This window comes from Aeromonas sp. s10 (assembly GCF_040907975.1).
In the GTDB taxonomy this organism is placed as follows: domain Bacteria; phylum Pseudomonadota; class Gammaproteobacteria; order Enterobacterales; family Aeromonadaceae; genus Aeromonas; species Aeromonas caviae.
Genome location: NZ_JBFOCV010000026.1, coordinates 114,174 through 155,865 on the forward strand (window position 1 = coordinate 114,174; position 41,692 = coordinate 155,865).

Sequence of the window (41,692 nt, forward strand, 5' to 3'; positions counted from 1 at the left end):
CCAGGTTGTGGCTGAGCGAGCGACCGGCGCTCTGGATCCTGGACGAGCCCTTCACCGCCATCGACAAGCAGGGGGTCAGGGTGCTGGAGCAGTTGTTCCTCGCCCACGCGGACAGGGGGGGCATGGTGGTCCTTACTACCCACCAGGATCTGACCCTGATGCAGGGGCGGCTCAAGACCCTCTCCCTGACCTCGCTGTTGCAGGAGTAGCCCATGCTGCGCGCCGTCATACACCTTATTCACCGCGAGTTGCTGATGGCCCTGCGCCAGCGCGCCGACATCTTCAACCCGCTCTGGTTCTTCCTCATCGTCATCACCCTGTTTCCATTGGGGATCGGGCCCGAGCCCCAGTTGCTGGCCCGCATCGCTCCCGGCATCATCTGGGTGGCGGCCCTGCTGGCGGCCATGCTCTCCCTGGAGCGGCTGTTTCGTGACGACTTCAGTGACGGCGCCCTGGAGCAGATGATGCTGATGCCCCATCCCCTGGGGTTGCTGGCTCTGGCCAAAGTGATCGCTCACTGGCTGCTGACCGGTCTGCCGCTATTGCTGGTCTCCCCCTTGCTCGCCATCCTGCTCTCCCTGGAGCTGAAGACCTATCTGGCCGTGGTGGCCACCCTGGCGCTCGGTACACCGGTGCTGAGCCTGCTCGGGGCGGTCGGAGTAGCGCTGACCGCAGGGCTGCGCAAGGGGGGCGTGCTGCTCAGCCTGCTGCTGCTGCCGCTCTATATTCCGGTGCTTATCTTCGCCACGTCCGCCATCGACGCGGCCAGCATGGGACTGCCCTATGCCGGTCAGCTCGCCATCCTGGGGGCCATGCTGGTGGGGGCATTGACCCTGACGCCCCTGGCCATCTCGGCGGCGCTGCGGGTGAGTGTCAACTGATTGATTTGGCGAAAAGATTTTCGTTTGAAGCCTTGTTAGGGGCGAGATAGTTGAGATAGATCAAGGGGATGGCTGCTTATTGCTTTCGGGGGATATGATGTTTTTCCCCCATGGGTATGGTAGCCCTCGCCACTTAAAAATTAATAACTGAAAGGTTTCGTGAGCTATGTGGAAATGGTTGCACCCTTATGCCAAACCCGAGCGCGCCTATGGGCTGGCCGGCACCCTGCTGCCCTGGTTTGCCGTGACAAGCCTGCTTGCCTTCATCATCGGCACCGTCTGGGGGCTGGCTTTCGCTCCCGCCGATTACCAGCAGGGCGACTCTTTCAGGATCATCTATATCCATGTGCCTTCCGCCATCCTCTCCATGGGTGCCTACTCCACCATGGCGGTGGCCGCCTTCATCGGCCTGGTGTGGCAACTGCGCATGGCAGACATGACGGTGGCGGCCATCGCCCCGGTGGGGGCCGTCTTCACCTTCATCGCCCTCTTTACCGGCGCCGCCTGGGGCAAACCCATGTGGGGCACCTGGTGGGTGTGGGATGCCCGGCTCACCTCCGAGCTCATCCTGCTGTTCCTCTATCTGGGTGTCATCGCCCTCTACAACGCCTTCAGCGACAAGGTGGTGGCGGGCCGCGCCGCCGGCATCCTGGCGCTGGTCGGGGTGATCAACCTGCCCATCATCCACTACTCGGTGGAGTGGTGGAACACCCTGCACCAGGGGGCCACCATCACCAAGTTTGACAAACCCTCCATCTCTCCCGAGATGCTGTGGCCGCTGCTCATCATGATCCTGGCGTTCGCCGCGTTTCTCGGTGCCCTGACCCTGATGCGTTTTCGCAATGAGCTGCTGATGCGGGAGTGGCACCGCCCCTGGGTCGCCGACATCGCCAGGCAGGAGAAGTAAGCATGCACTTTGCCTCGTTCAGTGATTTCATGGCCATGGGAGGCTATGCCTTCTACGTCTGGCTCTCCTTCGGTCTGACCCTGCTCTGCCTGGTCGGCATCGTCATTTCCACCCGGTTGAAGACCCGCAGCCTGCTTGGCGAACTGCGCAACAAGCAGGCTCGGGAGGCACGCCGCAAGGCGGCCCAGCAGATGGAGAACACCCTATGAACCCGCGCCGCAAGAAACGCCTCACCATCATCCTGGCCATCAGCCTGGGCCTTGCCAGCGTGACTGGCCTGGTGCTCTATGCCCTGAGCCAGAACATCGACCTCTTCTACACCCCGAGCGAGCTGGTGGAAGGGAAGGGGCCGGAGAAGATCAAGCCCGAGGAGGGGCAGCGCCTGCGCATCGGTGGCCTGGTAGTGCCGGGGTCTGTGGTGCGGGATCCCCAGAGCCTCAAGGTAGCCTTCAAGCTGGTGGACAACGGCGGCCATCTGGTGACGGTGGAGTTTGACGGCATTCTGCCAGACCTGTTCCGCGAGGGGCAGGGCATTGTCGCTCAGGGCACCCTCAAGGATGCCACCACGGTCGCCGCCTTCGAGGTGCTGGCCAAGCACGACGAGAACTACATGCCGCCGGAAGTGGCCGACGCCACCAACGGCATGCACTTCAAGCCCGAATACACAGAGGCGCAGTTGCAGGGAGCCAAGCAATGATGCCGGTATGCGCCAAGAATTCACTTCTTTATACCGCCAAATCGGCAGGTTTCTCCGTGCAATCGAGAGGGAATAGTCAATGATCCCGGAATTAGGGCAGTTCTCACTGATCCTGGCCTTCGCCACCGCCCTGCTGCTGGGCAGTTACCCGCTGATCGGGGCCCATCTCGGTCGTCTTGGCATGATGTCGGCGGCCCGCCCGCTCGCCTACAGCCAGTTCCTGCTGCTGCTGCTGTCGTTTCTCTGCCTCACCTGGGCCTTTATCGACAACGACTTCACCGTGCAGTACGTGGCCACCAACTCCAACAGCCTGCTGCCCCTGCAATACCGCATCTCGGCGGTGTGGGGAGCCCATGAAGGCTCGCTGCTGCTCTGGGTGCTGACCCTGGGAGGCTGGACGGCGGCGGTAGCCCTCTTCAGCCGCCGCCTGCCGCTCGATGCAGTGGCGCGGGTACTCGGGGTGCTCGGCCTTATCTCGGTGGGCTTCACCGCCTTCGTGCTGTTCACCTCGGATCCTTTCACCCGCACCCTGCCGTATTTCCCGGTGGACGGGCGGGATCTCAATCCGCTGCTGCAGGATCCCGGTCTCATCTTCCACCCCCCCATGCTCTACATGGGCTACGTGGGCTTCTCGGTGGCCTTCGCCTTCGCCATCGCCTCCCTGATGACGGGGCGTCTGGACGCCACCTGGGCGCGCTGGTCCCGTCCCTGGACCATGGCGGCCTGGGTCTTCCTGACGCTGGGCATCGTGCTCGGTTCCTGGTGGGCCTATTATGAACTCGGCTGGGGCGGCTGGTGGTTCTGGGACCCGGTGGAAAACGCCTCCTTCATGCCCTGGCTGGCGGGCACGGCCCTGCTCCACTCCCTCGCGGTGAGCGAGAAGCGCGCCACCTTCAAGGCCTGGACCGTGCTGCTGGCGCTCTCGGCCTTCTCCCTGAGTCTGCTCGGCACCTTCCTGGTGCGTTCCGGCGTGCTGGTGTCGGTCCATGCGTTTGCCTCGGACCCGACCCGGGGTCTGTTCATCCTGGGCTTCCTGCTGGCGGTGATAGGCAGCTCCCTGCTGCTGTTCGCCTTCAAGGGCTCCCAGGTGAAGAGCCACGGCAAGCATGAGCTGTGGAGCCGCGAGACCCTGCTCCTTGGCAACAACATCCTGCTGGTGGCGGGCCTGCTCACCGTGCTGCTCGGCACCCTGTTGCCCCTGGTGCACAAGGAGCTGGGGCTTGGCAGCATCTCCATCGGCACCCCCTTCTTCAACCACATCTACAGCTGGCTCATCATCCCCTTCGCCCTGCTGCTGGGGGTGGGCCCCCTGTTCCGCTGGCGCCGCCAGGATCTCGGTGAGCTCAAGGGCAAGGTGATGCTCGCCCTGGTGCTGAGCCTGGCCGCGGCTCTGCTGTTGCCCAAACTCTTTGCCGAGGCGTTCAAACCCTGGGCTGCGCTCGGTATCGGGCTTGGCGTCTGGATCATCGTCACCAGCGTGCAGGAGACTTGGGCGCGGGCCACCCACAAACACGGTTTTGCCACCGGCGTGCGCAAGCTTGGCAACAGCCACTGGGCCATGATCCTGGGGCACGTGGGGCTCGCGGTCAGCATCATCGGCATCGCCTGCACCCAGAACTACAGCATCGAGAAGGACCTGCGGATGCAGGCCGGCGATCGCGTCCAGTTCGCCGATTACGAGTTCGTCTTCACCGGCATCAAGGAGAAGAACGGCCCCAACTACGACGGTTTCAAGGGCGTGCTGGAAGTGCACCGGGATGGCAAGCAGGTAGCCCTGCTCAAGCCCGAGAAGCGGATGTACACCGTGAGCCGCATGCCGATGACCGAGGCGGCCATCGATGCGGGGGTTACCCGGGATCTCTATGCGGCGCTCGGCGAGCAGCTCGACAGCGGCGCCTGGGCGGTACGGATCTACTACAAGCCCTTCGTGCGCTGGATCTGGTTCGGCGGCGTCTTCATGGCCCTCGGCGGCGTGCTGGCCATGCTGGACAAGCGCTACCGCTTCGGACGTCGTGACGAGGAGGCCAAGGCATGAGCAAGAAGACCTGGCTCTATCTGCTGCCCTTCATCATCTTCCTGATGGGGGCCGTGTTTCTGTTCAAGGGGCTCTACTCCGATCCCACCAAGCTCGAATCCGTGATGGTGGACAAGGAGGTGCCCGTGTTCACCCTGCAGGACATCTATGACCTGGGCAAGCAGCACGACAGGAGCATCCTCAAGGGGCGCCCCATGCTGCTCAACGTCTGGGCCACCTGGTGCCCGACCTGTTACGGGGAACACACCTACCTCAAGGAGCTGGCGGGGCAGGGGATCTACATTGTCGGCATGAACTACAAGGATGAACGGGCCAAGGCCATCAAGTGGTTGGCGGAGCTTGGCAACCCCTACCAGGTCAACCTCTATGATCCGGACGGCATGCTGGGGCTGGATCTCGGTGTCTATGGCGCGCCCGAGACCTTCTTCATCGACAGCCAGGGCATCATCCGTTATCGCCACGTGGGGGACATCAACCCAGACGTCTGGGCCAGTACCCTCAAACCCATCTTCGATGCCATGAAGTGAGGCCTCCCCGATGAAAACACTGATTGCATCCCTGTTGCTGCTGGCCGGTCTCGTCTGCGCCGGACAGGCCCGCGCCGCCATCGATGTCTACACCTTCGAGAGCGAGGCCCAGGAGCAGACCTTTCGCGAGCTGACTAAGGAGCTGCGCTGCCCCAAGTGCCAGAACCAGGACATCGCGGATTCCAACGCCGGGCTCGCCAAGGATCTGCGGGACAAGACCTACCAGATGGTGCGCGAGGGCAAGGAGAAGCAGGAAGTGGTGGACTACATGGTGGCCCGCTACGGCAACTTCATTCTCTATGATCCCCCCCTGATGGCCTCGACCCTGATCCTCTGGCTTGGCCCCTTGCTGGTCATCGTGATTGGCGTCGTCACCGTGGTGGTGCGAAGCCGCCGCCATGCCCCTGCTCCCTTGCAACAGCCTGAAGGCACCCTGAGTGCAGAAGAGCAGGCCAGGCTGTCCGCCCTGCTCAAAGAGGAAGAGAAACCATGACCCCATTCTGGATACTGGGTGCGGCCCTGCTGGTGCTGGCGAGCCTGGCGCTGATCGTGCCGCTGTGGCGCGGCGAGGGCAGGCAGAGCATCAGTCGCTCGGCCCTCAACAAGCAGCTCTATCGCCAGCGCCTGCTGGAGATAGGGGAGGAGCGGGAGCAGGGGATACTGGCGGAGGAGCCGGAATCCCTGGTGGAGCTGCAGCGCAGCCTCCTGGACGACATTCCCGACGTGGAGCAGACCGCCCGTGGCGGCAAGAGCCTGATCTGGATCCCCGGTGTGCTGGTGCTGGCGGTGGTGAGCATCGGCCTCTACGCCAAGCTCGGCGCCTGGCAGGAGGTGAGCCGCTGGCAGTATGCCAGCAGCCGGTTGGGGGAGCTCAGCAATCGCATCCTGGTGGAGCGCGACACCCGGGTGACCGAGCAGGATCTGCTGGACTTCACCCTGGCCCTGCGAACCCGGCTGAAAGAAGAACCGAACGACTACCGTGGCTGGCTGCTGCTGGGGCGCCTGACCCTGGATGGCAATGATCCCGAGATGGCTCGCGAGGCGCTGGAGCGTGCTTACGCTCTCGCGCCCCAGAAGGCCATGGTGGCGGTGCCCTATGCCCAGGCCCTGATGATGACGGGGGAGGAAGCCCGTGCGGATCAGCTGTTGCAGGCGGTCATTGCCGAGGACCCGGCCAACATCGAGGCTCGCTCCGTCCACGCCTTCATGGCCCTGCAAAAAGAGGATTTCCAGACCGCCCTCGACCGCTGGCAGGGGATGTTGCCGCTGCTGGAGCCGGGCTCGGCCCGCTACACCATGGTGGAGCGCTCCATGGAGTACGCCAGGCAGCAGCTTGGCCAGCGTGGCATCGCCGTGACCACCCCGTCTGCCGAAGGCCAGGCACAAGCCGAGGTGCTGGCGGTGAAAGAGGGGGAGTTCCCCCTGCACATCACCCTGGCGCCGGGCATCAAGATGCCGGAAGATGCCCATCTGTTCGTCTTTGCGGTGATCCCCAACGGTCCGCCCATGCCCATCGCGGTCAAGCGCATTGCAGGCCCGCATCTCCCGCTCACCCTCTCCCTGGGGGACGGGGATGCCATGATGGAGGGGAGCAAGCTGGCGGCCCATGCCGAGCTGCAGTTCAAGGCGCGCCTCTCCCGGGGCGGCAACGTCATGAACAAGGAAGGCGCCTTTGAAGGGGTTTCGGTCACCGTGCCGACCAGCACCATCCCCACAGCGCCGATTGACATCCGCATCGATCACGCCCTCTAATACGCTTTTGGCCCACCCCTTGGGGTGGGCCCCCTGTATAATTCATATCAATACCCAAAAAAATCTTAGGACTTTCATATGTATCTGCGTTCAGGAGCATTGGCGGTGGCATTGCTGCTCGCGGGCTGTGCGGGCGGCCCTCCCAAGCCGGGCCCGGAGAGCCTGGATCTCGGCGAGACCCCGAGCCGCCCCGGGGCATCCAGCACGGCCAGCGATCCTCGCGACCCCTTCCAGGGGCCCAACCGTGCCATGTGGGCCGTCAACTATGACGTGCTGGAGCCCTATGTGGCGCGCCCCGTGGTACACGGCTATGCCCGCTATGTCCCGCAAGGGGTGAGGGACAGCATCGAGAATTTCGTGGACAACTTCGACGAGCCGAGCAGCATGGTAAACCACCTGCTGGTGGGTGATCTGAAAGGGGCCGGTACCAACCTGGGCCGCTTCACCCTCAACACCACTGTGGGCCTGCTCGGTCTGTTCGACGTGGCCAAGCATGCGGGCCTGGCTCGCAACACGCTGGAGATGGATACCGTGCTCGGCAAGGCCGACATCGGGGATGGCGCCTATCTGATGGTGCCGGTCTACGGTCCCACTACCACCCGGCAACTGGTGGGGGATACCATCGATACCATCTACTTCCCCTATGCCCTGCTGACCTTCCCGCTGAAGGTGGTGCACTGGGCGCTGGATGGCCTCGGTACCCGCTCCAAGCTGATCGATCAGGAGCGCATCATCGACAACGCGCTGGATCCTTACGCCCTGACCAAGGACTTCTACTTGCAGTACAACGATGGCAAGGTGACGGGCCGCAAACCCGAGCTCCAGGAGCAGAAGCCAGAGGCGGCTGATGATGGCAACCTCGACGATTACATGGACGAGATAGACCAGTAAGCACGGTCATCTTCCACAAGGCGCCTGCGGGCGCCTTTGTTGTCGATGGCAGGTATTCGACCATAAAAAAACGCCCCGCAAGTGCGGGGCGTTTTGGCAAGAAAGGCTTATCAGGCAGCCAGGTTCTTGGCCACGAATTCCCAGTTGACCAGGGCCCAGAAGGTTTCCATGTACTTCGGACGCAGGTTGCGGAAATCGATGTAGTAGGCGTGTTCCCACAGGTCGACGGTCAGCAGCGGGGTGGTACCGGCTTCGGTCAGCGGGCAACCGGCGTTGGAGGTGTTGACGATGGCCAGGGAGCCGTCAGCCTTTTTCACCAGCCAGGTCCAGCTGGAGCCGAAGTTGCCGATGGCAGACTTGGTGAACGCATCCTTGAACTCGGCGAAGGAGCCGAAGGCCTTGGTGATGGCATCGGCCAGGGCGCCAGTGGGCTCGCCACCGCCGTTCGGGGAGAGGCAGTGCCAGTAGAAGGTGTGGTTCCAGATCTGGGCAGCGTTGTTGAAGACGCCACCAGTGGAGGTCTTGATGATCTCTTCCAGAGACTTGCCTTCAAACTCGGTACCCGGCACCAGGTTGTTCAGGTTGACCACGTAGGTGTTGTGGTGCTTGCCATGGTGGTATTCCAGGGTTTCCTGGGAGATGTGCGGTTCCAGAGCATTGATTGCATAGGGCAGAGCGGGAAGTTCGAAAGCCATTTTCTACTCTCCATTGGCTGGTCCGTGCGAAGGCGACGGTTGCAAGACATTGCGTACTCTTTTCTATCTTGAAAAGAATTGTTCTTGAAATGAGGGGGCCAGACGGCCCAAAGCCCGTCGATTGTAGCAGTATCAAAGATGGGCGAACAACCCTTGATTCTTGCCATGATCCGGATCAAGCTGCGGCGTATTGATGCATGACTTCTTTCATTCGCAACGGTTTGCCAGTTTGTGGTCTGCCCGGATTACAGTAGAATGGCCGCCGAAATCGCTCCAGTGAGGCATTTATGGAAACTATTGAAAAGATCAAACAGCAGTTGGCTGAGAATCCCATCATCCTCTACATGAAGGGATCCCCCAAGCTGCCCAGCTGCGGTTTCTCTGCCCAGGCCTCCCAGGCCCTGATGTCCTGCGGCGAGCCTTTCGCCTATGTCGACATCCTGCAGAACCCGGACATCCGCGCCGAGCTGCCGAAATTCGCCAACTGGCCCACCTTCCCGCAACTGTGGGTCGAGGGCGAGCTGGTCGGTGGTTGCGACATCATGATCGAGATGTTCCAGGCCGGCGAGCTGCAGACCCTGATCAAGGAAACTGCCGCCAAGCACAAGCAGGATGACGCTGCCGCCGAATAAGGCCGCATCCATACCATGCAAAAAGGGGAGCCACTGGCTCCCCTTTTCTTTGTGCCCACGACAGACATCAGGCGATGCGTTCGAGGCGCGCCATGTAGAAGCCGTCGAAGCCGGTCTCGGCCGGGCTGACGTTGTGATCGCCGATCAGGCGGAAGTGCTCGTTGGCGGCGAGGAACTTGTCCACCTGCTGGCGGTTCTCCTCGGGCAGGATGGAGCAGGTGGCGTAGACCAGCAGGCCGCCCACCTTCACCATCTGGCTGTAGCGCTGCAGGATCTCCTCTTGCAGGGCGACCAGCACCGGCAGGCGCTCGGCGGTGTCGCGCCACTTGGCATCCGGGTTGCGCTTGAGCACGCCAAGGCCGGAGCAGGGGACGTCCAGCAGCACGCGATCGGCGCTTTCTTTCAGGCGCTTGACGGTCTTGCTGCTGGTGATGACCCGGGTCTCCACGTTGTGGGCACCGGCGCGGCGGGCGCGCTGCTTGAGGTTCTCCAGTTTCCACTCTTCCACGTCCATGGCCAGCAGACGGCCCTTGCCCTGCATCATGGCGGCCAGGTGCAGGGTCTTGCCGCCGGCACCGGCACAGGCGTCGATGACCCGCATGCCGGGCTTGACGTCGAGGGCCGCGGCCACCAGCTGGGAGCCGGCATCCTGCTGCTCGAAGCAGCCATCGGCAAAGGCCTGGGTACGGAACAGGGCGGCGTCCGAGGTCACTTGCAAGGCGGTCTCCACTCCGTCGACGGGCACTGTGGTGACATGCTCTTTGGCCAGCATGGCTTGCAGCTCGTCCCGGGTGCACTTGAGGGTGTTGACCCGCAGGTAACGCTTGGGCATCCAGGCCAGGGCGGCACGCTCGGCCGGCCAGGCGTCGCCCAGTTGCTCGCTGCCGAGTTTTTCCAGCCAGGCAGGGCAGCCGTCCATCAGCACCGGGTTCTTCTTGGCCTCGGTCAGGCGGCGGCGGAACGCCTCCTCGTTGAAGCGATCCAGGGTCGGGTGGTTGGGCTGATCTATCTTGTGGAAGGCGTGCCAGCTGTGCAGCAGCGGCCAGACATTCTTCTCCGCCTGACGGACCTGGATGCCGGTGAGGAAGCAGTAGAGGCTGAGGCGGCGCAGCAGATCGCCGGTGACCAGGGCAATCCTTGCCTGTTCTTGCGGTTTGAGTTCGATGCCGGAGAAGTGACGTGCATAGGCGCGGTCGAGGGTAAGACCCTGACCCAGCACATCGTCAACGATGGCAACGACCAGATCCCCGAAACGGGGCAACAGTGGGGACTTGAGCATGAGATTAACCTTGGCCAAAGAAAGAGTGAACCGGCCCCGTCGAAGAGGGGTTCTGGAACGGACAAATCCGCGCCATGATAGGGGCTAGTCTGCATTGGTGCAACCTTCCCCATTCGGGGAATGTACAGAGGATGTTGCTGGACTAATCGGACCAGCGGGCAAATGATGCCGTGGCAGTTCAGGTGAATCCGTTTAAAAAGGAATTAAAAAGATGCAGTTGATGAAATATTCTCCGCTGGCGGTGCTGGTGGCGGGTCTGATGACGTCCGGCAACCTGATGGCCGGCGAGTGGCATACGGTCACGGCGCGGGCCACCGCCGCCGATGGGTACGAGGTGAGGGCCAGCCAGTATCGCATCGTCACCGTCTCCACCGATTACCTGGCTGCCCTGAAGGGGGGCGAGCGCCGCCTGACTCTGCCTCTGCCGGATGGCAAGGAGGTGACCTTCAGTCTGCAACCCTATGATCTGCTGCCGGCGGATCTGGCCGCCAAATATCCCGATATCCTGGCCTTCAAGGGGTACAACGACGCGGCGCCGGGCGAGACCGGGCGCTTCGATCTCGGTCCCCAGGGATTCCACGCCATGTTCAGCCATGAAGGGAAGATGGTGTTCGTCGATCCCCTTCGCAATGGGGAAGGCTATGCCGTCTATTACCAGCAGGATGCCCACAGCCGGCTGGAAGAAGAGGCGGACAAGGTGATCGGGGGCGAGGCCAAAAAGCTGGCCCGCCAGGTGCTGGTGGATGGCAACGAGCGCAAGCGTTATGTCATCGCCATCTCGGCGGCGGGGGAGTATACCCAGTATCACGGCGGTACCGTGGAGGCGGGTCTTGGCGCCATCACCACCCTGCTCAACCGGGTCAACGAGGTCTACCAGCGTGACGTGGCGGCCGAATTCCAGCTGGCCAGCGGCAACGACACCATCATCTTCACCGACGTGGCGAACGATCCCTTCAACAATGATGACGGCGATGTGGATGCCAACATGCAGGTGCAGGCCGATGCCCTGACCAAGGGTCTGGGGGCCTTCGACATCGGCCATGTGGTCAATACCGGTGGCGGTGGCCTGGCGGGACTGGGCGTACTCTGTACCGACGAAAAATCGGCGGGGATGACGGGCTCCTCCGAGCCGGTGGGGGATGCCTTCTTCATCGACTACGTAGCCCACGAGATTGGTCACCAGTTCGGGGCAGACCACACCTTCAACGGCACCACAGGCAGTTGTGGCGGCGGCAACCGGGAACCAAGCCAGGCCTGGGAGCCGGGCAGCGGCAGCTCCATCATGGCCTATGCGGGGATCTGCGGAGACGAAGATCTGCAGCCCCACAGCGAGCCCTATTTCCACAGCAAGTCCATCGAGCAGATGCGGGCCCACATGGCCACGGAGCCAAATTGCGGCACCCCGTTGGCGCTGGTCAACAATGCGCCCCAGGTGGCGGCAGGCAATGACTACGTCATCCCTGCCAACACCCCCTTCGTGCTCAAGGGGGCGGGGGCCGATCTTGACGGCGATCCGCTGAATTACACCTGGGAGCAGATCGATCTGGGGACGGAGTCGAGCAGTCCGGCCACTATGGTGGATGACGGCAGCCGTCCGCTGTTCCGTTTCGTGGCGCCGACCAGCGTGCCGGAGCGCACCCTGCCGAGTCTCACCTCCCTGCTCACCAACACCCTGGCGATAGGGGAGGCCTGGCCTGCCACCAACCGGGACCTGAACTTCCGCCTCACGGCGCGGGACGGCAAGGGCGGTGTCGCCAGCGATGACATGAAGATCCAGGTGGTCAACACCGGCAAGGCCTTTACCCTGACCAGCCCGGTGGTGACCCCCCTGGGGGCGGGCAAGACGCAGACCATCAGTTGGGAAGTGGCCGGCACCAATGCCGCCCCCATCAACTGCAGCAAGGTGGATCTCTTCATGACCCGGGACGAGGGGGCAAACTGGACTTCCCTTGCCAGCGGCAAACCCAACTCGGGCTCGGCGAGCGTCACCATCCCGGCGGGCCAAGACGGCACTGCCCGCTTGAAGGTGGCGTGCAGCGACAACATCTTCTTCGCCATCAGTCCCCTCAAGCTCTCGGTCACCCAGCGCGGTGAAGAGGGGGGAAGCGGTGGCGGCGGGGCCCTCGGCTTCTGGACCCTGGCCCTGGCGTTGCTGGGCTGGCAGCGGAGGCGGGCATGAGACTGGCCGGGGTGCTGCTGCTCACCCTGCTCGGCGGTTGTCAGGCCGATGCAGACACCCTGGATCAGGCGGTCAGCGCCAGCCTTGCCAGGCAGGATTACCGGCTGATCGTGCGGGCCGGGCGCGGCGAGGTGGCGCCCGGGATCGCGGCGGATCAGCAGGCGGCGGCCAAGGCCCGCTGCGGCGTGCGCTATCTCGATGGATTCGGGGATGTCATCAAGCCGGATCAGAAGGAGGCCCATGCCAGGCTGAGCGCCTATGCGGCGGACTACAACCGGCGCATGCTGGCCCATTGCCCGCCGGTTGACGGCAAGCAGTAGGCTGACGGTCATCGGCATAAAGAGGGAGGCATGGGCCTCCCTCTTTTTTGCTCCGCCATTTGGCCGCCCCGAGGCTTGTACCCATGGCGCGCTCGTCGCACAATGCCTGCACCCATCGCCGCACGGGCGGCAGAGAAAGAGAGAAGGAAAATCAAGATGATGGATGTGGCTGATCTGCGTCGCGAATACACCAGGGGTGGACTGCACCGGGCCGATCTGCCGGCCGAGCCCCTCGCCCTGTTCGAGAAGTGGCTGGCCCAGGCGTGCGAGGCCAAACTGACCGATCCCACCGCCATGGTGGTGGGCACCGTGGATGCCGATGGCCAGCCCTGGCAGCGCACCGTGCTGCTCAAGCACTACGATGCCGAAGGCATGGTGTTCTACACCAACATGGGCAGCCGCAAGGCGCATCAGCTGGAGGGCAACCCCCGTATCAGCCTGCTCTTCCCCTGGCATACCCTGGACAGACAGGTGCACGTGACCGGTCGGGTGGAGAAGATGAGCACCTTCGAGGTGATGAAGTATTTCCACAGCCGTCCCAAGGACAGCCAGATCGCCGCCTGGGTCTCCAAACAGTCGACCCGCATCTCGGCCCGTGGCGTGCTGGAGGCCAAGTTCCTCGAACTCAAGCAGAAGTTTGCCAATGGCGAAGTGCCGCTGCCGAGCTTCTGGGGTGGTTTCCGGGTGCGCATCGACACCGTCGAGTTCTGGCAGGGCGGGGAGCATCGTCTGCACGATCGCTTCTATTACACCCGCGAGGGGGACGGCTGGCACATCGAGCGCCTGGCGCCCTGATGAACATCGCCCGGCTCAAGAACTTCACCGAGATAGTGAAGAACAACTTCAACATCTCGGCGACGGCGGAGAAGCTCTATACCTCCCAGCCGACCCTCAGCAAGCAGATGAAGATGCTGGAAGAGGAGCTGGGGCTGGCGCTGTTTACCCGCAAGGGCAAGAACCTGGCGGGCCTGACCCCCATGGGGGAGCAGGTGATGGAGCTGGCCAGGGGAGTGGTGGCCCAGGTGGAGCAGATTGGTCAGCTTTCCCTCGGGGATCAGCTGGCCACCAGCGGGGTGCTGCGCATCGCCACCACCCACACCATGGCCCGCTACAAGCTGCCGGCGGTCATTACCGAATTCTCCCGCCGCTACCCCGAGGTGAGCATCCAGCTGCATCAGGGAGCCCCTGCACAACTGGCGCAGATGGCGCAAAACGGGGATGTGGAGATGGCCATCGCCACCGAGTCCATGCACCTGTTCGACGAGCTGGCGACCGTGCCCTGCTATCGCTGGGGGCGCAGCGTGGTGGTGCCCCACGGCCATCCGCTGCTGGACTGCCAGCCGCTGGCCATGGCGGATCTGGCCCGGTATCCCCTCATCACCTATGTGTTCGGTTTCACCGGCCGATCCAAGATGGACAAGGCGTTCGGTCGCCATGGTCTCAGCCCCCGCATCGTGCTGACGGCCACCGACAGCGACATCATCAAGCACTATGTGCGCCTGGGGATGGGAGTCGGGGTGATCGCCACCTCGGCGTTCGACGAAGGGGACAGGGAGAGCCTGGTCTGCCTCAACATCGATCATCTGATCGCCTCGAGCGTGGCCCATGTGTGCCTGCGCAGGCACGCCCACCTGCGGGACTACATGTACGACTTCATCCACCTCTATGCCCCCCATGTGAGCCGGGAGACGGTGCAGCTGGCGCTGCTCAACCAGGGAACGCCCGCCCCGTCTGCGACCCTGCCCTGGCTCTGAAGGCCGTCAGGGGGAGTCAGAGGTGCTGCATAGATGCAAAAAAGAGAGGCCAGTGGCCTCTCTTTTTTGTGGTAAGTGGTGTCCTGTGCTGCCTTTTCCCGGTGATCCCTCTCTCCCGGCTGTCGTGGTCACCAGATTGACGGCGCTCCGGGTGCCGAGCAGCAGATCGCCATCATCCAGCATGGCCTCGGGGTGCGGCAGCCCCCTTGCTGCTTAGGGGGTTCGGGTCGCCAGATTGACGAAGATCTGGGCTCCCACCAGCAGGCAGTCGTCGTCCGGGTAGTAGGGGATTGACGTGGTGCTGGCAGTGGCAGATCCCCCTGGCCCGTCAGTCGACCCTGGTCGCCAGATTGACGAAGATCTGGGCTCCCACCAGCAGGCAGTCGTCGTCCAGGTAATAGGGGTTCGCGTGCAGGTAGTTGCAGACCCCCTTGGCCTGATTGCCGCTGCCGAGGAAGAACATGGCCCCCATGCGGCTTGGCGTGGCGTTGATCATGTAGCTGAAGTCCTCGCTGCCGGTCATGGGCTGGCCCTTTGCGTTGATCCCGTCGCTGGACAACACATCCGAGGCGGCTTGTTGCAGGCGCTCGCAGGCCTGGGGGTGGTTCTCCACTGCCGGGTAGCCGGCATGGACCATGGTGGTCTTGAAGCCGCGCAGCTCGCTCTGGGCGATGATGTCCCTGAAGCTGTTTTTCAGGATCTGGTCGGTTTCGGCGTCCATGGCGCGGATGGTGCCACGGGCCTGCACATGATCGGCGATGGCGTTGGGAATGGTGCCGCCGTTGATCATGCCGCAACCAAAGACCGCCGGGCTGAACGGGCTGGTGCGCTTGGCGACGATGTAGTCCATGTCCTCGATGATCCGCACCGCCTCCCGGATGGCATCCAGCCCCTTGTGAGGGGTGGAGCCGTGGGCGGAGATGCCGTGCACATCGAGCGTCCAGGCAGATCCCCAGGAGGACATGACCCCCTGGTTGAACTTGATGGTGCCCGTCTCCATGGCGCCGTCGTTGTGCAGGGCATAGACCTCGTCCACCCCCTTCATGCAGCCAAGCTCCACCATCTTTTCGGCCCCGGGGACACGCATGTCCTCTTCCGCCATCTGGAAGATGAAGCGGACGTTGTACCGCAGGCGCTCGCGGTTGGCGGCCAGAAAATTGGCGGCGGTCAGAGCGATCGCCATGTGGGAGTCGTGGCCGCAGTTGTGGGCCATCCCCTCATGGGTGGATTTGAACGTCACCTCGCTCATGTCGTGCATCTCCAGGCCATCCATGTCGGCACGAAAGGCAATGGTGGGCAGGGTGGGGTCGACCGCCAGATCCCCGTGAAAACCGGTGAAGCCGGGATACAGGGTGATCCTGTAGCCGAACTCTTCCATCAACCCACGGCAGTAGGCAGAGGTCTTGAACTCGGCCCCGGAGTATTCCGGGATGCGGTGCAGGTGGTGGCGCACTTCGTAGCTGAAGTCGCGCAGGGCCAACAGGTCAGGTTCGATATGGTAGTGGTTCATCAGATGATCCCTTGAATGGAGAAACCGAGCTGGGCAACCAGGGAGGCGCCAAAGAAGCAGCAGGTGGAGACGATCATGAAGATGAGGATCACCTTCCACGACATCTTCTTGAGCTCCTCCAGTTGACCGCCCACCGAGAGGCCGGCGAAGGCCAGGAGCGGCACGCAGCAGGAGAGGAAGGAGATCTTGGCCACGGCATCGATGAAGAGGCCGCGCACCGGGGTCTCGGGCAGGCAGATGAGAATGCCGATGATGGTGGCATAGGCAAAGGCTGGCAGGGAGGAGGGCAGATAGCGCTTGGTCACCAGGGAGGCGAACACCACCAGGGACATGGCGACGAAGCTGTCCCCCATCTGCCACAGCGGCAGGCCCGAGGTCAGGGTCTGGGTGAACATGGCCAGCAGGATCGCCAGGAAGACGAAGCGCATATCCATCACGATGCTTTTCATGCTTTCTCTCCTTTGGCGGTCAGGGCATAGATTTTTTCAGCGAGCGGCAGACCCAGATAGGTGAGGGAGAGCGCTCCCAGGGCCGACGAGAGCAGGTTCGAGGCGGCGGCGATGCTGAGCACCTGCTGGGCCATCGCCTCATCAAGGCCGTTGATGAGGGCACCGGAGGCGGCGCTCAGCATGGAGCCGGATCCCACGCCGGAACCGGCGGCCAGGGCCAGAGGATGCAGCCCGGTGAGGGGGGCGATGCTGCCGAGCACGCTGAACCAGAGGGTGCCGATGACGGAGCCGCACAGGTAGATGGCGAGCACGCCGATGTACTCCTGGGAGCCGGTGCCGAACTTGCCCTGGATCACCGCGACCGAGGGTTCACGGCTGATGGAGGAGCAGGCCCCGATGGCGCGGCGGCCAAAGCCGAACTTCACCGCCAGCGGAATGGCGATGAGGATGGGCAGGAGGTTGCCTATTTCCTGCAGGAAGAGCGGTACGCCGACGCTCAGGATCATCTTGAGGTTGGGGATGATCATCCCCGCATACTGGGTCCCGAGGATCAGCAGGCTGAAACCCACCATCTTGCCGCAGAAGCCCTCTTCTCGCTCGGTGAAGAGTCTCTTCCAGCCGGGAATGCGATCCTTGACGGGCTTGGCGGAGACGATCATGCCGATGATGACGGCAAAGAGCATGGGCAGGATGGGGATGATGGCGATGCCGAGTCTGATCTCCTGCTTCCCGATGAGGGATTGGGCCACGAAGATCAGCAGGGCGGTCGCCAGGGTACTGACTACTACCATTTTGAGTGGGCTGGTTGGCTGCATAGTGTGTTCTCTTGTTATCCGTTGTCCTTCATGGGCGTCTTTGGTCACGCCATGATGGGGGCATGATAGGAAGCGAAGAGAGGAAGGAATGTGACCGCCATCAAGTCAGCCATATGGCATTTTTTCATGGGGTATGCCGTTTAACCATGGTAAACATATGGTTTAACAACTCATTGGCAGCTGCTTATGCTGCCTCAGACAGGAGTGTGGTGCCGCCCGGGCACCCGGTGCCTGATCCGGGGGGCGGATGTGGGGGAAGGAATGGATCTGTTGATCGAGGGTGCGCTCTGGCGCCCCTCCTGGCAAGCGGCGTTGCAGGCCTGGCAGCACCAGGAAAACCGCTGGTGGCTGCTGCTTGGCAAAGGGGAGGCGAGGGAGATGGCACCCTGGGCGGTCAGCCCGCCAGATGGCATTCTCCTTGCCCGCGACCTGCTTGCCGCCTGGCTGGGGGAGGCCGCCTCCCCGCTGATGGCGACACAGCCGGACCGGCTGATCCTGATCGCTGCCTCCGGCTCCCTGCTGACCCTGGCCAGAGAGAGCGGCCTGCTCACCCTGGGGCCCGCGGGGGCGGATCATCGCCTCGGTGCCGATGACGACCTCGGGGTTGCCCTGCAACGCCTGCTTGCCCGCCGCCTGATGACCCCGGTGCTGCGCGAGCCTGGCGGGCAGGACGCGCTGGTGCTGCGCCCACTGCTGCCCGGCGATGAGAGCGCCATCCTGCGTTATTGTTCGGATGCGGCGCTCGCCCGCTATACCCTCAACATCCCCCACCCCTATTCGCCGGAGGCGGCGCGGGACTGGCTTGCCCTGAGCGGGCGCAAGGCTGCTCTCGGGCTGGGATGCACCTGGGCCCTGACTCTGCCCCAGGGGCGTGAAGACGAGCCCGCTCCCCTGGTCGGCTCTCTCTCCCTGCACTGGCACGGGGAGCTGGCATGGTGGGTCGGCGTGCCCTGGCAGAACAGGGGGCTGGCCACCCGGGCCGCGAGCCTGGTCAGGGCGTTTGCCTTCGAGCAGTGGCACCTGCCTGCCCTCACCGCCCGCCACATGCCGGGCAACCTCGCCTCAGGCCGGGTGATGGAAAAGACTGGCATGCACCATGACGGGCGTCGGCCAGATCCGGTCGATGGCGCCCTCGAGCTCGATCACTGGCGGCTGGATCGCCCGGCGCGCCTGACGGATGCACGCAAAGAGGCGCTGGCCCCCTGGCTGGATGACGAGGAAGTGGTTGTGGCCATACTGCACGATGAGGGGGTGGCGCTCTTCATGGCGGGGGAGGTGACAAAGGATGAGCAGACACTCAGCGGGCTGACGGTGCGGCGCTATCCCCTGGCCATGCTGGCGCCAGAGGCGCCCGGGGTGCAGGCCCATGGTGGTGGCGCCCTGCTCAAGGAGTGCGGGGATCTGGGCCTCGCCTATCTGCGGCGATTGCGACAGCCTGACGACGGACGCTGATGGCTTGCGCAAGGGCGGTCATCGCGAAGCCTGGTGCGGGGTCTGTCAGGCGTTTTCCTGAGTCCGTCCTCCCATTTTCAGACAAAGGCAGTGAAGTGGCGCCCCACTTCTGTGGAATAATGGCCGCCCTGCTGTACGAGGAGTAACGCTGTATGTTGAGAACCGAGCGTCCCGGCGACATGCTGCCAGTCTATGAGCTGGTGAGTGCCGCCTTTGGTCGTCCCGACGAGGCCGAACTGGTCAACCGCCTGCGAGAATGTGGGGCCGCCGTGGTCACCATGGTCGAGGAGGAAGAGTACGAGTTCATGGGGCACCTGATGCTGAGCCCGATCACCATTGAGGGACAGGAAGGGCCCTGGCTGGGACTGGCACCCGTGGCCGTGCATCCCGACTGGCAGGGGCAGGGCATTGGCTCGGATCTGGTGCGGGAAGGGCTGGACACGGCACTGGAGATGGACTGGAAGGCGGTGGTGGTGCTCGGGGATCCTGCCTACTACGCCCGTTTCGGCTTTCGGCCTGCCAGCGACTTCGGCCTGCACTGCATCTACGAGGTGCCGACGGAGTGTTTCATGGCGATGGAGTTGCAACCCGGCGGGCTCGACGGGGTAAGGGGCGAGGTGCTCTATCACCCCCTGTTCGATGAAGAGCCGGTGGAGTGACCGCCTGCCCATCCATGAAAAAGGACCCTTAGCGGGTCCTTTTTCATGCCATGCCCATCGCTTGAACGGACGTCACTGGGCCAGGGATTTCAGCTGCTGCTTGCTCGGCGGGTTGTTCCAGTCGATGGGGCCGTGGGTGAAACGGTACTGAAGCCTCGGCAGACTCAGTTCCAGCCACTCCTCCCGGAAGTAGGCATAGCCCTGGTCCCAGTCCGGATCCTGCGCCCAGCCGGTCTGCAGGAAGTGGAGCCGGGTGCCCTGGCCCTCCGGCACGAAGCGCAGGCTGACCTGGGTCTTCTGTTGACGAATGTGGGGAAACTGGGGAGGGAAATTCCAGCTGAAGCTGAGCAGATCATGGGGCATGACCGCCATCACCCGGCACCCTTCGCTGCCACGCTCGCCGAGGGGAGCATCGGGTCTGAAATAGATCTCGAACGGTCCGTTGGGTTCCGGGACCATGAGGCACTCCGGCGCCAGAAAACTGCGCAGCCCGCTCTCTGTGGTCCAGGCCCGCCAGACATCGTCAATGTGGGCGGGTACCAGAATACTGCCTTCAATTTGCTTGTTATCCATAAATCAGTGAACCTCAAACCAGTCATGGACGGGACCTCGGCAGTATAGCCCCTGAGGCGATAAAATAGGCAGCCCTGTGTCACATGGTTACGTATTCAAGAGGGTCCACATTGCCGATTTGACAGCACGGCGGGATCCATCGAGAGTGGGAAGCGACAAGCACGCAACGCAAGGATGGTGTCATGATCAGAATGATGACGGAAGCTGATGAGCCCATGCTGGCGCAGCTCTTCCTCAAGGGAAGGCGCCAGGCCTTCCATTGGGTTGATCCCGCCCTGTTCCGGCTCGAGGATTTTGCCGATCAGACCCGGGGCGAGGAGATCTGGGTGGCGGAGAAAGGGGGCAGCCCGTGCGGATTCGTCTCCATCTGGGGGGCCGAGAGCTTCGTGCATCATCTCTACGTGGTGGCGGACTGGCACGGGCAGGGCATGGGGCGGGCCTTGCTTGCCGCCGGTTTGGCCGGGTACCCCTCCCCGGCCTCCCTCAAGGTGGCCATGCGCAACACCACGGCGATGGCTTTCTATCATCGCCTGGGCTGGGAGAACACCGAAGAGACGGGTCATTGCGACATCACGGGCCCCTGGCGCAGGCTGGTGTTGACGCCCGATGCCGCAGGGGAATAAGCCGCTGGCAGACTGCGGCAACCGCACCGCACATTGATCTCCAGCCCTCGCAGGGCATAAAAAAGCCACTTCGCGGGAAGTGGCTCTTCAACACATCCGGGGGAGGGCAGACCTTCCCTCGCTCAACCGATGATCACAGGGCCGCCACGGCCTATCTTACCAGGGCGGCCAGCTCTTCCCACCTGCCCTCGTCGATGAACTTGGCCGGCACCATCCAGGTGCCGCCGCAGGCGATCACGGCATTCAGCCCCAGATACTCCTTCAGATTGGCCGGCGTCACGCCGCCGGTGGGCATGAAGCGCACCGGATAGACGGCGCCCAGGGCCTTGAGCATGGCGGTGCCGCCTGACTGCTCTGCCGGGAAGAACTTGAGGTGGCGAAGCCCCATCTTCATGGCTTGCTCCACCAGGCTGGGGTTGTTGACCCCGGGGATGATGGTGACGTCCTTGTCCAGGCAGTACTGCACCGTGGTCGGGTTGAAGCCGGGGCTGACGATGAAGTCGGCACCCGCCGCAACGGCCGCATCCACCTGCTCGCGGTTGAGCACGGTGCCGGCCCCGATCAGCAGATCCGGGTAGGCCGCGCGCATCTGGCGGATGGCCTCTGCGGCGGCGGGGGTGACGTCGGCCCCTTGCAGGCGTGCGGCGAGATAACCGGCGCTGAAGGAGTTGCCCGCCGCCGTGGTGTCGATCACCTGTTTGGCGGACAACCGCAGGGCGGCGATTTCGATCCGCTGCGTTGCCGTGACCACCAGGCAACCTCAGAGCCGCGCTTGACGACGATCTCGCCCACCCCGAAGCCCTGGCTCCCTGGCTGCATTGCGAGCGCAACCCCTACTGGCGCAAGCTCCACGAGCATATCGACGACAAGGCCATCTCCAGCTGGTGCGACGATCACGACCAGATCCTCAAGGCCCTGATGCGCAAGGATCCGCAGGCGGCCAAGCTGGCCATGTGGCAGCACCTGGAGAACACCAAGCAGATGCTCTTCCAGGCCACCATCTTCGATGACGAAATGGAGGATGACCGCTACCTCTTCTCCGAAAATCCCGTCGTTCATCTGACCCAGCCTTCCACTGCCAACGGCTAGTGGAAGATTCTCGGGGGCGAACCCTCGAGGTTGTTTCAACCCCATGGAGGCGCTGGGCTGATGGCGTGGCCCACAGCGCCCGGGCAAATTGCTGCTCCACTCGCCGGTTTTTGCTGGCGACGCCACCTGGAGCTGGCCCATGTCAAATGCAGCCACCCCCCGCAGAGCCTTTGGCCTCAGGTCTGGTCATGCACTGTGCTCTTGGGGCGGTTACATCCTCTGAAAGCCAGAAAAAGGATACAAAAAGGGCCACTTCTTGCGAAGTGGCCCTTTCCAAACGTTTGGTGGAGCTGGGGGGATTTGAACCCCCGTCCAAAATTACTACATCCTCGGTACTACATGCTTAGTCACTCTTTACATTCGCCAACACGCTGCGGAGAGACACGCCACGCATTGACTAGCTCGATTGGTTTTAATGCTTCCGCCCCGAGCAGGACTTCCACACGATCCTGTGAAGGATGACCTTCCATTTCCCTAGGACACAGGCAAGCTAGGGGAGAAGGGCTCAGCGCAGGTTATTAAGCTGCGAGTGCGTAGTTTTCGTCGTTTGCGACTATTTTTTTGCGGTTTATTAACGAGGCCTACCGCACCTCGGCATGCACCTTGGGTTTCGTGAATCTTGTCGAATCCAGAATCAGCCCCAAGTTGTCAAAAGGGATTGTACGCAAAAATCCTGTCATGGCAAGGCGTTGATGGCAATCGACCGGCCTTGGCCGGTCGATTGCTGGTTTATTGGTCGCCGCATGGGGGCCGGCGGCGCACAATCAACCGCGGTGCTTGTTCTTCATGATGCGGGCCTTCTCACGGTCCCATTCCCGTGCCTTGGTGTCTTCCCGCTTGTCGTGCTCTTTCTTACCTTTCACCAGGCCGATCTCGACCTTGACCCAGCACGCTTTCCAGTAGAGGGCCAGCGGCACTATGGTGTAGCCCTGACGAGCGGTCAGGCTCTCGAGCTTGTCGAGTTCACGGCGACTGAGCAGCAATTTGCGGGTGCGGGTCGGATCGCATACCACGTGGCTGGAGGCGGCGTTCAGCGGCAGGAAGCTGGAGCCGAACAGGAAGGCTTCCCCCTGCATGAAGATGACATAGGCTTCGCTGATGTTGGCCTTGCCCGCCCGCAGGGACTTCACTTCCCACCCTTGCAGGGACAGGCCGGCTTCCACGCGCTCTTCGATGAAGTACTCGTGACGGGCGGTTCTGTTGAGTGCAATGGTGCTGGACCCGGCTTTGTTTTTACTGTTCTTTTTGCTCATGACGGGGGCCTTAGGCAATGTTTAGGAAGGCGCATTATACGTGGGTGGCGGCGGCTGTAAAACGCACAGCGCTCCGAGTGGCGGCTTTGTGAGCAGTTCGATGACGATTTTGAGGGAAGGGCGGTGCGAGAGCGGACCACACTGGCCGGAAAGTGTGCGATTGCCCTGCTTGGTGACCCGCGAACAGTTTCGGCGGTGATTTTGGCTGACAAGGTGATAAAATCGGGCCGATTGGATGAGGAAAACCCATGCCCCGTATTACTCGCAGTGCCCTGGTGATGTTCAGCGCGGAACAGATGTTCCGGCTGGTCAATGATGTTGATGCCTATCCTGAGTTCCTGCCCGGCTGTGTCGGCAGCCGTGTTCACGAGTCAGGTGAAGACTACATGATGGCCTCGGTCGATGTGGCCAAGGCAGGTATCGCCAAGACCTTTACCACGCGCAACCAGCTCGATGCCAATCGCACCATCAAGATGGAGCTGGTGGAGGGGCCTTTCAGCAAGCTGGCGGGATGGTGGACCTTCACGCCCCTGGACGTGGATGCCTGCAAGGTGGAGTTCGATCTCGACTTCGAGTTCACCTCCAAACTCATTGAGCTGGCCTTTGGCCAGATCTTCCGCGAGCTGGTGAGCTCCATGGTGCTTGCCTTCTCCAATCGTGCCAAGGTGGTTTACGGTGTCTGAGCTCCTCAATATCGAAGTGGCCTATGCCCTGCCCGAGCGGCAGACGGTGCTGTGCATCCGGGTCGCGCCCGAGACCAGCGTGCTGGCGGCCATCGAACAGTCCGGCATCCTGCAAAAGCACCCGGAGATCGACCTGTCGGTCAACAAGTTCGGTATCTACAGCCGTCCGGTGAAGGGCACAGAGTCGGTGCAGGAGGGGGATCGCATCGAGATCTACCGCCCTCTCATCGCCGATCCCAAGGAGATGCGCAAGAAGCGTGCGGAAAAAGCCAAGGAAGAGGGGCGTGCCGATGTGGTCACCGGCGGGCGGCCCGATGTGCACCGCAAGCGAGACGATGCCGGCACCTGACGGGTGATGGGTTGTGACAAGGGGCGCCGTGGCGCCCCTTTGTGATCGTCTCGCCCGGCACGGGGCATCACAGGGTGAGCAGGTGCTCGTTTTCCACCGTCTCTATCCCGCTCTCCTGGATGGCAAGGCGCGTCATGGCGTGCGCTACCTGACTGGCCTCGATGGCACGCCAGCGGCGCAGCGACCCGCGCAGCAGGGGCTTGACCAGCGGATAGATGGCCTGGATGATCTGCTCCGAACGGCGCGCAGGTTCTCGATGGCCGAGCAGCATGGCCGGGCGCAGGATGACGAGCCGCTGCCACTCCTGGGCCAGCAGGGCCTGCTCCATCTCGCCCTTGGTGCGGGGATAGAGGGCAGGGGAACCCGGGTTGGCGCCCAGACTGGAGACCACCAGCAGGCGGCGGCAGCCGTGGAGACGGGCGAGCGCAGCAAAGGCCAGCACATAGTCGAGATCGACCCGGCGAAATGCCTCGGCCGAGCCGGCATCCTTGCGGGTGGTGCCAAGGCAGCAGAAGGCAATGTCCACAGGGGAGGGCAGCGTCAATCTGTCCAGCGCGTCGAACGAGGTGGGCAGTCAGGTGCGTCCCGGAGCGGGATCGCCCGGTTTGCGGCAGAGCAGGAGGAGGTCGTGTTCCGTCCCCAGCTCGCGCAGCAAGGCTTTGCCAATCAGACCGGTGGCGCCGGCAATCAGGAATCGACTCATGATGATCTCCTCGGGGCAATGAGGCATCCAGAGTGTGGCCCGGCGACATCACCGGGGCCAGAGAGAACAAAACCGGCAGAAGCCGGTTTTGTAATGTCATCTAGAGCGGTGTGGTGAAGGCGGCAGGGAGAGGGAAATCACCGGTCACGGTGGCCAGTCTGTCACCCACGAAGTTGAGGGTCAGCTCCTTGCGCTCCTTGTCGCCCCGACCGGGCTGGAACTCATAGAGGTAGTACCAGGTGTTGGGGTCAAAGCTGTCGCGCAACATGGGAGAACCCAGCACGAACTCGACCTGTTCGCGGGTCATGCCCTGGCGCAGCTTGTCGACCTGCTTTTGTTCCACATAGTTGCCCTGGGGAATATCGATGCGATAGACCAGGCTGCAACCGGACAGGGTGAGGGCGGTCAGGGCCGCGGCAATCAGGTGTTTCATCCGCATATCGGGTTCAGATCATCCATACAGTCTTTTTAGCTCGGCAAATCATACCCACTCCCCGTGCGGAAGTAAAAAGCCATTGATCCATCAGCCAATAAAAAGGGCCGCGTGGCGGCCCTGGCAGATCTTGCCCCCTTACATGGCGGCGCGGAAGATGGCGACGATCTCCGCGTGAGTCGCCTGCCTGGGGTTGGTGAGACCACAGGCATCCTTGAGCGCATTGTTGGCCAGCACGTCGAGGTCGTCGGCCCTGACCCCGAGCTGCTCCAGACCGGCGGGGATCTTGACGTCGCGAGCCAGTTGCCGGATGGCGTCAATGGCTGCCGCCGCACCCTGCTCATCGCTCATGGCGCTCACATCCACCCCCATATGACGGGCCACATCCTTGAGCCGGCCGGCGCACACCCGGGCGTTGTAGGCCTGGACATGGGGGAGTAGCACCGCATTGCACACCCCGTGGGGCAGGTCGTAGAAGCCCCCGAGCTGATGAGCCATGGCGTGCACATAGCCCAGGCTTGCGTTGTTGAAGGCCATGCCGGCCAGGAACTGGGCATAGGCCATCTGCTCACGGGCATGGAGATCCTCCCCCTGATGCACGGCGGTGCGAAGGTGTTCGGCAATCAGTGCGATGGCCATCACGGCGCTGGCATCGGTGACCGGGGTGGCGGCGGTGGAGACATAGGCCTCGATGGCGTGGGTCAGGGCATCCATGCCGGTGGCGGCGGTGAGGCCGGCGGGCTTGGCCAGCATCAGTTCCGGATCGTTGACCGACATCAGCGGCGTGACGTGCTTGTCGATGATGGCCATTTTCACCTGACGGGATTCGTCGGTAATGATGCAAAAACGGGTCATCTCGGAGGCGGTGCCGGCGGTGGTATTGATGGCGATGAGCGGCAACTGCGGCTTGGCGGAGCGATCCACCCCCTCGTAATCCTTGATGCTGCCCCCATTGGCGGCTACCAGGGCGATGCCCTTGGCGCAGTCGTGGGGTGAGCCGCCGCCGAGCGAAATGACGCAGTCGCAGCCGTGGGCCCGGATTATCGCAAGACCCGCCTCGACGTTGGCCACAGTGGGATTGGGTCTGGTCTCGTCGAACACCACGGCACCGATGCCGTGCTCGGCCAGGAGGGCGGCAAGCCGGCCCACCACGCCAATCTGGCCCAGGATCTTGTCGGTGACGATGAGCGCCTTGCGATAGCCATGTCCCTGGATATCCGCTGCCGCCTCCTGCAGGCAGCCCGCCCCCATCAGGTTGATTGCGGGAATGTAGAACTTGAATGTCGCCATGATGGACTCCGTATGATTAGCCATTAAGTGGTATGCGGGCGCCAACATAACAGCGTCGGAGGGGATGAGAAGGGGTCAATGGTATCTCGTTTGCAACTTTGTGGACTCGATCGCGCTCTTTAAATGGACGGTCGATCAAGGCTTGACAAGGGATGGGAGTGCAAAAGGAACGTAAAAACGTTTTTCAAGAAATTCATCATCTTAGCAAACGTTTCGCGCCATTTTTGTCAGCTTTGAAGCGCAGAAGTGTGAGGCGCATCAAGGAATTGGAAAGCGCTTTCGACCATAGTTGGCGCCTCCCCGGATGAGGGGACACCGGCTTGAAAGTACCGTAAAGAATCACCTTAACTGCACTCGGCTGCCATGCGGCGGGGCGCAACCAGGAGTCCACTATGTCTGATGTATTTCACTTGGGTTTGAAAAAAGCGGATCTGCAAGGCGCCACCCTGGCGATCGTCCCCGGTGACCCCGAGCGCGTGAAGCGCATCGCAGAGCTGTTGGACAACCCGGTGCACCTGGCCAGCCATCGTGAATTCACTACCTGGCGCGGCGAGATGGACGGCAAGGCCGTGATCATCTGCTCCACCGGTATCGGTGGCCCGTCCACCTCCATCGCGGTGGAAGAGCTGGCCCAGCTGGGTATCCGTACCTTCCTGCGCATCGGCACCACCGGCGCCATCCAGCCGCACCTGAACGTGGGCGACGTGATCGTCACCACCGGCTCCGTGCGCCTCGACGGTGCCAGCCTGCACTTCGCGCCGATGGAGTTCCCGGCAGTGGCCGACTTTGACTGCACCACCGCCCTGGTGAACACCGCCAAGGAGCTGGGCTCCAAGCTGCATGTGGGCGTCACTGCTTCTTCTGACACCTTCTACCCGGGTCAGGAGCGTTACGACACCGTATCCGGTCGCGTGGTACAACGTTTCCAGGGTTCCATGAAAGAGTGGCAAGCCATGGGCGTGCTGAACTACGAGATGGAGTCCGCGACCCTGCTGACCATGTGTACCAGCCAGGGCCTGCGTGCGGGCATGGTGGCCGGTGTCATCGTGAACCGTACCCAGCAGGAAATCCCGAACGCCGAAACCATGGCGAAAACCGAATCTGATGCCATCAAGATCGTGCTGGGCGCCGCCCGCAAGCTGATCTGATAGCACCACACCGAGTGGGGGGTGGGGGCCGTTGCGAAAGCGCGGCCCCTATCTTTATCCGCCGTTTGCCCCTTTTGCCTTCCTGGCCCTGCTTTCCCCCTTCTTCGTTACCCCTGTTGCACCGTCATGGCCGCCAGTGCCTGCGCAAAGGGTGCCTCACAGCGGATCTGTACCGCTTCGCCGCTCACCGGGTGCACAAAACCGAGTTCACTGGCGTGCAGCATCAGTCTGGGGGCTCGTTCGCAGCCGGGCGGGAGCAGGCCGCCATAGAGATCGCATCCAAGGATGGGATGGCCCAGCCACTGGCTGTGGATGCGCAGTTGGTGGGTGCGCCCGGTTTCCGGTACCAGCCTGACCCGGGTCAATGGCACCGGCTGGCCTGCCCCCTCCAGGGTGAGCCACTCCATCACCCGATAGCGTGAGCGGGCGGGTTTGCCGCTGGCGGCGCAGATGCTCATCAGCGGGAACAGCGCCGGATCCTTGGCGATGGATGCGTCGATGACGCCCTCATCCACCGCCAGATGGCCGCAGAGCAGTGCCTCGTAAGCCTTGCTCACGGTGCGCTGGCTGAACTGGTGGCAGAGCAGGGCGTTGATGCTCTTGTTTTTGGCCACCACCATGACGCCCGAGGTGCCAAAGTCGAGGCGGTGCACCAGGGTGCAGCCGGGGTAATCCTGTACCAGCCGGTAATGGACCGAATCGAGGTTCTGCGGGTTCTTGCCCGAGAGGCTCAGCAGGCCGCTCGGCTTGTTGATGAGCAGCAGATGCGCATCCTCGAACAGGATCTCGATGGTGGCGGCGCAGGGCGGAGCAACAAAGGTGTCGATGATGGCGGACATGGGGCAACCGGACGATGAAGGGGGAGGGATCATACCCGAACGATGGCGGCGCGGCGAATCTGGGTGTCCGCTCCCGAAGCATATCGCCAAGTACTTGATCTCGTTGGTTGAGGCGTTTTGTGACTCCCTCCTGAGTTCATCTGGCCATCTCTTGCTAAGGTATGGCTCCCTGTCATGTTGTAAGGAGTCTGTCCATGGCGTTGCCCGTTATTCTCGATTGCGATCCCGGCCACGATGATGCCATCGCCCTCATTCTGGCGCTGGCGAGCCCCGAGCTGAAGGTGCTGGCGGTCACCACCAGCGCGGGCAACCAGACCCCGGACAAGACCCTCAACAATGCCCTGCGCATCCTGACCCTGCTCGGCCGCGACGACATCCCGGTGGCGGCGGGGGCAGCCAAGCCCCTGGCCCGTGAGCTTATCATCGCCGACAATGTCCACGGCGAATCGGGGCTGGACGGCCCAGAGCTGCCGGATCCCGCCTTTGCTCCCCGGGCGATGAGCGCCCTTGAACTGATGGCAAGATGTCTGCGCGAGAGCCCGGAGCCGGTCACCCTGGTGCCGACCGGGCCGCTCACCAACATTGCCCTCTTGCTGGCGGCCCACCCCGAGCTCAAGCAGAAGATCGCCCGCATCGTGCTGATGGGGGGCGCCGCCGGTGCGGGCAACTGGACCCCGGCGGCGGAATTCAATATTTATGTGGATCCCGAAGCGGCCGATATGGTCTTCAAGTCGGAGCTGCCCATCACCATGTGCGGGCTGGACGTGACCCACGAGGCCCAGGTGATGGACGAGGATATCGAGCGGGTACGCGCCATTCCCAACCCGGTGGCGCAGTGCGTGGCACAGCTGCTCGACTTTTTCATGATCTATCATCGGGATCCCAAGTGGGGATTTGCTGGCGCGCCGCTCCATGACCCCTGTACCATCGCCTGGCTGCTGGCGCCCTCCCTGTTTCACGGGGTGGAGTGCCGGGTCGATATCGAAACCGGCGGGACCCATACCCTGGGGATGACGGTGGTGGATCGCTACGACCTGACCGGCAAACCGGCCAATGCCCTGGTGCTGCTGGGGCTCGACAGGGTAGGTTTCATCGAGTTGCTGGTGCAGCGACTGCGCTCATTTGGTTGACATCCTGGACATCGGATAAGGGGTTGGGAATGTGGAAAGGGACGTTGGCGCTGCTGACATGCATGCAACTGACGGGTTGCGCGACCCCGTTCGAGAAGATGTGGCAGGGGCTGGCGACCTGCGAGCTGGACACCCTTCATCTCGACATCGAGACCGGGCGCCCGGCCAATCCGCAGCTCGCCATGTATACCCCTGACAAGGTGAGCGAGGGCTTTGCCTGGTACAAGGTCCATCAGGAGTTGCACGGCCTGCCCATCGTCGGCTTCCTGGTGCCAGCCTCCACCTTCGAGGTACATGCCCTCTTCGTGGATACCCCCATCGCCAATGCCCGCAGGCTGACCCACAACGCCTATGGCAGCGAATTTTCCGACGAGAGGCTGCATGACGAGGGGATGGCACCCCTGTTGCTGCGCGACCCCAACAATCCCAAGCGCTCCATCATCGACTGCACCCGGGGTGAGTCGGCGGAGCCGCTGCCGGAAGCGTCTTTCGGCGAAGGGGAGTGAGCCCGGGGGAGGGTAACGGGATATCAGGCCAGACAAGAAAGGGGCCAGCCGCAAGGCTGGCCCCTTCTCTATGGGAGCAGACCCGGGTCCGGGGTGTCAGGGATACCCCAGGGTCTGCCTGATGACGGGAAGCTGCGCAGCAATCCAGGCCGGATTGATGGGCCCCCAGTCGCTGATGCGGTAGTGCCCCTGCAGATGGCGAGCCCCCTCGGTCTGCTCGAAGGCGCACTGGATGTCGAGCTCCGCCAGGGCGCTGAGGGTGTCCTGGGCGGTGCGGCGCGGCATGCCGGTCGCCTCCATGATGGCGGGCACGGTGTCCGTGCCCTGACTGATGAGGTGAGCCACGTAGAGCCGGCGATAGAAGCTGGTGCGGGTCTTGCTCGGCTCGCTCATATCTCGTCCTCTAGGCGATCGAAGTAGCGCCAGGTGGCGATGGCCGCCTTGCCCATCACCAGGGCCCAGACACCGAACCAGAACCAGCGGAAGAAGCTCCAGGTGGAGGCATCGGGCTCGGTGCTCGCGATCTTGGTGACGTTGGGGAACATGGAGAACATGTTCACGCGCCAGCCGTAGGAGGTGATGATGGCCAGGCGTTTTTCGAACTCCATGGACTTGGCTTTGGCCTGGACGTCGGCGGCGTTGAACTTGAAGTAGAAGGGCCAGCCCCATTCGGTGTCTTCATTGCGAAACACCCGGATCTTCTCGCCGGGGCGCTCGGTGTAGATGTAATAGACGTCGGTGGTGGGGCCGTCAGCCGGGTTCTTCTGGCTGATGGGGCCATCCTTGTCGGTGCGCTTCACCTCCACCCCGGTGATGGTGGCGATGGTGTGCTCCGGCAGATAGAAATCGAGCCAGAGTGCGGAGAGCAGGGCGATGAGGCCGAGCATGATAAAAGCGGGTTTCTTGAACTTCAGGCTCATGATGATCTCTCGATGAGGGGGAGTGACGTGCCTCTACCATACCCACATTTGCGAATGCAGCCCAGCCCCCAATGACACCTTGATGGCAAAAACCCGTTTTAAACAGGAGGCGTGAAGGGGGAGGGGCAAGTGCGGGGCCTGCGCCGGGCCCCGCGCCGGGCCCCGCGCCGGGCCCCGCGGTATCGAAGAGATCCTCGCAGTATCAGAGCTGGAACTGGGCGAGCTGCCTGCGCTGCTGCTCGGCGAGCTGTGACAGTTCGTGACTGGCGGCGGCACTCTGGCTGATGCCGGCGGCGTTCTGGTTCACGATCTCGTGGATGTTGGTGAGGTTGCGGCTGATGTCGGCGGTGACGCAGGATTGTTGTTCTGCCGCGGTCGCCACCTGGGCGTTGGCACCGTTAATCTGGTTGACCGCATCCGTGATGCCCCCCAGCAATGCCTGTACCTCGGCGGAGAGCTGCTGGTTGTGGCCGAGGATCTCCAGGGTCTGCTGCACGCCGCTGTTGGCGGAGAGGGACTGGCTCTGCAACTGCTCGATGATGGCCTGGATCTCCTTGGTGGAGTCCTGGGTACGGGCAGCCAGCAGGCGCACTTCGTCGGCCACCACCGCAAAGCCGCGGCCGCTTTCACCGGCGCGGGCCGCCTCGATGGCGGCGTTGAGGGCCAGCAGGTTGGTCTGCTCCGAAATGCTCTGAATGACTTCGATCACCTTGCCGATCTGCTCGGACTGGGACTTGAGCCTGGCCACCACAGTCGCGGCGTTCTCCAGACTGCCCGCCATGCGGCCGTTGGCCTCGATGCTTTCGGCAAACAGGGCCAGCCCCTGCTCGACCCGACTGTTGGCATCCCGGGCCAGCTCGTCGGCCAGGGCGGCGTTGTGGTTGACGTTGTCGGCGGTGCTGGCCAGCTCGGTGACGGCGGAGGCCACCTGTTCGGTCTCACCGCGCTGCTGCTGGGCGTTGACCTCTGCCTGGGTCATCACAGCGGCAAGCTCGGTGGCGGCGGAGGCCACATTGCCGCTGATGCCGGTCAGGGTCTGGATGGTGTTGGCAAGCTGGCTCAGGGTCCGGTTGATATCCCTGGCGAGCTGGCCCAGCTCGTTGTTGCCTTCGGCATTGGCACGCACGTTGAAGCGGCCGAGGGCGACGGCGTGCATCACCTCCTGCAACTGGCCGATGGGCTGCACGATGCGCCCGGAGATCCACCAGCCGCCCAGCAGGGCCGCGATCAGGGTGCTCCCCATCAGCAGCAGGGTGCGCAGCAGGGTCGCGCGGTAGTGGGCCTGCTCCTCGGCAATCTCAGTCTGGGTCAGCTGATTGATGTGGACGGACATGGCATCGATCTGCTTGATGAGCGCCTCCCCCAGATCGCGAAAGTGCAGGCGGGCCTGCTCATAGGCGGCGGGATCGCCACTGCCTTGGTACTTGGCGGTCAGCAGGGGCAGCATGCTGCTGCGGGTATGGCCGAGGTAGGCCTGCAGGGCGGCCGCGACCTGACGGTTGTCCTGCTCGGCTCCGGTGACAACCAGTCTGGTCAGGATGGCGCCAATCTCCTGCTCGGCGGCGGAGAGCTGGGCCGGCAACTGGGCGAAGAGGGCCTCATCGTACAGGCCGTAGATGGCGTTGGTGCGCAGCCGGTAGGTGGCGTGGATCAGGGCCGCGATGTCGTCCTTGTGGCGGGTGACGCTGGCGGTGGTTTCATTCATGTCCTGAATGGCACCGTCGATTTCCTGTTTGCTGATCACGGCCATCAGCAGCATCAACAGGCTGGCGAGCAGGAGAGGGATAAGCACTTGAAGACGAATGGACAGATTATTCAATGACATGAAAGATCCTAACCCGAAAGAGGAGTGAGGCGGCATCTTACACAGGCGCGACAATCCTTGTCACAGGGTTTTTAATGCTGAATTCTTGCTGAATGAAAAGGTTTTTCTTGTGTTAAAAGAGTGTGATAGGCAAGATCGTCTGCTTGTTACCCTGGAGGTGTAGTGTGTCCGACTGGATTGATCCCGCCATCTTGGCGCTCTTTATTCCCACGTTCTTTTTTGTCTCAGTAACCCCCGGTATGTGCATGACCCTGGCGATGACCCTGGGCATGAGTCTGGGGGTGCGCCGTACCCTGCACATGATGTGGGGGGAGCTTGTCGGCGTCGGCCTGGTCTCCGTGCTGTCGGTGGTCGGGGTGGCGGCAGTCATGCTCAACTACCCGGCCCTGTTCTCCGCATTCAAATATGTAGGTGGCGCCTACCTGGTCTGGCTTGGCATCCAGATGTGGCAGGCCAAGGGCAAGATGGCCATCCCGGCGGATCTCTCGGCGGGCCAGCAGACCAGCCCCATGGGACTGGCCGTGCAGGGTTTCGTGACCGCCATCGCCAACCCCAAGGGGTGGGCCTTCATGGTCTCCCTGCTGCCCCCCTTCATCAATGCGGCCAAGCCGATGGCACCCCAGATAGGGGCCCTGGTCGCGCTCATCCTGGTCATCGAGTTCTCCTGCCTGATGCTCTATGCCAGCGGTGGCCGCACCTTGCGCCATTTCCTCGCCAAGAGCGGCAATGTCACTCTGATGAACCGGATCGCGGGCTCTCTCATGCTGTTTGTCGGGGTCTGGCTGGCCCTCGGCTAAACACCCGCTCAATCTGCCGCCCTATGTGATGCCATGGGGCACCTGAAGAGAGATGATGCAAAAAGGCCACCTCCCTGCCCGGGAGGTGGCCTTTTACATGGGCCCGTTTTTTTATGAACCTACTTTTCATGGACTCATGAGGTCAGTCGGTCAGGCAGTCCGGATCGAACACGTACTCCCCGGCCAGCCAGCGCAGGATCTCGTTCACGCAGGCCTGATCCTGGAACGGCAGGTAGCGGCTCTTGAGATGGATGACCTGCTCGGGGGTGAGCTGGGCCAGACCGATGTCCTGGAAGAGCGGCAGGTCTGCCTGGATCATGGCGGAGATCTGTGGCCCGCAGGTGGCGTTGAGGGAGGCGTGCAGCGCCTTGTCAGGATCGTACTGCTTGCCGAGCTTGTAGCTCATGGGCAGGGTGGCGAGCGGCAGGGCCGAGAGGGCCGCCTGCTTCATGGGATTGACCGCATGGCCGCTCACGAGATCCGCCAGCTCTGCCGGACGGTTTTCGAAGGCGCGCAGGTGCAGGAAGCTGCTCGCCTTGCTGCCGTCATTGACCGGATAGTTGTCCCACAGGAAGGGCTTGCGATGGAGCCAGTCGGCGGCCTGTTTGAGGTGGGCAGCCGGATACTCGGTGGAGCAGACTTTGGGGCCGGTCCAGAAGAGATCGATGCGCTTGTCGAGCCCCTGACCCAGATCCTGCAGATAGTGGGGGGGCATGGCACCGAACACCTTCTCCAGCACGGGATCCGTGCTGTAGTAGCTGGGACAGAACAGCAGGCGGCCTGCATCGGTGTGGGCCGCGATGTCGTGGGCGATGGTGAGCTGCCAGTGGGCGAGATCAGGGGTGTCCCCCTTCATGTCGTCAAACAGGATCGCCAGGATATCGGGCTTGAGCGCCTCTTCGATGAGCCTCACCTTCTCCAGCAGGGCGGGTCGCTGGCGGGCATAGTCGTGATGGGCCCCCATGGGGCTCAGGCCCACCCCGAAGGCCAGACCGTTCTCCCGGCACTGGCGGGCGAGCTGGCACAAGGCTTCAAGCTGGTCGGCGGGCCAGGGTGTGGCCCAGTGCTTGCGCAGGTAGCCGTCTTCCTTGGGGGCGTAGAGGTAGAAGCCATAGCCGTGGCGGGGCAGCCACTGGGCGTAGCGGGCACGGGCTTCCCAGCTCCAGCCCTTGCCAAAGAAACCCTCGATGAGGCCCAGCTTGGGCGAGGGAGGATACAGACCGGACAACAGGGTTTGATAAGGCATGGTTCACTCCCTTCTCACACAAATGCGGGCTACGATGGCCGGCGCCTAGACGGGGTCTTCTTCCAGGAAGCGTACCCCTATCTTGCGGGGTTCACCCTCTTCCATTTCCGCCACCGTCCAGAGCAGTCCCTGCCAGGCGACATGGTCACCGACCACCAGATTATCGCCCAACTGATGGGCAATAAAATCGCCGAGGCTCTGATCCGCCACCTCGCTCACATCCAGCCCGTAGAGCGGGGCGAGATCCACCAGCCTGGCGTTGGCCTCCAGCAGGAAGTCACCGAAGAAGCGCGGGCCCAGATCCTGCTCCGGCGCCTGGCTGAAGAGCTGACCGAGGGCGGGCAGGTCGTGCTCGTGGCCGATGACGCACAGGATGTCATCGGATTGCAGGCAGGTACTGCCCGAGGGGTGGAGCAGCTCCTGGCCGCGGAACAGGGCGCAGATGCGGGTGCCCTGGGGCATGCGCAGTTCCCGCAAGGGCGAACCGATGCACCACTTCTCGGCGCTCAGGCGATAGACGAAGGTCTCCCACTGGCTGTCGAGATCGATTTCCAGCCCAGAGCGGTTGATGGGAGAGGGCGGTGCGGGCACCTCCACTCGCGCCAGCTTTGATGCCAGCGGCAGCGAGCTGCCCTGCAGGATGAGCGAAACCAGCACCACGAAGAAGGCGACATTGAAGTAGAGCTGGGCATTGGGCAGCCCCGCCATCATGGGGAAGACCGCCAGGATGATGGGCACGGCGCCGCGCAGCCCCACCCAGGAGATGAACCAGCGCTCGCGCGGCGCGAAGTTCTTGAACGGCAACAGTCCAATCCAGACCGACACCGGACGGGCAAACAGGATCATCCACATGGCCAGGGCCAGCGCCGGCAGGGCGATGGGCAGCAGCTTGTGGGGCGAGGCGAGCAGCCCCAGCACCAGGAACATGCCGATCTGGCTGAGCCAGGTCAGGCCGTCCAGCACGGAGAGGGTGGTGCTGCGGCTGCGCAGGGAGAGATTGCCGAGCAGCAGGCCGGTGAGGTAGATGGCGAGGATGCCGCTGCCCCCCACCGCCGTGGTGAGGGCGAAGATGAGCAGGCCGCCGCTCACCGTGAGCAGGGGATAGAGACCGGGGGCGAGTTTGGCACTGTTGATGAGCTTCCACAGCAGCCAGCCCCCCGCAAGGCCGATGCCAGCGCCCAGCCCGAACTGCTTGACGAGTTGCAACAGCAGGAAGCCGGCATCCAGCCCCTGCTGGGCGGTGGCCAGCACCTCGATCAGGGTGACGGTGAGAAAGACCGCCATGGGATCGTTGCTGCCCGATTCTATCTCCAGGGTGGCGCTGACCCGCTCGTTGAGGCTGCGCCCGCCGAGCAGGGAGAAGACCGCCGCCGCATCGGTGGAGCCGACGATGGCACCGATGAGCATCCCCTGCATCAGGTTGAGGTCGAACAGCCAGGCGGCGGCGAGGCCCGTGAGGCCTGTGGTGATGGCCACCCCGACCGTGGCCAGCGAGAGCGCGGGCCAGAGCGCGACCCGAAAGGAGGAGACCCGGGTGCGCATGCCGCCGTCCAGCAGAATGATGGCCAGTGCCAGGTTGCCCACCAGATAGGCGACCGAGTAGTCGGCGAAGTGGATGCCGCCGGGACCATCCTCACCCGCCAGCATGCCGACGGCGAGGAAGATGACCAGGATGGGGATGCCGACTCTGGAGGAGAGTGCGCTCAACAGGACACTGGCACCCACCAACAGGGCACCGATGAAGAAGAAACTGTTGACGGTGGTGGCATCCAATGGCGAACTCCTTATGGCGGGCTGCAAAACAGGCACATTATATGCAGATTGACCCCCTTTGTGTGGCTTAATTGTGCATTGTTTTGCAGTTTTTTACGTTTGTTGCGCAGTTTTCAAGCAGGGCGAGGGCGGAGTGCCCGCGCGGGAAAGCGCAGGGAAAGGGGGCAATGGATGGGGCTTTCAGGGCCGGCTCAGGGGGCGGCAGAGGGCGGAAAAATGCCGTGGACGGGAAGGGGGCAGGAGCGCCGACGGGCTCCTGCGAGGGGGTCAGTCGTCCTCGTCGTCCTTGACCTCCCGGATCTTGTCCTTGTACTTGGGCAGCTGTTTCTCGAGCTGCTTCATGTCCTTGATGGCGTTGAGAAACAGGCCGAGCAGAAACAGCAGCGGCAAGCCTATCCATAACCACAAGCTCATCAGAATCTCCTTTCGTGGTGTGCCGGGGTGACATAGCGGGCCAGGATCTCGTCGAGATGAGCCAGGATGCACTCCTTGCCTTCAATATCCGCCCGTTCCAGACAAAGCGCCAGCGCCGCCGAATCCAGGGCCAGCCCGTCGGATTCGGGCGCGAAGCTCAGGTGCCAGGGCTCGTAGGCCACCCCCTGATCCGGTTGCTCCCCTTTTGCATAGGGCAGGAAGAAGCCGAAGTCGTTCATGTGATCGTCCAGCCATTCGCGCAAATCGGCAAACCAGCCGCCCGCCTCGTACTCCCAGGGTTCCAGCGCGAGCCGGGTGCCGGCGGGCAGGCAGTCCGGATCGTAGATGTCGAGATCCGTGCCCCAGTGATGGCGGCTGGTGCCGGGCAGGGCGCTCCAGTGCAGGATGGCGTGCAGTCGCTCGGTCTCGCCCAGTTGCAGGGCATCGAGGGGCTGGTTGTGCGCATCCAGCAGAGGGCGCTCCCCGCGCCATTTGCCGTTCCAGATGGCGAGCTGGCGCTCGAAGCCGCGCCAGCTGGAGGCCGCCTGCAGGTTGAAACCGGCATGGGCGGCAGCCACCTGCATGTCGTTGAAGGCCGCCGCGGTGGCGGCGGTCAGACGATGGGGGCCGCGCCCCACCAGGATGAGGTGGCTCTCATCCAGCCCAAGCAGTTGATCCTGATTCATGGTCTGGTCTCTCTTGTCCGGAGCACCGCTCATGCCAGCAGTCGTGCCAGCACCCCTTGGTACATGTCCGCCAGCAGATCCAGATCGTCCGCCTTCACGCACTCGTTCACCTTGTGGATGGTGGCGTTGACCGGGCCGAGCTCGATGACTTCCGCCCCGGTGGGAGCAATGAAGCGCCCATCGGACGTGCCCCCCGTGGTGAGCAGGGCCGGCTGCTGGCCGTTCACTGCCGCCACGGCGGCGACGGTGGCTTCCAGCAGGGCGCCGGTGTCCGTCAGGAAGGGTTGGCCGGAGAGGGTCCACTTCAGCTCGAAGTCCAGGCCGTGACGGGTCAGCAGCGCCTCGACCCGCTCGCGGATAGCCGCATCGGTGAGCTCGGTGCTGAAGCGGAAGTTGAACTGGACCTGCAACTCCCCCGGAATGACGTTGGAGGCGCCGGTGCCGCCCTGGATGTTGGCGATCTGGAAGCTGGTGGGGGGGAAGTAGGCGTTGCCCTTGTCCCACTCGATGGCGGCGAGCTCCGCCAGCGCCGGGGCTGCCTTGTGGATGGGGTTGTCCGCCAGATGGGGGTAGGCGACGTGGCCCTGCACCCCGCGCACCAGCAGATCGCCGGTGATGGAGCCGCGACGGCCGTTCTTCACCACGTCCCCGACCTGGGCGGTGGAGGAGGGTTCGCCGACGATGCACCAGCGGATCTTCTCGTTGCGTGCCTCCAGGGTGTCGATGACGCGCACCGTGCCGTTGATGAAGGGCCCCTCTTCATCCGAGGTGATGAGAAACGCGATGGAGCCCTTGTGGTCCGGGTGCTCGGCCACGAAGCGCTCGGTCGCCACCACCATGGCGGCCAGAGACCCCTTCATGTCGGCGGCGCCCCGGCCATGGAGCATGCCGTCCTTGATGGTCGGCTCGAATGGCGGGGTGTCCCACTTCTCCAGGGGGCCGGCGGGCACCACGTCGGTGTGGCCGGCGAAGCAGAAGAGGGGACCCTCGCTGCCACGGCGTGCCCAGAGGTTGGTGGTGTCCTCAAAGACCATGGGTTCGATGACGAACCCCAGGCGCGCGAGGCGCTCCGCCATCAGGGTCTGGCACCCTTCATCCAGGGGGGTCACGGAGGGGCGGCTGATCAGATCCTTGGCCAGTGTGATGACGTCCGACATCGGTGTTCCTTAACAGAAAAAGTTAACGGGAGAAGAGGGATTGATAGAGGTCTGCCTTGAAGCCCAGGGTCAGGGTGCCGTCCTGGTCCAGCAGCGGGCGCTTGATCATGGACGGGTGGGCCAGCAGCAGATCACGGGCCTTGGCGGTGTCGAGCCCCTGCTTTTCTGCTTCTGGCAGGGCGCGGAAGGTGGTGCCACGGGTGTTGAGCAGGGCTTCCCAGCCCAGCTTGGCGAGCCAGAGATCGAGCTGCTCCGGGCTCAGACCGTCGGCGCGGTGATCGTGAAAGCGGTAATCGATACCCGCCTCCTCCAGCCACTTGCGGGCCTTCTTGATGGTGTCGCAGTTCTTGATGCCATAGAGGGTGGTGGCCATGGGGGATCCTTTGTCTGCGGGCCGGCGGCCCTGAAATCGTGCAAGGGCCCGATTCTGGCATTGTGGCCCCCCCATGGCAACGCTCATGGCCGGATGGGCTGGTTTTACCAGTCAGGCTGAGTGGAGAAGGGAGGGGGCCGCGCGCCAGAACACGCTGGTCTGTGACGGGATGCGCTGCGGTATCAAAGGGGGAGACCGGGGGCGGGAGGCCCTTATGCTGCACACCTGGCCGGATAGAACGACAGGGGGCAGGGCGCCTCACAGGGACACACACCTGGCCGGATGGGGCCGCTGGGGCCGGAGAAGAAACGGTGGGGGCCAAAAACCAGAACGCGCCTGCTGGTATGGGCGCGTTCCGGATTCAGGGGGCGGCACTCAGTGCAGGGTGGTCCACTCGTGATCGAAGACCCGTGCCCGCTCCCAGGGGGCATCCGGCAGGCTGGAGGAGAGGCCGGCGTATTTGCCCACGTCATCCATCACGATGGCGGAGAGGAGCTCTTTGGCAAAGCACAAAAGGTCTATAAGGGTTGTAAGCCGATGGTGATGGATAATCAGGAAGAAATGCTAGACTTGCTTTCGCAAGGTATAGCGAAGGCATCGATGGCGAAACGACGGGTATTAGACTTTCAAATGCTCATCGTATTAGATCGACTAGCTAAAGAAAAAAGAGGACATGCTTACGGCCCCCTTCTTAGGGGTTTTAGGGGTTAATGTGGAGTAATGAAAAATGAAATCATTCTTCGTTGCTATTGTGCTGTTATTGATGGGGCAAAATTCAACACTAGCTAAATATGATGTAGAAAACCATGCTATTTTAACAACAGATCTTGAGGAATGGTGTAGTGGAGAGGCTGATGAGCAGGCCTTCTGTCATGGCTTTTTGACAGGTATTTATGAAAATTCAACCTGTATGAACCCTCCACGTAAGACCTATAGCTTTCAAGATCTGAAGGAAACATTTTTGGGGTGGACGAAATTTAAGGGGGATAAAGGGTATGCCTTTGCATCCGAAGGAGCTGCCATGGCGTTATATGAAAAATATGGTTGCAAAAGCTATTTACAAAAAACTTTAGTGGGACTAAAGGATTGATGAAATAAAACGTTCATGTAGTCGTTCTTTAATGGTTTATTGAGTGTTAAGGATAGGGTTATGATTAGCTTCTACATTCTTCATACATATAGCTGATGGAGTAGCTATGTCAGATGTGAGTGCTCTAGCTCTAGCTATCGATATAGTACAGGCTACCATTACTAACGGTGATGGTCGTAGGAAAAATGAAAAAATAAGTGCGGCCGAGGTTGAAGAATTATTTATAAAATACATGTCTCAAGGCTGTAGTACCGTTACTCCTGATTATCTGAAAGGAAGTCTAAGCTATCTGAATCCCAATGCAGAGCAGTTAAAAACCCAAAATTCAGGCAGGGATTGGAGGCATGGTGAGCTGATCCCTGATGCCATATCTAGAGTCGTGCCTGTAATGCTCGATGCAGGTAATGGTTATGTACCAAATGCAAGAAATTTTTTATTGAATAGTCTTGCGAGTAGATATTCTAGAGGGTGGAAGCGTTTACCTGCGTACCCCCCAATTCCAGATTTATTTCCTGAAAAATCGAGCTTCAAACCTTGGTTCGCTGTCTTTTCAGACATGATTGGTAATTTTCTTTATTTCTACTACCCCGAAGAGCCGCAAGGAATTATAGAGATTCCTTACTCAGGTATTGACTTGATGGGATTCAAAATTTATTGGCGTCATGGTACACCAGGCCTATCTGACATATTGCAGTGGGTTTATTTAGAATGGGTTGTCAGAACATATGTGTGCTGGGAAATGGACCCAAAGAGTAAACGTTAGCTGTTCTAATTGGTGGCTACGGCTACTCAGCCTATTTGTACAGATCTAGTTATCACCTGACACCGGCCTCAAACCGGTGTCTTGTTTACGCTACTTTAGTGCGCACTTCCTTCGGTATCAATTTCAGACCCTTTTTGAACATGCTGTAGGGAGTCTGTCCTTCCATCATCCTGCCCTGATGTGGCCGCTGGGTGTTGTAGTGATCCAGATAGCTGTCCAGGTCTGTCTGCATCTGCTCCACTGATTCATACCAGGTCGTCCTCCCCTTGATACGGAAGTGTTCATCCAGCAGGGTGCGATGTAGCCGCTCGATCAAGCCGTTGCTCTGCGGCCTGCGTACCTTGGTGGTCCGGTGCTCAATCCCCTCCAGTTGCAGGAACAGCTCGTAGGGGTGATGGTCAGGGCGCCCGCAGAACTCGCGCCCGTTGTCCGACAGGATGGTATAGACCCGCGCCTCGTGAGCCTCGAAGAACGGCAGGACCGTTTCGTTGAGCACATGGACCGAGGTCACCGGCAGCTTGCTGGTGTAGAGCCGTCCCCAGGCGTGGCGGCTGTAGCAGTCCAGTACGGTTTGCAGATACACCTTGCCCACCCC

The 41,692-nt window shown here is 62.3% G+C and carries 49 protein-coding genes, 1 other RNA gene and 1 pseudogene (1 of these 51 running past the window's edge); 27 read left to right on the forward strand and 24 right to left on the reverse strand.

Translation table 11 applies throughout. The features are described from left to right. The 10 genes from ccmA to AB5Y59_RS06535 form a co-directional block, all read left to right on the forward strand. Positions 1–209, forward strand: partial view of a cytochrome c biogenesis heme-transporting ATPase CcmA gene (gene ccmA, locus AB5Y59_RS06490; RefSeq protein WP_039039903.1) — the 3' portion only. Its footprint begins 427 nt before the window's first position; 209 of the gene's 636 nt are visible here — the last part of the coding sequence; its start codon lies off the left edge, out of view; it ends in the stop codon at positions 207–209. Positions 210–212: 3 nt separating this feature from the next. After that, positions 213–881, forward strand: coding sequence for a heme exporter protein CcmB (gene ccmB / locus AB5Y59_RS06495; RefSeq protein ID WP_010673945.1), 669 nt, complete (start codon positions 213–215; stop codon positions 879–881). 166 nt (positions 882–1,047) lie between these two features. Then, the gene (locus tag AB5Y59_RS06500) at positions 1,048–1,788 is read left to right on the forward strand and encodes a heme ABC transporter permease (protein ID WP_010673946.1); all 741 of its coding nucleotides are present in this window, start codon (positions 1,048–1,050) and stop codon (positions 1,786–1,788) included. Between the two features lie 2 nt (positions 1,789–1,790). Then, a complete protein-coding gene (ccmD, locus tag AB5Y59_RS06505; RefSeq protein ID WP_039039901.1) occupies positions 1,791–1,997 on the forward strand; it encodes a heme exporter protein CcmD in 207 nt (68 codons plus the stop codon). After that, a complete protein-coding gene (gene ccmE, locus AB5Y59_RS06510; protein WP_010673948.1) occupies positions 1,994–2,485 on the forward strand; it encodes a cytochrome c maturation protein CcmE in 492 nt (163 codons plus the stop codon). The genes ccmD and ccmE overlap by 4 nt, the downstream gene beginning before the upstream one ends. A gap of 79 nt (positions 2,486–2,564) precedes the next feature. Next, positions 2,565–4,520: a heme lyase CcmF/NrfE family subunit gene (locus tag AB5Y59_RS06515; protein WP_368211681.1), complete on the forward strand. Its 1,956-nt coding sequence runs from the start codon at positions 2,565–2,567 to the stop codon at positions 4,518–4,520. Then, positions 4,517–5,047 carry a DsbE family thiol:disulfide interchange protein gene (locus tag AB5Y59_RS06520; protein WP_319884347.1) on the forward strand — a complete coding sequence of 177 codons (531 nt, stop codon included), beginning with the start codon at positions 4,517–4,519 and terminating at the stop codon, positions 5,045–5,047. The genes AB5Y59_RS06515 and AB5Y59_RS06520 overlap by 4 nt, the downstream gene beginning before the upstream one ends. Positions 5,048–5,057: 10 nt before the next feature. Next, the gene (locus AB5Y59_RS06525; protein WP_045525218.1) at positions 5,058–5,540 is read left to right on the forward strand and encodes a cytochrome c-type biogenesis protein; all 483 of its coding nucleotides are present in this window, start codon (positions 5,058–5,060) and stop codon (positions 5,538–5,540) included. Further along, complete coding sequence (gene ccmI / locus AB5Y59_RS06530) at positions 5,537–6,799, forward strand: c-type cytochrome biogenesis protein CcmI (RefSeq protein ID WP_045525220.1); 1,263 nt, start codon at positions 5,537–5,539, stop codon at positions 6,797–6,799. The genes AB5Y59_RS06525 and ccmI overlap by 4 nt, the downstream gene beginning before the upstream one ends. Positions 6,800–6,877: 78 nt before the next feature. Next, positions 6,878–7,690, forward strand: coding sequence for a VacJ family lipoprotein (locus AB5Y59_RS06535; protein WP_029314176.1), 813 nt, complete (start codon positions 6,878–6,880; stop codon positions 7,688–7,690). 110 nt (positions 7,691–7,800) lie between these two features. Here the strand turns inward: AB5Y59_RS06535 and sodB are convergent, their stop codons facing one another. Further along, positions 7,801–8,385, reverse strand: a complete 585-nt coding sequence (gene sodB, locus AB5Y59_RS06540) for a superoxide dismutase [Fe] (protein ID WP_010673954.1) — start codon at positions 8,383–8,385, stop codon at positions 7,801–7,803. 287 nt (positions 8,386–8,672) lie between these two features. Between sodB and AB5Y59_RS06545 the strand changes: the two genes are divergently transcribed. Next, complete coding sequence (locus AB5Y59_RS06545; RefSeq protein ID WP_010673955.1) at positions 8,673–9,017, forward strand: Grx4 family monothiol glutaredoxin; 345 nt, start codon at positions 8,673–8,675, stop codon at positions 9,015–9,017. A 67-nt stretch (positions 9,018–9,084) separates the two neighbouring features. Here AB5Y59_RS06545 and AB5Y59_RS06550 read toward each other — a convergent pair whose 3' ends face one another. Continuing rightward, positions 9,085–10,296 carry an RsmB/NOP family class I SAM-dependent RNA methyltransferase gene (locus tag AB5Y59_RS06550; protein WP_010673956.1) on the reverse strand — a complete coding sequence of 404 codons (1,212 nt, stop codon included), beginning with the start codon at positions 10,294–10,296 and terminating at the stop codon, positions 9,085–9,087. Positions 10,297–10,507: 211 nt separating this feature from the next. Here AB5Y59_RS06550 and AB5Y59_RS06555 point away from each other — a divergent pair, with 211 nt between their 5' ends. The 4 genes from AB5Y59_RS06555 to AB5Y59_RS06570 all read left to right on the forward strand — a co-directional run bounded on the left by AB5Y59_RS06555 (position 10,508) and on the right by AB5Y59_RS06570 (position 14,549). Continuing rightward, positions 10,508–12,475, forward strand: a complete 1,968-nt coding sequence (locus AB5Y59_RS06555; protein WP_368211682.1) for a reprolysin-like metallopeptidase — start codon at positions 10,508–10,510, stop codon at positions 12,473–12,475. Beyond that, complete coding sequence (locus tag AB5Y59_RS06560) at positions 12,472–12,795, forward strand: hypothetical protein (protein ID WP_039039894.1); 324 nt, start codon at positions 12,472–12,474, stop codon at positions 12,793–12,795. The genes AB5Y59_RS06555 and AB5Y59_RS06560 overlap by 4 nt, the downstream gene beginning before the upstream one ends. A gap of 156 nt (positions 12,796–12,951) precedes the next feature. Further along, entirely contained in the window at positions 12,952–13,590 is a 639-nt protein-coding gene (gene pdxH, locus AB5Y59_RS06565; RefSeq protein WP_010673959.1) for a pyridoxamine 5'-phosphate oxidase, read from the forward strand. Beyond that, positions 13,590–14,549 (forward strand): LysR substrate-binding domain-containing protein, encoded by a 960-nt coding sequence (locus AB5Y59_RS06570; RefSeq protein WP_010673960.1) that lies wholly within the window; start codon positions 13,590–13,592, stop codon positions 14,547–14,549. Before pdxH ends, AB5Y59_RS06570 begins: the two co-directional genes overlap by 1 nt. A 328-nt stretch (positions 14,550–14,877) precedes the next feature. Here AB5Y59_RS06570 and AB5Y59_RS06575 read toward each other — a convergent pair whose 3' ends face one another. The 3 genes from AB5Y59_RS06575 to AB5Y59_RS06585 are packed head-to-tail and all read right to left on the reverse strand — an operon-like array spanning position 14,878 to position 17,299. Beyond that, the gene (locus AB5Y59_RS06575; protein WP_368211684.1) at positions 14,878–16,059 is read right to left on the reverse strand and encodes a M20 family metallopeptidase; all 1,182 of its coding nucleotides are present in this window, start codon (positions 16,057–16,059) and stop codon (positions 14,878–14,880) included. Further along, the gene (locus AB5Y59_RS06580) at positions 16,059–16,508 is read right to left on the reverse strand and encodes a hypothetical protein (RefSeq protein ID WP_042016367.1); all 450 of its coding nucleotides are present in this window, start codon (positions 16,506–16,508) and stop codon (positions 16,059–16,061) included. Before AB5Y59_RS06580 ends, AB5Y59_RS06575 begins: the two co-directional genes overlap by 1 nt. Next, positions 16,505–17,299 (reverse strand): DUF3100 domain-containing protein, encoded by a 795-nt coding sequence (locus AB5Y59_RS06585; protein WP_323926701.1) that lies wholly within the window; start codon positions 17,297–17,299, stop codon positions 16,505–16,507. Before AB5Y59_RS06585 ends, AB5Y59_RS06580 begins: the two co-directional genes overlap by 4 nt. A 285-nt stretch (positions 17,300–17,584) precedes the next feature. Here AB5Y59_RS06585 and AB5Y59_RS06590 point away from each other — a divergent pair, with 285 nt between their 5' ends. Beyond that, positions 17,585–18,775, forward strand: coding sequence for a GNAT family N-acetyltransferase (locus tag AB5Y59_RS06590; RefSeq protein ID WP_368211686.1), 1,191 nt, complete (start codon positions 17,585–17,587; stop codon positions 18,773–18,775). Between the two features lie 152 nt (positions 18,776–18,927). Continuing rightward, positions 18,928–19,434 carry a GNAT family N-acetyltransferase gene (locus AB5Y59_RS06595; RefSeq protein ID WP_010673966.1) on the forward strand — a complete coding sequence of 169 codons (507 nt, stop codon included), beginning with the start codon at positions 18,928–18,930 and terminating at the stop codon, positions 19,432–19,434. Positions 19,435–19,506: 72 nt separating this feature from the next. Here the strand turns inward: AB5Y59_RS06595 and AB5Y59_RS06600 are convergent, their stop codons facing one another. Continuing rightward, complete coding sequence (locus AB5Y59_RS06600) at positions 19,507–20,007, reverse strand: SRPBCC domain-containing protein (RefSeq protein WP_041212648.1); 501 nt, start codon at positions 20,005–20,007, stop codon at positions 19,507–19,509. Positions 20,008–20,189: 182 nt separating this feature from the next. Between AB5Y59_RS06600 and AB5Y59_RS06605 the strand changes: the two genes are divergently transcribed. Then, a complete protein-coding gene (locus tag AB5Y59_RS06605; protein WP_128342902.1) occupies positions 20,190–20,630 on the forward strand; it encodes a GNAT family N-acetyltransferase in 441 nt (146 codons plus the stop codon). 151 nt (positions 20,631–20,781) lie between these two features. On the opposite strand, the gene eda is transcribed toward AB5Y59_RS06605, so the two are convergent. Further along, the gene (eda, locus tag AB5Y59_RS06610; RefSeq protein WP_368211687.1) at positions 20,782–21,381 is read right to left on the reverse strand and encodes a bifunctional 4-hydroxy-2-oxoglutarate aldolase/2-dehydro-3-deoxy-phosphogluconate aldolase; all 600 of its coding nucleotides are present in this window, start codon (positions 21,379–21,381) and stop codon (positions 20,782–20,784) included. Positions 21,382–21,443: 62 nt separating this feature from the next. On the opposite strand from eda, the gene AB5Y59_RS06615 reads away from it, so the two are divergent. Continuing rightward, positions 21,444–21,719 (forward strand): FCD domain-containing protein, encoded by a 276-nt coding sequence (locus tag AB5Y59_RS06615; RefSeq protein WP_225160059.1) that lies wholly within the window; start codon positions 21,444–21,446, stop codon positions 21,717–21,719. Between the two features lie 282 nt (positions 21,720–22,001). Here the strand turns inward: AB5Y59_RS06615 and ssrA are convergent. Beyond that, positions 22,002–22,361: a transfer-messenger RNA gene (gene ssrA / locus AB5Y59_RS06620) on the reverse strand. A 122-nt stretch (positions 22,362–22,483) separates the two neighbouring features. Continuing rightward, positions 22,484–22,972: an SsrA-binding protein SmpB gene (gene smpB, locus AB5Y59_RS06625; protein WP_010673973.1), complete on the reverse strand. Its 489-nt coding sequence runs from the start codon at positions 22,970–22,972 to the stop codon at positions 22,484–22,486. Between the two features lie 248 nt (positions 22,973–23,220). On the opposite strand from smpB, the gene AB5Y59_RS06630 reads away from it, so the two are divergent. Both AB5Y59_RS06630 and AB5Y59_RS06635 read left to right on the forward strand, forming a co-directional pair. Next, positions 23,221–23,655 carry an SRPBCC family protein gene (locus AB5Y59_RS06630; protein WP_010673974.1) on the forward strand — a complete coding sequence of 145 codons (435 nt, stop codon included), beginning with the start codon at positions 23,221–23,223 and terminating at the stop codon, positions 23,653–23,655. Beyond that, complete coding sequence (locus AB5Y59_RS06635) at positions 23,648–24,004, forward strand: RnfH family protein (RefSeq protein ID WP_039039886.1); 357 nt, start codon at positions 23,648–23,650, stop codon at positions 24,002–24,004. Before AB5Y59_RS06630 ends, AB5Y59_RS06635 begins: the two co-directional genes overlap by 8 nt. A gap of 67 nt (positions 24,005–24,071) precedes the next feature. On the opposite strand, the pseudogene AB5Y59_RS06640 reads toward AB5Y59_RS06635, so the two are convergent. From AB5Y59_RS06640 to yiaY, 3 genes and pseudogenes are all read right to left on the reverse strand, one after another. Continuing rightward, positions 24,072–24,707 (reverse strand): annotated as a pseudogene (locus AB5Y59_RS06640) (NAD-dependent epimerase/dehydratase family protein). 100 nt (positions 24,708–24,807) lie between these two features. Then, positions 24,808–25,146 carry an outer membrane protein assembly factor BamE gene (locus AB5Y59_RS06645; protein ID WP_029314185.1) on the reverse strand — a complete coding sequence of 113 codons (339 nt, stop codon included), beginning with the start codon at positions 25,144–25,146 and terminating at the stop codon, positions 24,808–24,810. 132 nt (positions 25,147–25,278) lie between these two features. Beyond that, entirely contained in the window at positions 25,279–26,430 is a 1,152-nt protein-coding gene (gene yiaY, locus AB5Y59_RS06650) for an L-threonine dehydrogenase (protein WP_043154545.1), read from the reverse strand. A gap of 392 nt (positions 26,431–26,822) precedes the next feature. Here yiaY and udp point away from each other — a divergent pair, with 392 nt between their 5' ends. Beyond that, the gene (gene udp, locus AB5Y59_RS06655) at positions 26,823–27,578 is read left to right on the forward strand and encodes a uridine phosphorylase (RefSeq protein WP_010674037.1); all 756 of its coding nucleotides are present in this window, start codon (positions 26,823–26,825) and stop codon (positions 27,576–27,578) included. 107 nt (positions 27,579–27,685) lie between these two features. On the opposite strand, the gene AB5Y59_RS06660 is transcribed toward udp, so the two are convergent. Then, on the reverse strand, positions 27,686–28,450 hold the full coding sequence (locus AB5Y59_RS06660) for an RluA family pseudouridine synthase (protein ID WP_368211688.1): 765 nt from the start codon (positions 28,448–28,450) through the stop codon (positions 27,686–27,688). Between the two features lie 161 nt (positions 28,451–28,611). Here AB5Y59_RS06660 and rihA point away from each other — a divergent pair, with 161 nt between their 5' ends. Continuing rightward, entirely contained in the window at positions 28,612–29,547 is a 936-nt protein-coding gene (rihA, locus tag AB5Y59_RS06665; RefSeq protein WP_161469812.1) for a pyrimidine-specific ribonucleoside hydrolase RihA, read from the forward strand. 29 nt (positions 29,548–29,576) lie between these two features. Then, positions 29,577–30,053 carry a hypothetical protein gene (locus AB5Y59_RS06670; protein ID WP_045525252.1) on the forward strand — a complete coding sequence of 159 codons (477 nt, stop codon included), beginning with the start codon at positions 29,577–29,579 and terminating at the stop codon, positions 30,051–30,053. A gap of 96 nt (positions 30,054–30,149) precedes the next feature. Here the strand turns inward: AB5Y59_RS06670 and AB5Y59_RS06675 are convergent, their stop codons facing one another. From AB5Y59_RS06675 to AB5Y59_RS06685, 3 genes are all read right to left on the reverse strand, one after another. After that, positions 30,150–30,446, reverse strand: coding sequence for a helix-turn-helix domain-containing protein (locus AB5Y59_RS06675; protein WP_039039881.1), 297 nt, complete (start codon positions 30,444–30,446; stop codon positions 30,150–30,152). Continuing rightward, the gene (locus AB5Y59_RS06680) at positions 30,443–30,973 is read right to left on the reverse strand and encodes a DUF1523 family protein (protein WP_010674042.1); all 531 of its coding nucleotides are present in this window, start codon (positions 30,971–30,973) and stop codon (positions 30,443–30,445) included. The genes AB5Y59_RS06675 and AB5Y59_RS06680 overlap by 4 nt, the downstream gene beginning before the upstream one ends. Positions 30,974–31,175: 202 nt before the next feature. Then, positions 31,176–32,798 carry a methyl-accepting chemotaxis protein gene (locus AB5Y59_RS06685; RefSeq protein ID WP_043154550.1) on the reverse strand — a complete coding sequence of 541 codons (1,623 nt, stop codon included), beginning with the start codon at positions 32,796–32,798 and terminating at the stop codon, positions 31,176–31,178. A 164-nt stretch (positions 32,799–32,962) separates the two neighbouring features. On the opposite strand from AB5Y59_RS06685, the gene AB5Y59_RS06690 reads away from it, so the two are divergent. Beyond that, positions 32,963–33,595, forward strand: a complete 633-nt coding sequence (locus AB5Y59_RS06690; RefSeq protein ID WP_048207271.1) for a LysE family translocator — start codon at positions 32,963–32,965, stop codon at positions 33,593–33,595. Between the two features lie 142 nt (positions 33,596–33,737). Here AB5Y59_RS06690 and AB5Y59_RS06695 read toward each other — a convergent pair whose 3' ends face one another. From AB5Y59_RS06695 to AB5Y59_RS06725, 7 genes are all read right to left on the reverse strand, one after another. Then, positions 33,738–34,841 carry a beta-N-acetylglucosaminidase domain-containing protein gene (locus AB5Y59_RS06695; RefSeq protein WP_368211689.1) on the reverse strand — a complete coding sequence of 368 codons (1,104 nt, stop codon included), beginning with the start codon at positions 34,839–34,841 and terminating at the stop codon, positions 33,738–33,740. A 45-nt stretch (positions 34,842–34,886) separates the two neighbouring features. Then, positions 34,887–36,614, reverse strand: a complete 1,728-nt coding sequence (locus tag AB5Y59_RS06700) for a potassium/proton antiporter (protein ID WP_010674047.1) — start codon at positions 36,612–36,614, stop codon at positions 34,887–34,889. Between the two features lie 267 nt (positions 36,615–36,881). Continuing rightward, entirely contained in the window at positions 36,882–37,028 is a 147-nt protein-coding gene (locus AB5Y59_RS06705) for a hypothetical protein (protein WP_010674048.1), read from the reverse strand. After that, complete coding sequence (locus AB5Y59_RS06710; protein WP_368211690.1) at positions 37,028–37,714, reverse strand: M15 family metallopeptidase; 687 nt, start codon at positions 37,712–37,714, stop codon at positions 37,028–37,030. The genes AB5Y59_RS06705 and AB5Y59_RS06710 overlap by 1 nt, the downstream gene beginning before the upstream one ends. Before the next feature lie 29 nt (positions 37,715–37,743). Further along, the gene (gene dapE / locus AB5Y59_RS06715; protein WP_039039875.1) at positions 37,744–38,871 is read right to left on the reverse strand and encodes a succinyl-diaminopimelate desuccinylase; all 1,128 of its coding nucleotides are present in this window, start codon (positions 38,869–38,871) and stop codon (positions 37,744–37,746) included. A gap of 22 nt (positions 38,872–38,893) precedes the next feature. Next, positions 38,894–39,244: an ArsC family reductase gene (locus tag AB5Y59_RS06720; protein WP_201887785.1), complete on the reverse strand. Its 351-nt coding sequence runs from the start codon at positions 39,242–39,244 to the stop codon at positions 38,894–38,896. Between the two features lie 375 nt (positions 39,245–39,619). Then, positions 39,620–39,757 carry a hypothetical protein gene (locus tag AB5Y59_RS06725; protein ID WP_191967224.1) on the reverse strand — a complete coding sequence of 46 codons (138 nt, stop codon included), beginning with the start codon at positions 39,755–39,757 and terminating at the stop codon, positions 39,620–39,622. A 214-nt stretch (positions 39,758–39,971) separates the two neighbouring features. Between AB5Y59_RS06725 and AB5Y59_RS06730 the strand changes: the two genes are divergently transcribed. Both AB5Y59_RS06730 and AB5Y59_RS06735 read left to right on the forward strand, forming a co-directional pair. Beyond that, a complete protein-coding gene (locus tag AB5Y59_RS06730; RefSeq protein WP_141227066.1) occupies positions 39,972–40,334 on the forward strand; it encodes a hypothetical protein in 363 nt (120 codons plus the stop codon). Positions 40,335–40,440: 106 nt separating this feature from the next. Further along, positions 40,441–41,097, forward strand: a complete 657-nt coding sequence (locus AB5Y59_RS06735; protein WP_151027492.1) for a hypothetical protein — start codon at positions 40,441–40,443, stop codon at positions 41,095–41,097. An 85-nt stretch (positions 41,098–41,182) separates the two neighbouring features. Here AB5Y59_RS06735 and AB5Y59_RS06740 read toward each other — a convergent pair. After that, positions 41,183–41,692, reverse strand: a 510-nt coding sequence (locus tag AB5Y59_RS06740; protein WP_368211692.1) for an integrase core domain-containing protein, incomplete at its 5' end; no start/stop codon positions are given.

What these genes read in the sequence shown, in the direction of transcription:
- AB5Y59_RS06520 (WP_319884347.1), top strand. Translation starts at nt 4,517, where the DNA reads ATGAGCAAGAAGACCTGGCTCTATCTGCTGCCCTTCATCATCTTCCTG.
- AB5Y59_RS06605 (WP_128342902.1), top strand. Translation starts at nt 20,190, where the DNA reads ATGATCAGAATGATGACGGAAGCTGATGAGCCCATGCTGGCGCAGCTC.
- AB5Y59_RS06585 (WP_323926701.1), bottom strand. Translation starts at nt 17,299, where the DNA reads ATGGTAGTAGTCAGTACCCTGGCGACCGCCCTGCTGATCTTCGTGGCC.
- AB5Y59_RS06660 (WP_368211688.1), bottom strand. Translation starts at nt 28,450, where the DNA reads ATGATCCCTCCCCCTTCATCGTCCGGTTGCCCCATGTCCGCCATCATC.
- AB5Y59_RS06720 (WP_201887785.1), bottom strand. Translation starts at nt 39,244, where the DNA reads ATGGCCACCACCCTCTATGGCATCAAGAACTGCGACACCATCAAGAAG.
- AB5Y59_RS06555 (WP_368211682.1), top strand. Translation starts at nt 10,508, where the DNA reads ATGCAGTTGATGAAATATTCTCCGCTGGCGGTGCTGGTGGCGGGTCTG.
- AB5Y59_RS06515 (WP_368211681.1), top strand. Translation starts at nt 2,565, where the DNA reads ATGATCCCGGAATTAGGGCAGTTCTCACTGATCCTGGCCTTCGCCACC.
- AB5Y59_RS06560 (WP_039039894.1), top strand. Translation starts at nt 12,472, where the DNA reads ATGAGACTGGCCGGGGTGCTGCTGCTCACCCTGCTCGGCGGTTGTCAG.
- AB5Y59_RS06575 (WP_368211684.1), bottom strand. Translation starts at nt 16,059, where the DNA reads ATGAACCACTACCATATCGAACCTGACCTGTTGGCCCTGCGCGACTTC.
- AB5Y59_RS06550 (WP_010673956.1), bottom strand. Translation starts at nt 10,296, where the DNA reads ATGCTCAAGTCCCCACTGTTGCCCCGTTTCGGGGATCTGGTCGTTGCC.
- AB5Y59_RS06595 (WP_010673966.1), top strand. Translation starts at nt 18,928, where the DNA reads ATGTTGAGAACCGAGCGTCCCGGCGACATGCTGCCAGTCTATGAGCTG.
- ccmB (WP_010673945.1), top strand. Translation starts at nt 213, where the DNA reads ATGCTGCGCGCCGTCATACACCTTATTCACCGCGAGTTGCTGATGGCC.
- AB5Y59_RS06580 (WP_042016367.1), bottom strand. Translation starts at nt 16,508, where the DNA reads ATGAAAAGCATCGTGATGGATATGCGCTTCGTCTTCCTGGCGATCCTG.
- AB5Y59_RS06570 (WP_010673960.1), top strand. Translation starts at nt 13,590, where the DNA reads ATGAACATCGCCCGGCTCAAGAACTTCACCGAGATAGTGAAGAACAAC.
- AB5Y59_RS06500 (WP_010673946.1), top strand. Translation starts at nt 1,048, where the DNA reads ATGTGGAAATGGTTGCACCCTTATGCCAAACCCGAGCGCGCCTATGGG.
- udp (WP_010674037.1), top strand. Translation starts at nt 26,823, where the DNA reads ATGTCTGATGTATTTCACTTGGGTTTGAAAAAAGCGGATCTGCAAGGC.
- AB5Y59_RS06670 (WP_045525252.1), top strand. Translation starts at nt 29,577, where the DNA reads ATGTGGAAAGGGACGTTGGCGCTGCTGACATGCATGCAACTGACGGGT.
- AB5Y59_RS06695 (WP_368211689.1), bottom strand. Translation starts at nt 34,841, where the DNA reads ATGCCTTATCAAACCCTGTTGTCCGGTCTGTATCCTCCCTCGCCCAAG.
- yiaY (WP_043154545.1), bottom strand. Translation starts at nt 26,430, where the DNA reads ATGGCGACATTCAAGTTCTACATTCCCGCAATCAACCTGATGGGGGCG.
- AB5Y59_RS06730 (WP_141227066.1), top strand. Translation starts at nt 39,972, where the DNA reads ATGAAATCATTCTTCGTTGCTATTGTGCTGTTATTGATGGGGCAAAAT.
- AB5Y59_RS06590 (WP_368211686.1), top strand. Translation starts at nt 17,585, where the DNA reads ATGGATCTGTTGATCGAGGGTGCGCTCTGGCGCCCCTCCTGGCAAGCG.
- AB5Y59_RS06630 (WP_010673974.1), top strand. Translation starts at nt 23,221, where the DNA reads ATGCCCCGTATTACTCGCAGTGCCCTGGTGATGTTCAGCGCGGAACAG.
- pdxH (WP_010673959.1), top strand. Translation starts at nt 12,952, where the DNA reads ATGATGGATGTGGCTGATCTGCGTCGCGAATACACCAGGGGTGGACTG.
- ccmD (WP_039039901.1), top strand. Translation starts at nt 1,791, where the DNA reads ATGCACTTTGCCTCGTTCAGTGATTTCATGGCCATGGGAGGCTATGCC.
- AB5Y59_RS06600 (WP_041212648.1), bottom strand. Translation starts at nt 20,007, where the DNA reads ATGGATAACAAGCAAATTGAAGGCAGTATTCTGGTACCCGCCCACATT.
- AB5Y59_RS06545 (WP_010673955.1), top strand. Translation starts at nt 8,673, where the DNA reads ATGGAAACTATTGAAAAGATCAAACAGCAGTTGGCTGAGAATCCCATC.
- rihA (WP_161469812.1), top strand. Translation starts at nt 28,612, where the DNA reads ATGGCGTTGCCCGTTATTCTCGATTGCGATCCCGGCCACGATGATGCC.
- AB5Y59_RS06645 (WP_029314185.1), bottom strand. Translation starts at nt 25,146, where the DNA reads ATGCGGATGAAACACCTGATTGCCGCGGCCCTGACCGCCCTCACCCTG.
- AB5Y59_RS06705 (WP_010674048.1), bottom strand. Translation starts at nt 37,028, where the DNA reads ATGAGCTTGTGGTTATGGATAGGCTTGCCGCTGCTGTTTCTGCTCGGC.
- AB5Y59_RS06710 (WP_368211690.1), bottom strand. Translation starts at nt 37,714, where the DNA reads ATGAATCAGGATCAACTGCTTGGGCTGGATGAGAGCCACCTCATCCTG.
- AB5Y59_RS06675 (WP_039039881.1), bottom strand. Translation starts at nt 30,446, where the DNA reads ATGAGCGAGCCGAGCAAGACCCGCACCAGCTTCTATCGCCGGCTCTAC.
- dapE (WP_039039875.1), bottom strand. Translation starts at nt 38,871, where the DNA reads ATGTCGGACGTCATCACACTGGCCAAGGATCTGATCAGCCGCCCCTCC.
- AB5Y59_RS06680 (WP_010674042.1), bottom strand. Translation starts at nt 30,973, where the DNA reads ATGAGCCTGAAGTTCAAGAAACCCGCTTTTATCATGCTCGGCCTCATC.
- smpB (WP_010673973.1), bottom strand. Translation starts at nt 22,972, where the DNA reads ATGAGCAAAAAGAACAGTAAAAACAAAGCCGGGTCCAGCACCATTGCA.
- ccmE (WP_010673948.1), top strand. Translation starts at nt 1,994, where the DNA reads ATGAACCCGCGCCGCAAGAAACGCCTCACCATCATCCTGGCCATCAGC.
- AB5Y59_RS06525 (WP_045525218.1), top strand. Translation starts at nt 5,058, where the DNA reads ATGAAAACACTGATTGCATCCCTGTTGCTGCTGGCCGGTCTCGTCTGC.
- AB5Y59_RS06535 (WP_029314176.1), top strand. Translation starts at nt 6,878, where the DNA reads ATGTATCTGCGTTCAGGAGCATTGGCGGTGGCATTGCTGCTCGCGGGC.
- ccmI (WP_045525220.1), top strand. Translation starts at nt 5,537, where the DNA reads ATGACCCCATTCTGGATACTGGGTGCGGCCCTGCTGGTGCTGGCGAGC.
- AB5Y59_RS06685 (WP_043154550.1), bottom strand. Translation starts at nt 32,798, where the DNA reads ATGTCATTGAATAATCTGTCCATTCGTCTTCAAGTGCTTATCCCTCTC.
- AB5Y59_RS06735 (WP_151027492.1), top strand. Translation starts at nt 40,441, where the DNA reads ATGTCAGATGTGAGTGCTCTAGCTCTAGCTATCGATATAGTACAGGCT.
- sodB (WP_010673954.1), bottom strand. Translation starts at nt 8,385, where the DNA reads ATGGCTTTCGAACTTCCCGCTCTGCCCTATGCAATCAATGCTCTGGAA.